Here is a 57,671-nt window from a genome sequence, read left to right as displayed (position 1 = left end):
CTCGTAGCCGCAGATCGGGCAGATGCCCTCGATGTAACGGTCCGCCAGGGTGCGGCCGGTGGACGGACTGATCGCGCCCAGCTGCGTCTTGGCGACGATGTAGCCGTTCTCGTGCAGGGTGGTGAACATCTCCTGCACCACCTGGCGGTGGTTGTCGGTGGTGGTGCGCGTGTACAAGTCGTAGCTCAGCCCCAGGCCCTGCAGGTCGGTGGCGATGATGCGGTGGTACTTGTCAGCGGTCTGCTCGGCGGTGAGCCCCTCGCTGTCGGCCTTCACCTGGATGGCGGTGCCGTGCTCGTCGGTGCCGGAGACCATCAGCACGTCGTGGCCGCTCATGCGCATGAAGCGGGCGAAGACGTCGGAGGGGACACCGAAACCGGAGACGTGGCCGATGTGTCGCGGACCGTTGGCATAGGGCCAGGCGACAGCAGCCAGAACATGTGCACACATGCGGCACAGACTATCGCTGGTGGTGGCCCTGCCCGAACGCGGCACCGCGCCCGGGCAGGGCCGGCCGGTCAGGCGTCGGGGGCGACGAGCACCGGCAGCTGCCGGTCGAACAACTCGGCGAAGGTGCGTGCCGGGTGGACGTAGGACTTGGGCCGGTTGGCCTCCTGCAGCCGGTAGCCCCAGTCGGCGGCCGCGCGTCGCTGGTTCGGGGTGCCGTGGTGTCCACCGGAGGTGAAGCCGCAGTCGCCGATGCCGTAGAAGACGCCGAGGAACTGCTGCACCCGCTTGTACTGCATGCTCAGGCCCTTGGGGTGGGTGGCGAAGTAGGAGGCCGAGGCGTCGGCGTGCAGCTCGGTGCGACGGGTGGTCTCGGCCTCGCCGACGGTCTCGGCGGTGATCATGCCCAGCTCGAACTGCACGTGGTGGCCGAACTCGTGGGCCAGGATCAGCTGCGGCGCGACGTCGCCATAGCCCAGCTCGTCATAGGCCTGCAGGATGCCTGCGCCCATGATGATCCGGTCACTGATCGCGGGGTCGGTGCCGAAGGTGCTGTAGGCGAAGGCGTTCAGCGTCATCAGCGGATTGTCCGCATCCAGCGTCGGCGAGCTGGCGAGGTAGTCGTGGACGTACTGGGCGTAGGCGGCTGCCGTCACCGCGTCGAGCTCGAAGACCACCTGGTAGATCTCGGTCATCCTCGCCACGTCGGAGTAGACGTGGCCGTTCATGCCCATCAGCTGGATGTCGGAGGAGTTGATGTCCCAGAAGGCGCGCAGCTTCTTGAAGGTCTTGGTCAGCACCTGGGAGTCCTGGCCCAAGGAGTAGGCCTGGTCGGAGCTGGAGCCGAAGAGCAGGGCGTCATAGGTGGGCAGCGCGTCGGCCGCGGTCTCGGCGAGGAAGTCGAGGTCGGCCTGGCTGAGGCGGTCCACCTGGTCCGCGCTCCAGCGACGGAAGTCGGTGTCGGCATCGCACTGGTACTGCGTGGGGTCGATCACCTGGCCAGCCGGTCGCACGTCGGTCAGGCCGTGGCGGGCGTTGAAGGCCTCGGCCCGGGAGGCGAGGTCCACCGGGGCGAGCTTGGCAGGGGCCACCAGGACGGCGGAAGCGGGGGCGGGCGCCGCGGCCAGGCCGACGGCAGGGGTCGAGAGGCACAGGCCGGCCGCCAGGGCGACGGCGGCCAGGCTGCGGGCAGATCGGGTGGTGAGGGACACGGGACCTCCTGGGTGCGGGATGGGCGGGTGCTTGGATTCTGCCCACCAGAGCGCCGCTTGCCCAGTGACCGAAAGGCCAGTCCCAGCCACTGGACCCTCCCCCGCGCTCCGATGGCTCAGTGATCGGCGGGAGTGCCCTGGTGGAAGCGCAGCTGCCAGCCCTGGGCGGTGCGCTGCCACAGCGAGCTGCGCAGCACGACGGCGCCGCGGCTGCGCGAGCGCCAGCGCAGCAGCACCAGCCCGTCGACCAGGGTGTCCACCCCGACCACCTCCAGCGTGGTCCGGTTGGTGAGCGGCTCGATGCTGGCCAGCATCCGGGCCCGGCTCCAGATCCGGCCGGAGGCGCCGATCTCGGTGAAGTCGGGGTGCAGCAGCGCCTCCACCCGGCGCCGGTCGGAGCGCACGCTGTCCAGCAGCAGGCTCTCCTCCAGGGCCACCACGTCGTCGGCGTCGACGCTGCCATGGGCCGCGGGCTCGGTCTCGTCGAAGCTGAACAGGTCCAGCTCCACGGGGGCTGCCGTCGGTGCCACGTCGAGGCTGACCGCCCCGTCGTGGCCGGCACCCTGGAAGCCCGGGCCGGGGTCCACGGCCGTCCCGTCGCGGTAGGCACGGGCAGCGGCCTGGGCCCGCTGGTCGGCCGCCTCGTTCATGGCATGGCCGGCATGGCCCTTCACCCACTCGAAGCTGACCGTCCGCCCGGCGATCACCCGGTCGATCTCCTGCAGCAACTCGACGTTCATCACGGGCTTGCCGTCGGCCTTGCGCCAGCCCTTGCGCTTCCAGCCCGCCATCCACTTGGTGATGCAGTTGATGACGTACTGCGAGTCGCACAGCACGTGCAGCTCTTCGTCGGGGGCCACCGCGGTCTGCTGCAGCAGGTTGAGCACGGCCATCAGCTCACCCATGTTGTTGGTGCCGTGCGGCCAGCCCCCGGAGGCCCAGCAGCCCTCGTCGACGTACCAGGCCCAGCCCGCGGGGCCGGGGTTGGACAGGGACGAGCCATCGGCGGCGGCGGTGATCACCGGGCCATTGTGCCAGCGACCGCCTAGTCTTGTGTCCCATGTCAGTGACCAACTCCCCCGAGCCGCGTCGGGTCGCCCCCACCGACGCAGCTGACGACCCGGCGGGCGCCTCCCCCGCAGCACCGCCCCGGCGACGTCGCCGGCGCGGACTGGTGCTGCTGAGCGCCCTGCTGGTGCTGGCCCTGGCCCTCGCGGCTGCCGGCTTCGGCTACTACCGCCACCTGAACGGCAACCTGACCACGGTGGACATGCCTGGCGACGTGGGCGGCACCGCCGCCACGTTGGAGGGCCTGCCCAAGGGCAGCGCGCAGAACATCCTGGTGACCGGCACCGACTCGCGCCAGGATGCCGACGACTGCAAGCTGGGTGGCTCCTGCGGCAAGGCCAAGATCGACGGCGAGACCAATGCCGACGTGCAGATGGTGGTGCACATCTCCGCGGACCAGACCTCGATGGCCGTGGTGAGCATCCCCCGCGACACCGTGGTGGACCTGCCCGCCTGCGCCGGCAACGGCAAGACCCGCGAGGCCGGCCGCGGCATGGTCAACTCCTCGCTGAACTACGGCACGGACTGCTCCATCAAGACCGTGCACCAGCTCACCGGGCTGCCCATCACCCACTTCGCCATGGTGGACTTCAGCGGCGTGGTGACCCTGTCCGAGGCGATCGGCGGCGTGAAGGTCTGCGTCGACAACGATGTCTACGACCCGCAGTCCCACCTCAAGCTGGCCAAGGGCGAGCACCTGGTGGAGGGCGCCGCCGCGCTGCAGTTCCTGCGAACCCGGCACGGTTTCGGCGACGGCTCAGACCTGGGTCGCACCGTGGCCCAGCACCTCTTCCTGGCCTCGCTGCAGCGCAGCCTGGAGAGCAAGGGCACCCTGCTGAACCCGGCCAAGGTCTACCGGCTGGCCGAGGCGGCCACCGAGGCGCTCACCGTGGACAAGGGCCTGGCCAGCGTCGCCACCCTGGCCCAGCTGGCCACCACCGCCGGCTCCATCCCTGCCTCCGCCACCAGCTTCGTCACCATGCCGACCGTGCCCGACCCGGCCGATGCCAACCGGGTGGTGCCCGCCGAGAGCGCGAAGACGCTCTTCCAGAAGTTGGCGGCCGACCAGCCGCTGGTCACCCCGAAGCCCTCGGCGAAGGCCTCGGCACCGGCCTCCTCGGCACCGGCCTCCTCGGCCAGCCCGACGGCCAGCACGCAGGAGTCTTCGGGTGCAGCGTCGAGCAGCACGCCCTCGGCCAGCACGTCCACCGACGCCGCCCACGACGGCTCGGCGCAGCTGTCCAGCGATGCCACCGGCTGCGCCCCGGTGAGCCAGCAGCTCACCGTCGAGCTGAATGGCCAGGCGATGACCCCGACGCGCGCCTACCAGCTCTCGCCCGGCATCCCGGACTCGGACGCCTGAGACTCACACCGCCGGGTCGGGCCCGCCGCGTGCGGCCTCGACCTCGGCCAGGTCGGCGGGGCCGAAGGCCTGCGGCAGCACCTCGGCCATGGTGAGCACGCCGCGTGGGGTGTCCACCAGCAGCTCGTTGCCGCCGTGCTCGAACAGGAGCTGGCGGCAGCGCCCGCAGGGCATGATCCGTTCCCCCAGCGAGTTGCAGCAGGTGAAGGCCACCAGGCGGCCACCGCCTCCGGCCACCAGCTCGCTGACCAGGCCGCACTCGGCGCACAGGGTCACGCCGTAGCCGGCATTCTCCACATTGCAGCCGCTGACCACGCGCCCGTCGTCCACCAGCGCCGCCGCGCCCACCCGGTAGCCCGAGTAGGGGACGTAGGCGCGCTGGTTCAGCTGGCGGGCGCGTTCGCGCAGCGCCTCCCAGTCGATCCCAGGACGCCCAGGCGTGGCCATCTCAGTGGCCTTCCTTGACATAGGGCTGGCCGTCGGCGGCAGGTCCTCGGACCCGGCCGACCAGGCCGGCCACCGCGATGATGGTGGCGATGTAGGGCAGCATCAGCAGGAACTGGCTGGGTGCGGGCGTGTTCAGCGTCGACAGCTGCGAGGCCATCTGCTTCACGAAGCCGAAGAAGAGCGCCATCAGCGCGGCCAGCACCGGGTGCCAGCGGCCCATGATCAGCGCGGCCAGGGCGATGAAGCCGTTGCCGACGGTGATGTCCTTGGCGAAGGCACCGGTGGATCCGACGGTGAAGAAGGCGCCGCCCAGGCCGGCGAAGACGCCGCCGGCCAGCACGGCCGACCAGCGGGTGCGGGCCACGTTGATGCCGACGGTGTCCGCGGCCTTCGGGTGCTCACCGACGGCGCGCACGTGCAGGCCCCAGCGGGTGCGGTAGAGCAGGAACCAGACCAGTACCACCGAGGCCAGCGCCAGGTAGGCCAGCGCGGTCTGGGTGAACAGGACGGGACCGAAGAAGGGGATCTTGCTCAGCCCGGGGATGGCGATGGTCTGCATCTGGGGCGCCTGGTTCAGCTCGGCCGACTTGGGCTGGATCAGCTGGTCGAACAGGTAGCCGGTGATGCCGGAGGCGAACAGGTTGATCACCACGCCCATCACCACCTGGTCCACCAGGTAGGTGATGGTGAACAGCGCCAGCAGCGCGGCCATCAGCACGCCCGCGATCACCGCGGCCACCAGGGCGGCGACGATTGACTTGGTGGTGGAGCCCACCACCGCGGCGGCGAAGGCGGCCACCAGGAACTGCCCCTCGATGGCCACGTTCACCACGCCGGCCCGCTCGCTGAGCACGCCCGCCAGGGCGCCCAGCACCAGCGGGGTGGCGATGGCGAGGGTGCCGTTGAGCTGGTTGGAGACCGGGAAGGGCAGGTCACGCCCGGCCGCGGCCCAGGCCAGGAAGCCGATCATCACGGCCAGGCCGGCGACGGTGCCCGCCACGGCCGGCATCCGGCCGCTCAGCCGACCCGAGAGGTAGCCCAGTCCGGCCAGAAGGGTGAGCAGGCCACAGACCAGCACGGTGGCCAGGCCGGGCACCGTGATGGTGGGCAGCTGGACGGCGTCGAAGGCGTCGGAGAGCGCGAAGCGTGCCGAGCCCTTGGCGGTGAAGGCCAGTGCGGTGAGCAGCAGGCCGAACAGGGTCACCATGGCACCGGTGGTCAGGCGGCTGCGGCGCCCGGCAGCACTCTCCGCGCTGCGCAGCTGCACCTCCTGGCCGTCGTCCAGGGCCTGGGCCGGCAGGCCGGTCCCCGCGGGGATCTGCGCGCCGGTCTGCGGCATCGGGGTCTTCCTCATGCCCGGCCCTCCTTCGAGTCGGCGACGCTCTGGGCAGCGCTCTTGGTCACGGTGCTCTCCTGCGGTGCGGCCACCGCCTGCTGGGCGGCCACCTGCCCGGCCACCGCGTCGCCGCCCACGCCGAGCGCGGCGGGACGGGCCTTGCGGGCCTTCAGGAAGGGGATCAGCGTCCGCACCAGCATCGGGGCGGCCACGAACATCACGATCAGTGCCTGCAGCACGGTGGTCAGCGTGAGCGGGGTCTCCGCCTGCGACTGCATGGCCAGGCCACCGGCGTGCATCGCGCCGAAGAGCAGGCCGGCCAGCACGGTGCCCAACGGCTTGGACCGACCCAGCAGGGCCACGGTGATGGCGTCGAAGCCGATGGTGCCCACCAAGCCCGCGGACAGCGGCGTGGGCAGGCCCAGCTCGTTGGGGCCCAGGGCAGCCTGCACGCCGGCCAGGCCGGCCAGTGCGCCCGAGAGCGTCATGGCCACCACGGTGGTGCGCGAGACGCTCATGCCGGCGGTGGCGGCGGCGTCGGGGTTGGCGCCCACGGCCCTGATCCGGAAACCGGTGGTGGAGCGCTCCATCAGCCACCAGACCCCGACGGCGGCCAGCAGGGCCAGCAGGAAGCCCAGGTGCAGCTGCCCACCCTCCAGGCGCGGGAAGGTGGCGGTGAACTTCACCTCCGGGGCGATCGGGTCCTGACGGCCGGGCCGCAGGAAGGGCTGCGTGGTGAGCAGCCAGGCCAGCATCAGCGTGGCCACGTAGTTCAGCATGATGGTGACGATCACCTCGTGCGCGCCGGTGGCGGCACGCAGCCAGCCGGCGAAGCCGCCCCACAGCGCACCGCCCAGCACGCCGCAGAGCACGGCGAGCGGCAGGTGCACCGCGAGCGGCAGGCCGTCGACGGCGAAGCCGACATAGGCGGCCAGGATGGCGCCCCAGATGGCCTGACCCTGGGCGCCGATGTTGAACAGTCCGGCGCGGAAGGCCAGCGCCATGCCGAGGCCGGCGCTGATCAGCGGCGCGGCAGCCGAGGTGGTCTCGGTGATGGCCTTCCAGCTGCCCACCGATCCGCTCAGCAGGGCCCCGTAGGCACCCGAGATCTTGTCCCAGGAGGCGCTGAGCGCATCGCTGGGGCGGCTGAAGAAGTAGGCCCACTTGCCGGAGACCTCGGGATCGGAGACCACCATCAGGATGGCGCCGATCAGGAAGGCCAGCACGAAGGCGGCCAGCGTGGTGGCCAGCTCGCCCCAGGGGATGCTGGAGGACCACTTGCGATTGGCGCCGGGTGCGCCGGCTGCTGCCGTGCTCACGCGCGCTCTCCTTCCTCGCGCGGGGCCGCGGGCGCCACGCCTGCGGCGGCCAGCGCCTCGTGCTCGGGGACGCCGGCCATCATCAGGCCCAGGGCATCGCGCGGGGTGTCCGGCGGGACGATGCCGACGATCTTGCCGCGATACATCACGGCCACGCGGTCGGCCAGGCCCACCACCTCGTCCAGCTCGGTGGAGACGATGACCACGGCGGTGCCGTTGTCCCGCTCGGCCACGATCCGGTCGTGCAGGAATTCGATGGCGCCGACGTCCACGCCGCGGGTGGGCTGGTTGGCCACCAGCAGGCTCAGCGGGCGGCTCAGCTCACGGGCCAGCACCACCTTCTGCTGGTTGCCGCCGGACAGCGAGGCCACCGGCAGGTCGATCGAGGCGGTGCGGATGTCGAACTCGTCCACCCGGCTGGTGGCGTTCTGGCGGATCTTGTCCATGTTCAGGGCCAGGCCCCGGGAAAACTCGTCGACGTGGTTCAGCACCAGGTTCTCCGCGACACTGAAGGAGCCCACGAAGCCGTCCTTCTGGCGGTCCTCCGGGACGAAGCCGATGCCGGCCTCCAGCGTCTGGTGCGGGTTCAGGTGGCCGATCTCGGAGCCGTCCACCTGGATGCTGCCGCCGGTCACCGGGGTGGTTCCCAGGATGGCCTCGGCCAGCTCGGTCTGGCCGTTGCCCTGGACGCCGGCCAGGCAGAGGATCTCTCCCCCGCGCACGCTGAAGTCGACGTGGTCCACCATCACGGTGCCGGCCGCATTGGCCACCACCAGGTCGGAGACCACCAGGCGCTCGGCACCGAGCTTCGGGGGCTGCTTGTCCACGGTCAACGCGACGGCGCGGCCCACCATCAGCTCGGCCAGCTGGGCCTCGGTCATGCTCGGGTCCGCGGTGCCCACCACCTTGCCGCGACGGATGACGGTGATCCGGTCGGCGATGGCGCGTACCTCGCGCAGCTTGTGGGTGATGAAGACGATGGCCCGGCCCTCGTCGCGCAGGGCCTGCATGACGGCCATCAGCTCGTCGATCTCCTGCGGGGTGAGCACGGCGGTGGGCTCGTCGAAGATCAGGTACTTGGCGTCATTGGCCAGCGCCTTGAGGATCTCGACGCGCTGCTGCACGCCCACCGGCAGGTTCTCGATCACGGCATCGGGATCAACCTGCAGCTTGTAGCGCTCGCTGAGCTCGCGCACCCGGGCGCGGGCGGCCTTCATGTCGACGGTGCCCATGGCACCGGTCTCGCGGCCCAGCACGAGGTTCTCCGCGACGGTGAACACCTCCACCAGCATGAAGTGCTGGTGCACCATGCCGATGCCGGCGGCCATCGCCTGCCGGGGATCGGCCAGGTGCAGCTCGGTGCCGTCCACGCTGATGGTGCCCTCGTCGGCCTGCAGCAGGCCGTACAGCACGTTCATCAGGGTGGACTTGCCCGCGCCGTTCTCGCCCAGCAGGCAGTGGATCTCGCCGGGGCGGATGTCCAGGTCGATGTGGTCATTGGCCACCAGGGGGCCGAATCGCTTGGTGATGCCGCGCAGCTGCAGGCCGGCGCCGTCACCCGGCCCCGCGAGGCCGGTGGAGGCTCGTCGATCGGAATTCACAGGGGAATACTCCCATACAGAAGTGGTGGAAAACCCCCGCCGACCGGGGCTCCGGTCGGCGGGGGCAGTCGCCCTGGCGGGCTCAGATCACTTGGGCTGCGAGGCCGACTCGATCTTGATCTTGCCGCTGATGATGTCGGCCTTGACGGTCTCCAGCTCGGTCTTCAGCTCGGCCGGGACCTTGGAGTCGAACTGGTGGAAGTCGGACAGCTTCACGCCGTCGTTCTCCAGGGTGCCGACATAGGGGTCGGAGGAGAAGGTGCCGTCCTTGGCAGCCTTGATGGCGTCGAAGACCGCCACGTCCATGGCCTTCTGAACCGAGGTCATGATCGAGGAGCAGTAGTTGGCGGCCGAGACGCAGCCGTCGGTGTCCACCCAGACGGCGCTGGCCTTGCCGCCGGACTTCTGGGCCACCTGCAGGGCGCCCTCACCGGCGGGACCGGCCACCGGGAAGATGACGTCGGCACCCTGGCTGGTCAGGGTGGAGGCGATGCGGGAGCCGCCGGCGACGTCGGAGAAGTTGCCGGTGAACTGGCCGCCCTTGGGGTTCTTGGGATCCCAGCCGAGCACCTTGACGCTCTTGGACTTCTGCGTGTTGTAGTACTGCGCGCCCTGGGCGAAGCCGTCCATGAAGATCGTCACGGTGGGGATGTTCATGCCACCGAAGGTGCCTACGGTGCCGGTCTTGCTCATGGCGGCGGCGGTGTAGCCGGCCATGAAGGAGGGCTGGGCGGTGTTGAAGATCAGCGGCTTGAGGTTCTTCAGGCCGGCGGTCTTGGCGGCGTCGTTCCAGTCGACGATGGCGAACTGGACATCGGGGTTCGCCTTGGCGGCGGCCACGGTGGCATCACCCAGCATGAAGCCGACGGTGATGATGATGTTGCACTTGGCCTTCACCATCTCGTTGATGTTCTTGGCGAAGTCGTTGGCGGTGGCGGACTGCATCTCGCCCTGCTCCACCTGCAGGTCCTTGACGGCCTTGACCAGGCCATCGTGCGAGGTCTGGTTGAACGACTTGTCGTCGAAGCCGCCCTCATCGGAGACCATGCACGCCTTGAAGGCGCCCGAGGAGGCGTTGCCGCCGGCGCTGGCGGAGGTGGTCGTGGTGGAGGTGGACGAGGTGGTCGAGGTGGCATCGGGAGCCTTCGCACAACCGGCGATCGACAGGGCGAGGGCCGACAGCATGGCCGGCGCGACGAGGGACTTCTTCACTGAACTGCCTCCTGAGCAGATGGGGACGATCAAGCGCTCCTGCGTGAGTGCACCCGAATCGTAACCCGCTGTTCACCGCTGGGGAGCGACGGGGTGACCGGTCGGCACGAATTGTTGCAGCACCGAGATTCGACCCCACCTGGCGCGATCGTGGACGAGTGTCCGCGATGCCTACCAGCACGGGAATGCAGCCCCTTCAGCCGACCTGGCGCACCAGGGCCTCGGCGGCATCGAGGATGGCCAGGGTCTCGGCACGCCAGTTCGGCTCCTGGCCGCGGAAGGGTCCGGTGGCGAGCGAGATGATCACCGCCGCGGCCCGCAGCCGCAGCTCCACCGGGTCCACCCGCTCGTCGAAGACCGGTACCCAGCTGCGGATCAGGTGGTGCACCCGCCGGGTCTGCACCGCGTCCATCCGCTGCACCGTGGACAGGTGCGCCACCAGGCAGGCCAGGTCGTCGGCGCGGCGGCCCGGGCCGATGGTGTCGACGTCGAGCAGCCCGCAGATCCGGCCGCCGGCGGTGTGCAGCTGCCCCTCGTGGAAGTCACCGTGGGTGGGCTCGTCGCCCATCGGGATGCCCGCCAGGCCGGCCTCCACCTGCTGCACCAGCCAGGCCAGCCGCCGCTCCTGGTCGGGCACCGCGCCCAGCACCACCTGCGCGTAGTGACCCACCGCATCGCTCCATGGCGGGCGGCGCTCCAGCCGGGAGAGGCCGGCCGGGAGCGCATCCAGCAGCTCGACCACCTGCTCCGCGCTGCAGGGCGGATGCTTGTCGAAGATGGCACGGGCCAGCGGGCGGCCGGGCAGCGCCTCGAGCACCAGCAGGTGGTCCTCGGTGGCGGCCAGCACGCGCGGCGAGGGGACGTGCGCCTCCTCCAGCAGCTGGTGGCGGGCCTGGACCTCGTCGAAGAGCCCCTCGCGCAGCACCTTGACGTACCAGGTGCGGCCGTCGACCTCCAGCCGGAGCACGGCCCGACGACGGGGGCGGTAGGTGACCATCTGCAGCCGCAGGTCCTCGGCACGCACCCGGCGGGCCACCAACCCCTGCTGGTTCACCAGCTCCGCCATCCGTTCGGGATAGGCCGCCCGGGCCAGGCCGGGCAGATCCGGGTCGTGCGGGTAGAGCCAGGTGGCGACCTCACGCTCACCGTCGCCGAGCAGACGAGCCCGGCTGTCGCGCTCGTCGGGCCCGCCGGCCCGCACGCTGCAGCCCACCAGCTCCTGGCGGGTGCCGTACGGCCAGCGCACCCGCGCCAGGTAGGTGGCGGTGGTGGAGCGGCCTGGCTGGTTGTCGACGTGGTCCAGCCGCCAGTCGAGCAGCTCTCCCCCGGCCTGGCCGACGGCAGCCGCGAGCAGTGGCTCGGCGCCCTCGCCGCCCAGCAGGACCAGCCCGTCGCCGTCGGTCACGCTCAGGCCTCGGTCGCGACGGTGCTGCCGCCTCCCCGCTCGACGGGGGCCGGGACGGCGGTGGCGCCGGAGCCCTGCAGCTGCTCCTCGCCGTCCAGGCCCTGGTCGGCGCGGCGTGCCTTGAGCCAGGCCACCCGGCGGCCGTCCAGCTCGGCCACCGTGAAGACCACCTGGGCCTGCTCGGTGAGCTGGTCGGCATTGGGCGCGTCGGGGTCGCGGTCAAGCACCACCACCATCTCCTCGCCCACCTCGGGCAGCCGGCCCATCTGGGCCATCACGTAGCCGGCGACGGTGTCATAGGGGCCCTCGGGCAGCAGGTAGCCGTACTTCTCGCCGAAGTCCTCCAGGGTGAGCAGGCCGTCGATCTCGTTCAGCTCGCTGTGCTGGGTCTCGCGGGGCTGGTCGTACTCGTCGGTGATGTCACCGATCAGCTCCTCGACCAGGTCCTCCAGGGTGACGATGCCGGCGGTGCCGCCGTACTCGTCCTTCACGATGGCCAGGTGGGAGTGCGCCCGGCGCATCTCGGTCAGGGCACGCAGCACGCGCACCGTCTCGGGCAGGCCCAGCACCGGGCGGACCAGCTGCTTGATCGGGGTGGAGCGGGTGGAGGGGTCCATGTCCATCAGGTCGCGCACGTGCAGGAAGCCGACGATCCGGTCCCGCGAGCCGTCGGTCACCGGGTAGCGCGAGTGGGGCGCCCCCTGCACCTCGCGGATCGCCTTGTAGGCGGGCATGTCGCCGGGCAGGAAGTCCACCTCGGTGCGCGGCACCATCACCTCGCGCAGGCTGCGCTCGCCGGCCTCGAAGACCTCGTCGACGATGTGTCGCTCCTCGACGCCCAGGGTCTGCGAGCCCACCACCATCTGCCGCAGCTCCTCGTCGGTGACCTCCTCACGGGCGGCCGACGGGTCACCACCCAGCAGGCGCACCGCCACATCGGTGGACTTGCCCAGGAACCAGATCACCGGCCGCGCGATGCGCGCGATGGTGTCCACCAGCGGGGCCAGCGCCAGCGCGAAGCCTTCGGCCCGCTGCATCGCCAGCCGCTTGCTGGTGAGCTCGCCGAGCACGATCGAGAAGTAGGAGATCACCACGGTGACCAGCACCAGCGCCACGGTGCCCGCCAGGGAGGCCGGCAGGCCCAGCGCCACCAGGTGGGGGCTCAGCGCATTGGCGAGCGTGGCTCCACCGAAGGCGGCCGACAGGAAGCCGGAGACCGTCACGCCGATCTGGACGGCGGACAGGAAGAGGTTCGGATTCGAGGTGAGCCGAGCGACGGCCTCGCCCCGCTTGCCCCGCGAGGACAGGTTCTTCACCTGGCTCTCGCGCAGCGAGACCATGGCCATCTCGGCCGAGGCGAAGATGCCGCCGATCAGGATGAACAGGAAGATCAGCGCGATGTTGGTGAGGACCTGGCTCACGGGGCCACCTCCTCAACGGCCGCCAGGTGCGGCCTGGGACTGTGGCACTCCTGGTCGCTGGCGGGGGCGGCCTGCGAGGCCCGGGCATGTCGGGTAGTCACCCGGCAAGGATATAGGCGCACGCAGAAGCGTCCGCTGAGCCGCGCCCGGCACCGGGCGGCGCACCGCTTGTCCTAGGCTGGCCGGGTGAGCAACGAGAACCACTGGGTCCTGACGATCGCCTGCGACGACCGTCCCGGCATCGTGCACGCCGTCTCGGGGGCCTGCGTGGCCGCCAAGGGCAACATCGGCGAGTCCAAGCAGTTCTCCTCGCCGGAGTCCGGCCGCTTCTTCATGCGCCTGGAGCTGGACACGCTGGCCAGCCGGACCGAGATCGAGGCCGCCCTGGCCCCCGTGGTGGAGGACCTGGACGCCGACTGGGAGCTCGACCTGGTGCAGCGCCCCACCCGGACCCTGGTGCTCTGCTCCAAGGCGGGCCACTGCGTCAACGACCTGCTCTTCCGCCAGCGCAGCGGCCACCTCAACATCGAGATCCCCACGATCCTGTCCAACCACCCGGACCTGGGCGACCTGGCCGCCTTCTACGGCACCGACTTCGAGCACCACACCGTGACCCCGCAGACCAAGCCGGACTTCGAGGCCCGGGTGCTGGAGCTGGTGGCCGAGCACGACATCGAGCTGGTGGTGCTGGCGCGCTACATGCAGATCCTCTCCCCCGGGCTGTGCGAGGCGCTGGCCGGGCGCGCCATCAACATCCACCACTCCTTCCTGCCCGGCTTCAAGGGCGCGAACCCCTACCGCCAGGCGCACGAGCGCGGCGTGAAGCTGATCGGCGCCACCGCCCACTTCGTCACCACCGACCTGGACGAGGGCCCGATCATCGAGCAGAACGTGGTGCGCGTGGACCACTCCAAGAGCCCGGCCCAGCTGATGGCCACCGGCCAGGACGAGGAGAGCCGCACCCTGACCGAGGCGGTCAAGTTGTTCGCCGAGAAGCGGGTCTTCCTGGACGGCGCGCGGACCGTCATCTTCCGCTGATCGGTGTGGTTTGACCACGAAACCCCTAGTGGGCGCTGGTCAAAGGGATCGCTCGACGTCGAGACAACAGAGCGACAACAATGTGAAGAAAAGCACAATTTGGTGCTGACATCGGCCGACTTTGCCGCTACCTTGGCTCCATCCTGCACGGGTGGGACGTTCCCGGCCGCCCAGCAGGGGCCTGTCAATGATGCAGACCTTAGGAGCCCCGATGTCCACGCCACATCGCCCCGACCACGGGAGTGATCCCGCCCACCTGCCGCCCGCCGGCCCGACCCATGCCGAGCCCAAGAAGGCCTATGTCGCCGATGACGAGGCCCTGGCCCGCGTCCAGGCCAGCGAGGAGTTCCAGGAGCTCAAGAAGCGCTTCCGCAACTTCGCCTTCCCGCTCAGCGCCGCCTTCCTGATCTGGTACTTCGCCTACGTGCTGCTCAGCACCTATGCCGTGGACTTCATGCGCAAGGAGGTCATCGGTCACGTGACCATCGGCCTCCTGCTCGGACTGCTGCAGTTCGTGACCACCTTCGGCATCACGTGGCTCTACATCCGCCACGCCAACAAGAACCTTGACCCGATCGCGTCCCGTCTGCGCGCGGAGCTGGAGGCCCAGTGATGAACAGCTACCTGCCCCTCCTCGAGACCAAGCTGGGCAACCCGCTGGTCAACATCGCGATCTTCGCCATCTTCGTGGTGGCCACCCTGACCATCGTCATCCGCGTCTCCACGGGCGGCAAGAAGAAGGCCAGCGACTTCTACACCGGCGGTGCCTCCTTCGACGGGCGCCAGAACGGCCTGGCCATCGCGGGCGACTACCTCTCGGCCGCCTCCTTCCTGGGCATCGTGGGTGCCGTCGCGCTGACCGGCTACGACGGCCTGCTCTACTCGATCGGCTTCCTGGTGGCCTGGCTGGTCGCCCTGCTGCTGGTGGCCGAGCCGATGCGCAACACCGGCAAGTTCACGATGGCCGACGTGCTCAGCTTCCGCACCCAGGAGAAGCCGGTGCGCATGGCTGCCGCCATCTCCACCCTGGCCGTCTCCTTCTTCTACCTGCTGGCCCAGATGGCCGGCGCCGGCGGCCTGGTCTCCCTGCTGCTGGGCGTCACCGACTCGATGATGCAGAACCTGGTCATCGTGCTGGTGGGCATCCTGATGATCGTCTACGTGCTGATCGGTGGCATGAAGGGCACCACCTGGGTGCAGATGATCAAGGCCGTGCTGCTGATCGGCGGCGCCGCCATCATGACCTTCTGGGTGCTGGCCAAGACCGGCTTCAACCTGTCCACCCTGCTGGGCCACGCCCAGACCAGCGCCGACACCATCAAGGCCGCCGACCCGGCCGCGAACGGCTCCGGCTGGAAGGACCTGCTCAAGCCGATGGGCAAGTACGGCAGCAACAAGCTGGGCTTCATCTCGCTGTCCATCGCCCTGGTGCTGGGCACCGCGGGTCTGCCCCACGTGCTGATGCGCTTCTACACCGTACCCACCGCCAAGGAGGCGCGCCGCTCGGTGACCTGGGCGATCGGCCTGATCGGTGCCTTCTACCTGTTCACCATGGTGCTCGGCTACGGCGCCGCCTGGCTGGTCGGCTACGACGAGATCAACGCCATGCCCGGCAAGGCCAATGCGGCCGCCCCGGCGCTGGCCTTCTTCCTGCCCGGCAAGGGGCTGGGTGGCACCATCTTCCTGGCGCTGATCGCGGGCGTCGCCTTCGCCACCATCCTCGCGGTGGTCGCGGGCCTGGCCATCACGGCCTCGGCCTCCTTCGCCCACGACATCTACAACGCCATCCTCAAGGACGGCAAGGCCGATCCGGTGCAGGAGGTGAAGGTGGCCCGCACCACCGTGATCGTGATCGGTGCGCTGGCCATCGTCGGCGGCATCGCGGCGAAGAGCCAGAACATCGCCTTCCTGGTGGCGCTGGCCTTCGCGGTCGCTGCCTCGGCGAACCTGCCCTCCATCCTGTACTCGCTCTACTGGAAGCGCTTCAACACCCGTGGCGCGGTCTGGTCCATCTACGGTGGCCTGATCTCCGCCCTGGTGCTGATCACCTTCTCGCCCGCCGTCTCGGGCGCGAAGACCGCGATGTTTCCCAATGCCGACTTCGCCTGGTTCCCGCTGGACAACCCGGCCCTGGTCAGCGTCCCGGTGGGCTTCATCCTGGGCTGGCTCGGCTCCATCACCTCGAAGGAGCACAATGCCGCGAAGTACACCGAGATGGAGGTCCGCTCCATGACCGGTGCCGGCGCCGAGGGTGCCGTCGCACACTGAGGTCCTGCACCTCGCACGTCCCACGAACCGGCCGTCCTCCCCTGGGGAGGGCGGCCGGTTCCTCGTGCCCGCTGAGAGTCCGCTGATTCTGAGAATTCTTAGTTTCTGCTCACCAATCGGTAAGTTGGTGCACCGTCACCCCCGCCGGGGCTTCCCCCTGACACCACCACCGGGAAAGACCGAAGGACTCCATGAACCCCCAGCACCGTGCCCGTCTCGCCGCCACCCTGACCGCCACCGCCCTGGTCGGCGGCCTGGGGACCAGCCTGCCCGCGCAGGCCGCCCTCCCCGCCGGCGACGGCGTCACCACCACCGCGCTCGGCCGTACCAGTCCGAACAAGATCGCCTACGACTACTTCCGCGCGAAGGGCCTCACCCCGGCCCAGTCCGCCGGCATCGTCGGCAACCTGATGCAGGAGTCCGGCTCCCCCATCAACCCCAGGGCCCGCCAGAAGGGCGGCCCGGGCATGGGCATCGCCCAGTGGAGCCGTGGCGCTCGCTGGAACCAGCTCACCCGCTATGCCGCGAAGACCAAGCGGTCCCCCTATGCCCTCAACACCCAGCTGGACTTCATCTGGGTGGAGCTGAACGGCAGCGAGAAGCGTGCCCTGGGCAAGCTGCGCGCCAGCCGCAGCCTGCCGGCCGCCACCGCCAGCTTCTCGCGCCACTACGAGCGCTGCGCCCCGCGCTGGTGCCACAACACCAAGCGCACCGCGAACGCGCAGCGGGTGCTGTCCGCCTACGCCCGCTGAGCGGGCGCGCAGGGCCTCGGGCGCGATAGGGTCTGACTGTCCGCTCGATGTCGAGCGCCTCCGGGACTCCAGAGGATGGTCCGGAGCGAGTACCAACTCGAAAGAAGGAAGAAACCGTGAGCCAGACCCCCGTGAAGGTTGCAGTCACCGGCGCCGCCGGCCAGATCTGCTACAGCCTGCTGTTCCGCATCGCCTCCGGCGCCCTGCTGGGCGACACCCCGGTGGAGCTGCGTCTGCTGGAGATCACCCCGGCCCTCAAGGCCCTCGAGGGCGTCGTCATGGAGCTGGACGACTGCGCCTTCCCGAACCTGGCCAAGGTGGAGATCGGCGACGATCCCGAGAAGGTCTTCGACGGCGTGAACATGGCCATGCTGGTGGGCGCCATGCCCCGCAAGGCCGGCATGGAGCGCGGCGACCTGCTGAGCGCCAACGGCGCCATCTTCACCGCCCAGGGCAAGGCCCTGAACAAGGTGGCTGCCGACGACGTGAAGGTGCTGGTGACCGGCAACCCGGCCAACACCAATGCGCTGATCGCCTACAGCAACGCCCCTGACATCCCCAAGGAGCAGTTCGCCGCCCTGACCCGTCTGGACCAGGACCGCGCCAAGGCGCAGGTGGCCCAGAAGCTCGGCGTCAGCGTGAACGACGTCAAGAAGATGACCATCTGGGGCAACCACTCCGCCACCCAGTACCCGGACCTGTTCAATGCCGAGGTCAACGGCCGTTCGGCCGCCGAGCAGATCAACGACCAGGCCTGGATCGAGAGCACCTTCATCCCCACCGTCGCCAAGCGCGGCGCGGCCATCATCGACGCGACCGGCCTGTCCAGCCGCGCCTCGGCCGCCAATGCCACCGTGAGCTGCATGCACGACTGGGCGCTGGGCACCCCGGAGAACGACTGGGTCTCGATGGCCGTCGTCTCCGACGGTTCCTACGGCGTGCCGGAGGGCCTGGTCTCCTCCTTCCCCGTCACGATCAAGGACGGCAAGTGGGAGATCGTCCAGGGCCTGGACATCAACGACTTCAGCCGCGGCAAGATCGACGCCTCGGTGGCCGAGCTGGCCGACGAGCGCCAGGCCGTCACCGAGCTGGGCCTGATCTGACCAGCAGCACCCGCTGACACGCGCGTGGCCCCCGCCGGATGGCGGGGGCCACGTGCGTGTCTGCACGGTTCGGGCTCAGGGGCGCGAGTGCGGCACCACGAAGGTGAGCAGCAGCATGGTGGCCGCCACGCCGAGCAGCAGCAGGCTGTCGAAGAGCCGGGTGCGCACCACCAGCAGGCCGGCCACCCGGTTCGGGAGCACGGCGCGCAGGATGCCGCCCAGCAGCACGCTGCAGCCGATGGCGAAGGCGCCGCGTCGCCAGTGGCCCGTCGCGGTGATGCCCAGCGCCACCAGCAGCGCCGCCAGCACCAGTGCCAGTGGCCACTGGTTGAGGGTCGCGCTACCGGCGCGCGCCCTCAGCGGCGCGGCCGGCTCACGCTGCTCGCCGCTCACTCAGGCCTGCCCGGCCAGTTCTTCGGCGCGGTCCACCACATTGCTCAGCAGCATGGCGCGGGTCATCGGGCCCACGCCGCCCGGGTTCGGGGTGACCATGCTGGCCACCTCCCAGACGTCCGCGGCCACGTCGCCCACCGGCTTGCCGTCCACCCGGCTGACGCCGACGTCGACCACCACGGCGCCCGGCTTGACCATGTCCGCGGTCAGGAAGCCCGGACGGCCGACGGCCGCCACCACGATGTCCGCGGTGGCGGTGTGGCTGAACAGGTCCTTGGTGCCGGTGTGGCACTGGATCACGGTGGAGTTCTCGCTGCGGCGGGTGAGCAGCAGCGAGAGCGGGCGGCCCACGGTGGTGCCGCGGCCCACGATGCAGACCTCTGCGCCGTCCAGGTCCACCTCGTGGCGGCGCAGCAGCTCGACGATGCCGCGCGGGGTGCAGGGCAGCGGGCCGGGCTCGTTGAGCACCAGCTTGCCCAGGCTGGCCGGGGCCAGGCCGTCGGCATCCTTGTCCGGGTCGATCATCGCCAGTGCGCGGTGCTCGTCCAGGTGCCTGGGCAGCGGCAGCTGCACGATGTAGCCGGTGCAGGCCGGGTTGGCGTTCAGTTCGGCGATCGCGGCGTCGAGCTCGTCCTGGGTGGTGTCCTCGGGCAGGTCGACGCGGATCGAGGCAATGCCCACCTCCGCGCAGTCCTTGTGCTTGCCCCCCACGTAGATCTGGCTGCCCGGATCGGCACCCACCAGCACGGTGCCCAGGCCGGGCACCACGCCGCGCTCACGCAGCGCGTCGACGCGAACCTTCAGCTCCGACTTGATCTGGGCGGCGACGGCCTTGCCGTCGATGCGTTCTGCAGTCATGTGCATTCCTTTCATGGGTGGAGCACCCCGCCTCGTGCGGGTTGACGCGTCAGTGGAAGAAGTGGCGGGTACCGGTGGTGTAGAGCGTGATGCCGTGCTGCTGGCACAGCTCGATGGTCTCATCGTCGCGGATCGAACCACCGGGCTGGACGATGGCCTTCACTCCCCCGTCGATCAGGATCTGCGGACCGTCGCTGAACGGGAAGAAGGCGTCCGAGGCCGCCACCGAACCCTTGGCACGTTCACCGGCCCGCTCGACGGCCAGCGTGCAGGAGTCCACCCGGTTCACCTGTCCCATCCCGACGCCCACCGAGGCGCCCCCGGAGGCCAGCAGGATGGCATTGGACTTCACGGCGCGGCAGGCGCGCCAGGCGAAGGCCAGGTCGGCCAGGGTCTGCTCGTCGGCGGCGGGGCCGGCGGCCAGGGTCCAGTTCGCGGGCTCGTCGCCCTCGGACTGGAAGACATCGGACTGCTGCAGCAGCAGGCCACCGTCCACGGCACGGCTCTCGATCCCACCACGGGTCGGAGCGGGGCACCGCAGGATGCGCAGATTCTTCTTGCCCTGCAGCAGCTCGAGCGCCTCCAGCTCGTAGTCGGGCGCGATGATCACCTCGGTGAAGATCGGCTTGACCTGCTCGGCCATGGCCAGGGTGACCGGGCGGTTGGCGGCGATCACGCCGCCGTAGGCGCTCAGCGAGTCGCACTCGTGCGCCTTGCGGTGGGCCTCGGCGATGTCGGCACCGGTGGCGATGCCGCAGGGGTTGGAGTGCTTGATGATGGCCACTGCCGGCTCGTCGAAGTCGGAGGCGGCACGGCGTGCGGAGTCGGTGTCGACGTAGTTGTTGTAGCTCATCTCCTTGCCGCCCAGCTGCTCGGCGCCCGCCAGCCCGGCCTCACCGAAGCCGTTGCGGTAGATGGCCGCCTGCTGGTGGCTGTTCTCGCCGTAGCGCAGCACGTTCTGACGGGTGTAGGTGCCGGCCAGCCAGTTCGGGAAGCCGGTGCCCTCGGTGCCGTCGGTGAGCACGTGGCCCATCCAGGTGGCCACGGCCACGTCATAGCTGGCGGTGTGCACGAAGGCGGCGGCGGCCAGGGCCTTGCGCTGCTCCAGGGTGAAGCCGCCCTCGGCCAACGCCTGCTCCACCTGGCCGTACTGGTCGGGCGAGGTGATGATCGCCACGCTGGGGTGGTTCTTGGCGGCGGCGCGCACCATCGAGGGGCCGCCGATGTCGATCTGCTCGATGCACTCGTCGGGGCTGGCGCCGGAGGCGACGGTCTGGGTGAAGGGGTAGAGGTTGGAGACCACCAGGTCGAAGGCCTGGATGCCGAGCTCGTCGAGCTGGGCGCGGTGGCTGTCCAGGCGGCGGTCGGCGAGGATGCCGGCGTGCACCGTGGGGTGCAGGGTCTTGACCCGGCCGTCGAGGCATTCCGGGAAGCCGGTCAGCTCGGCCACCTCGGTGACCTGAAGCCCGGCCCCGACCAGCGCCCGGTAGGAGCCACCGGTGCTCACCAGCTCCACCCCGGCGGCGGCCAGCGCCTGCCCGAGCTCGACGAGCCCGGTCTTGTCGTAGACGCTGACCAGCGCGCGCTTGATGGGCATTCGGTTGTCACTCATTGGATCTCCTGAATGTTTCGTGCCGTGGTTGGGGGTGATCAGTGGGGCCCTCAGCGGGCTGCCTGGACGGAGAGGTCGTTGACGACGTCGACCAGCAGACGCCGCTCCACCACCTTGATGCGTTGGTGGAGGCTGTCCTCGTCGTCCTCCGGATGGACGGGGACGGCCTGCTGCGTGATCAGCTCGCCGGTGTCGACGCCGTCGTTGACCCAGAAGATGGAGGCCCCGGTCTCGGTGGCGCCGGCAGCGAGCGCATCGCGGACGGCGTGCGCACCGGGGAAGGCCGGCAGCAGCGCGGGGTGGGTGTTGATGATGCGGCCCGCGAAGCGGTCCATGAAGGGCCGGTCGAAGAGCTTCATGAAGCCGGCCGAGACCACCAGGTCGGGCCGGTGGGCGTCCACCAGGTCTGCCAGCTGGGCATCCCAGTCGAGCCGCTCCTGGCTGCCGCGGCGCAGCAGGCGAGGCATCGGATGGGCGAAGCAGGCGATGCCGGCCTCGGCGGCGCGCTCCAGGGCCCGGCAGTCGGCCACGTCGGAACCGACGGCCACCAGCTCGGCCCCCAGCTCGCCGGCCTCGCGCGCGTCGACCAGGGCCTGCAACAAGGTCCCGCTGCCGGAGACCAGGACGACGACGCGATAGCTCACGGCCACACCCTATCGGCCACCACGGCCGCGCGACTCAGTCCTGCCGGGGCGCGGACGCGGGCGCCTGGCCGCCGATCAGCTGGGTGGGCTCCTCCTGGTCGTCCACCTCGAACGGACCTTCCTCCCGCGGCACCAGCGGCTCGCCGCGTCGCAGGCCCACCACCAGACCGGTGACCAGCCCGGACAGGCCCATCAGCGTGGGTGCCATCACGGCCAGCGGCAGCAGCCGGGCGCCGATGCCCACCAGCCGGGTGTCCCCCAGGTTGCCATTGCTGATCGCGGCCAGCAGCCAGAAGGCCAGGCCGGCCAGCACCCCGGACAGGCCGCCCACCAGGGTGGTCTCGTCGAGGCGGGCGGAACGGCGCGCCCGGCAGATGACGGCCGCGGCCAGCACGCCGGCCAGCACACCGGAGAGCATCCAGACCAGCGCCACGCGAGGGCCTGGACCATTCGGTCCCACCGCGCCCAGCACCGGGATGTTGGGCAGCATGCCGGTCAGGTTCTGGGCCGGGGAGACGACGGTGCCGGTGCCCAGCGAGAGCCCGGCCCCCAGCGCCCAGGAGGCGCACCAGAGCACCAGGTTGGGCAGCCAGGCCAGCTGCAGCAGGAGCAGCACGATGCCACCGGCGGTGCCGGGCAGCAGGGCGTCGTGCAACTGCACCACACGGGAACGATTCATCAGCAGCGCCGTGGCGGCCACCACGGCGCCGGTGCCCACCATCACGGCGAGAGCGGCGGCCACCGCCCGGGGCACGGCCCGGGCCCAGGCGGGCCACCAGGCGGTGGGATGCCAGTCCAGCGCCCGCCCGGCCCCCACCAGGCCACTCACCGCACCCACCAGCAGGCCGCCCAGCAGGGCCCGGCCGGTCTGGTTGTCGCGGCCCACGAAGCCGGCGGCCACCATGACGCAGAGCAGGTAGACCAGGGCGAAGACGCCCCCGACGCGCAGACTGAGCGACTGGCGCTGGCGCTGGGAGAGCTCCGGGAGCGCCTCCGCCCGGGCCTGGTGCGCCGCCATGCCCACCAGGCCGGAACCGGTGAGCAGGATGATCGCGGTCACGCCCAGCGGGATCACGGTGAGGGTCGCCACGCCGATGTCTGCGCCGGCCCCGTGGGCCAGCAGCCAGCCGCGGACCCCGACGGCGAGCACGGACCAGAAGCCCAGGTCAGGCGCCTGGACCCAGGCGACGGTGGCCAGCGCGATCGGCACCACCAGCCCGGCCAGCGCGGTGACGACGGCCGCCAGCGCGGCCGCCAGCGGCCAGGGCAGCACGCTGGTGGGGCCGAGCTGTTGACGCACCAGGCGGATCGGGCGCGCCAGCCGGGACCGTCGCGAGCCTCCGCCCGGCGCCGCCGTCGCTCCGCCACCTCGCCTGCCGATTCGCGCCACTCAACAACTCCTGTCCATCTCCCGGCCGCGCCGGGATCGCTGCCGCGGTCCCCCGGCAGGTAAACTCCGCACGAGGTCCGTGCCGGGCCTAGCCATCCGTCCACCGATCCCGGAGGGTCCGCGTGACCGACGATCAGAACAGCAACCCGCAGCAGGAGGCCGAGGAGCACGTCGCCGACGGGCTCCAGCCGGGCGCCGAGAACGCGTCCGACCCTACCCCAGCGGAAGAGGCTGAACTGGCAGCGATCGACCACAGCGCCTGGATGCGTCCCCCGGTCGGCGAGACGCGTCGCACCGCCGAGGTGGTGGACGCGCTGGCCCCCGAGCCGCCCGAGCCGGTGGACGAGGAGCCGGTGGACGAGGAGCAGCCCGAGCAGCAGGTGGAGCAGCCTGCCACCACGCCCACCCCCGCCCACCTGGCGGAGTCGGCCCTGGCGGGCCACCAGATGGCCGCCGTGATCGGGGCCCGAGCCGCGCGCGCCCGGGACCACGTGCCCGGTGCGAGCCTGGACCACGCCCCCGAGATCCCCGACCTGGGCGCCACCGCCGTGCGGCCCTCCCGCTCCGGCCTCGCGCGCCTGATGCCCTGGCTGGCGGCTGCGCTCGCCGCGGCCCTGGCGGTCTTCGGCATCGTCTACGCCACCACCCGCAAGGATGTCGTGGTGGTCACCGAGACCCCCACGCCCACCGTCAGCAAGCCCCCGGTGGTGCAGGACACCGACCTGTTCAGTGCCGCCGACGCGGCCCGGGTGCAGCCGGTCAAGGGCTGGGCCGTGGCCTCCACCGCGGACAAGCTGAGCCCCCAGCTGCGGATCACCTGCCAGCCCAACACCCAGGGCCAGCCCAATCCCAACCAGAGCAAGCAGCGCACCCTCACCACGCCCCCGAAGACGGGTCTGGCCGCGCTGCACCAGGTGGACAACTTCTCCTCGGTGGCCGATGCCAGCAAGGCCTTCGGCATGCGCGCGGCGAACCTGGCCTCCTGCAGCGACGCCCCCAGCTGGATCTACGGTGCCGTGAAGGCCACCGGCCTGGGCGACGAGTCCGCCTCGCAGACCATCAGCTACCAGGACCAGGTGGCCCAGTTCCACACCATCGTGCTGACCCGCACCGGGACCACCCTGCACGCGCTGGACATCACCAGCAGCAACCGGGCCACCAACGGAAACAATGTGGCCAAGGCACTGGCCGGGCCCGTCAACCGGCAGTGCGCCCGTTCCGGGGGCGCCTGTGCCCGCTCCGTGACCACCCAGCCGGCGATCCCGGCCGTCTCCGGCACCCCCGGCTGGCTGATCCCCGCCGACCTGCCCCGGATCACCCCCGGCGCCGGGCTGTGGACCGCCACGGACACGACGAATGTCACCGCCAAGGGCACGACCTGCGAGAACCTGACCCTGTCGTCGGTCTCCGGCCCCACCAAGCGCGAGCAGCGCACCTACCTGATGACCCAGGACAATGCCGCGCCGCAGACCTATGGCGTCGACGAGGTGCTGTTCACCTTCGCCAAGCCGGCCGGTGCCCAGGCCTTCGCCAAGACCCTGTGGGACAACCTGAACGGCTGCCCCAAGCGCCAGGCCACCGCGAAGGTGTCCGAGCCCGCTGCCCCCAAGGTGGCCGTCCAGGGCAAGCAGGTCACCGCCAACACCCTGCAGATCCAGCAGAGCATGGGCGGCTCGCAGACGGCGCGCTACCGGGTGGCGGTGGTCGTCGAGGGCAACCACGTCGCCTACCTGGTCAACAACCCGAGCGCCTCCTACGACCTGGGCAATGCCAAGTTCCAGCAGGTCGCCCTGCGGGCCGGGCTGCGTGCCAGCCAGGCCTGAGCGCCCAGGTGACGAGCAGGTGAACGGAACGGAAATGAGCGTTTGACCAGCCCAGCTGAGAGCCAGCCAAGGCAACTGCTGGCGCGGCATTTGGGAAGTTTTCTGAGAAATGCTAAGTTTCATTCAGTCTTCATGCAGGAGTGCCGCCACCGGATCCCCCACCGGGTGACCGATCGCCGTCGCATACCGCGTAGGATCCAGAGCATTCGATGATTCCGAGGAGAAACGTGTCCCACACCCCGTTCCGCCGGGCTCGCGCCAAGCGCGTGCTCGAGGTGTCGGAGACGAACGACGAGTTCGACTACGAGAGTGTCGCCGACACCGCAGAGGTCGAGGACAGCCCTTCCGTCGCACGTCGCGGCCTGGCCGCCCTGGCCGTGAGCGCCCTGGGCCTGGTCACCGTCGCCGGTGTCGCCGTGGCCGCGTCCGCCGGCTCCGAGCGGGTCGACGTCTCCGCCGTCTCCACGGACAAGAACTCTGCCGACATCACCCGCGCCGTGCCCGCACCGGACGCCGTGACCATCGAGCAGCAGGTGCAGAACCAGGTGGCCGAGGCGCGCAAGGTGGCCGGCCAGACCAATGGCACGCTGGCCGCCTTCGCCGGCCGCACCACGATCACCCGCAGCGCCGCGCGCAGCGAGCTCTCCAAGGCCGTTGCGGCCGAGGGTGCCGTCGCCCGCCAGGACTCGCTGAACGACGTGAACAAGGAGGTGACCGCCCAGGTCACCGACGAGAACGCCGACAACCGCCAGGACCAGATCGAGGCCGACCAGGCCCGGGTCCGTGCCGAGGCCGGCCGGATCGCGGCGGAGAAGAAGAAGGCCGAGGCCAAGCTGAAGGCCGAGGGCAAGAAGGCCGCTGCCGCCAAGACCCCGGCCGCCCAGCCCGAGGCCGCCACCGGCGACGTCTCCGCCATCGTCTCCAGCGGCGGCGGTTCCGCCCCGCTGCCCAAGGGCCGCTACACCGTCGGCGCCTCCTGGGGCCAGTACGGTTCCTGGAGCCGCTGGCACACCGGCCAGGACTTCCCCGCCCCCGTCGGCACCCCGATCTACGCCGTCGCCGACGGCGTGGCCGGCACCACCTGCGGTGGCTGCCAGGGCTGGGCCGGCGACAGCGCCCTGATCCTGCACCACGCCAACGGCGGATCCACCCTGTACGCCCACATGGGTCGCTACACCGTGCAGCCCGGCCAGGTGGTCAAGGCCGGCACCGTGATCGGCTATGTCGGCATGAAGGGCCGCACCTTCGGCCCCCACCTGCACTTCGAGTACTACCCCAAGGGCAGCACCCCGGGCGACGTCTACAAGACCAGCAATCCTGTGACCTTCCTGCTGACCCTGGGCGTCCACGTCTGACCTGCATGGTCACGAGGCACTGAGACTTCTCAGAACGAGGCCCCCTCACGCGGTGCGTGAGGGGGCCTCGTGCCGTTCCGGCTAGAGCCTCTCCATCGGGGCATGCTTCAGGCTCAGCCGCTTCATCCCCATCGAGCCGAAGTCCACGTCTGCCTTGGCGCCGTCGCCGGCCCCGGAGGTGGCCACGACGGTGCCCATCCCGAAGGTGGCGTGCAGCACCCGGTCCCCAGCCGCGACGGCGGCCACGTGCTTGACGGCGCGTCCCTTGCCCGAGCCGAAGGCCGGGCTGAAGCTCTCCGAGGACGACGACGAGGTACGGCCCCGTGCCTGGTAGGTGCGGGTGGCCGAGGTGCTGGCCCAGCCGGTCAGGGCCGCGCCGGTCCGCCGCCAGTCCATCAGGTGCTGCGGGATCTCCTCGAAGAAGCGGCTGGCCGGGTTGTACTGCGGTGCCCCCCAGGCCGAGCGCACCGCGGCGCGCGAGAGGTAGAGCCGCTTGCGGGCCCGGGTGATGCCCACATAGGCCAGCCGTCGCTCCTCCTGCAGCTCGCTGCGGTCCATCAGGGCGCGCATGTGGGGGAAGACGCCGTCCTCGAAGCCGGTCAGGAAGACGGTGTCGAATTCCAGGCCCTTGGCGGTGTGCAGGGTCATCAGGGTGACCACGCCGGCACCCTCGGGATCGTCGGGGATCTGGTCGGAATCGGCCACCAGGGCGATCCGCTCCAGGAAGGCGGGCAGCGAGTCGTCGGGCTCGGGCATCCCGGCCAGCAGCCCCGCTCCCGACGCATCCTCGTCCTCGGCGTCCTCCTCCAGACCGGGGGTGCCCTCCGGAAGGTCGACGGAGTGGGCGGCGGCGACGAACTCACCGGCCACCGCCACCAGCTCCACCAGGTTCTCCAGGCGGGTCTCGTCCTGCGGGTCGGTGGACTTCTCCAGCTCGGCCAGGTAGCCGGAGTCCTTGAGGATGCTGGTGAGGATCTCGTCGGCGGGACTGCCGTCGGCCACCATCTGGCGGTGCCGCGCCATCATCTCGGCGAAGTCCTTGATCTGCTTGAAGCTGCGCGTCGCGATGCCGGGCGCCTCGCTGGCCCGGTCCAGGGCGGCGGAGAAGCTGATCCGCTCGGCGGTGGCCAGGCTCTCGATGGCGGCCTCGGCGCGGTCCCCGATGCCCCGCTTGGGCACGTTCAGGATGCGCCGCACGCTGACGTCGTCGGCCGGGTTGGCGATCGCGCGCAGGTAGCTGATCGCGTCGCGGATCTCGCGCCGCTCGTAGAAGCGCACCCCGCCCACCACCTTGTAGGGCAGGCCCACCCGGATGAAGACCTCCTCGAAGGCCCGGGACTGGGCATTGGTGCGGTAGAAGACGGCGGTGTCGCCGTAGCGGCTGGTGCCCTTGTCGGCCAGGGCGTCGATCTCGTTGGCGACGAACTGCGCCTCGTCGTGCTCGGTGTCGGCGACGTAGCCGGTGATCAGCGCACCCTCGCCCTGGTCGCTCCACAACCGCTTGGCCGGACGGTTCGGGTTGTGGCCGATGACCGCATTGGCGGCGGTGAGGATGTTCTGGGTGGAGCGGTAGTTCTGCTCCAGCAGGATGGTGGCGGCGCCGGGGAAGTCGGACTCGAAGTCCAGGATGTTGCGGATCGTGGCGCCGCGGAAGGCATAGATGGACTGGTCGGAGTCGCCCACCACCATCAGTTCCGGCGGCTCCATCCGCGGGGAGTCGCCCAGGGCGGCCTCGGTCTCCGCGTCCAGGTCCCCGCAGAGCTGGCGGATCAACTGGTACTGGGCGTGGTTGGTGTCCTGGTACTCGTCCACCAGCACCTGGCGGAAGCGGCGCCGGTAGCCCTCCCGCACCTCCGGGAAGGCCTGCATCAGGTGGACGGTGGTCATGATCAGGTCGTCGAAGTCCAGGGCGTTGGCCGCCACCAGGCGACGCTGGTACTCCGAATAGGCCTCGGCGAAGACCTTCTCGTTGCCGTCCCCGGCGCGGGCCACGGCGCTCTCGTGGTCCACCAGCTCGTTCTTGCAGTTGCTCACCCAGTTCATCACCGCGCGCACCGGGTAACGCTTGGGGTCCAGCCCCAGCTCGCGGGTGACCAGGGTCATCAGGCGCTTGGCGTCGGTGTCGTCGTAGATCGAGAAGTTCTTGTTCATGCCGAACTTGTCGATGTCGGCGCGCAGGATGCGCACGCAGGCCGAGTGGAAGGTGGAGACCCACATCAGCTTGGCCCGGTTGCCCACCAGGTCGATCACGCGGCTGCGCATCTCGGCGGCCGCCTTGTTGGTGAAGGTGATCGCCAGCACGGAGCCGGGGTGCACATTGCGCTCGGCCACCAGGTAGGCGATCCGACGGGTCAGCACCCGGGTCTTGCCCGATCCGGCACCGGCCACCACCAGCACCGGCCCCCCGGCGTGCACCACGGCCTGGCGCTGCGGCTCGTTCAGGCCCTCCAGCAGTTCGTCCGCCCCGGGGCGTCGCGCGGCGCCCTCCAGCCGCTCGGCACGCTCCTGCGGCGCCGGCGCCCGACGGGCGGTGGCGGGCTCGGGCTCGAAGGCGCTGAACAGGTCTGGCATCGGCAACTCACTCATGGCATCCCCCAGCCTATGGCCTCGCACCGTCAGCACCGGACCGGCCACGAGCGTTATCGTGGGCCACATGTCAGCACAGGACACGGCCCGGCGGATCGCCGTGCGCGCCATGGCCGGCGTCTTCGGCGCCCAGGTGGCCACGGCCGTCGGGCTGACCGCGATGGAGGAGGTGCGCCGTCGCAAGCGTCGCCCCTACCGCTTCCCCACCTCCGAGCCCACCGCGGTCACCGCCGGCGGGGACCGGGTCACCATCTACACCTTCGGCAAGGACCTCTACGAGGACATGCTGGCCGACATCGAGCGCGCCACGGAGACGGTCTTCTTCGAGACCTACATCTGGAAGGGCGACGAGTACGGCCACCGCTTCAAGCAGGCGCTGGAGGCGGCCGCGGACCGGGGCGTGAAGGTCTGCGTCGTCTTCGACGAGTTCGCCAACCTGGTGGTCCCCCGCTCCTTCTTCCACTTCCCGGCCAACATCCAGGTGCAACGCCACCCGATCGTGGGCAGCCCGGCCTTCCTGAACCCGCGCAACATGGGCCGGGACCACCGCAAGCTGCTGGTGGTGGACTCCGCCGCCGCCTACATCGGCGGCTACAACATCGGCGACACCTATGCCGAGCGCTGGCGCGACACCCATGCCCGGCTGGAGGGCCCCGGCGTGGCGGAGATCGAGAACGCCTTCATCGACTACTGGAACATGAAGCCGATCGGCCTGCTCGGGCCGCGGCGCGACGTCACCCCCGACCTGGTGCAGACCTCCCGGCGCTCCTGGGAGTCCAGCGTGCGGGTGCACCGCAACACGCCACGGATCCAGGTCTTCCCGATCCGCAACATGTACCTGGAGGCCATCGACCGGGCCGACCACCACATCTGGCTCACCCAGGCCTACCTGATCCCCGACGACGACTTCACCGCGGCCCTGTTCGCGGCCGCCCGCCGGGGCGTCGACGTACGCATCATCGTGCCGGCGCAGTCCAACCACGTGGTGGCCGACTGGCTCTCGCGCGGCTTCTACGACGACCTGTTGCACTACGGGGTCCGCCTGTTCCTCTACCAGGGGGCGATGGTGCACGCGAAGACCGGCACCATCGACGGGATCTGGTCCACCATCGGCACCGCCAACCTGGACCGGCTCAGCCTGGCCGGCAACTACGAGGTGAATGCCGAATTCCACGACGCGGCGGTGGCCCGTCGGATGGAGGAGATCTGGGCCGTGGACGAGGCGAACTGCGTCGAGCTGACCGCCGAACGCTGGCAGCGGCGCACCCCGGTGGCCAAGTTCACCGAGGGGCTGCTGGCGCCCTGGCGTCCCTTCTTCTGAGCCTGTCACAGTCGGTGACGCGTCAAATTTCGCGGTTTCCGTTCGCTGGCGGTGGAAATGCGCGACACTGGGTGGTTCGGCCCCTAACCTTGAAGATGCAAGGGGCGTGCGCCCCGCGCAGGTCCCACCGAAAGGAGCTTCCCATGGGAATTCTTGCTTGGATCGTCTTCGGCCTCATCGCCGGTGCCATCGCAAAGCTCATCATGCCCGGTGAGCAGGGCGGCGGCTGGATCGTCACCATCCTGCTCGGTATCGTCGGCGCCTTCGTCGGCGGCTGGATCGGCTCGATGATTGCTGGCGTCGGCATCAGTGGCTTCAACATCACCAGCATGATCGTCGCCATCCTCGGCGCCCTCATCGTGCTGGCGATCTGGGGCTTCGTGGCCGGTCGCGCCCGTCGCTGATCGCCCACCGAGGCACAACCAACACACGGCGAGCGCCGGTCCCCTCCCGGGGACAGGCGCTCGTCGCATGTCCGGGCTCAGACCAGCTTGCGGTCGGTGGCCCACTTGGTGAGCTGGTAGCGGTTCGACAGCTGCAGCTTGCGCAGCACGCTGGAGACGTGGGTCTCGACGGTCTTGACGCTGATGAACAGCTCGCGCGCGATCTCCTTGTAGGCATAGCCGCGGGCGATCAGCTTGAGCACCTCGCGCTCGCGCTGGCTGAGCCGGTCCAGGTCCTCGTCGATGCTGGCCACGTCGATGGAGCCGCTGAAGGCGTCCAGCACGAAGCCCGCCAGCCGCGGTGAGAAGACCGCATCCCCGGTGGCCACCCGGCCGATCGCCTGGAGCAGCTCGGGGCTGGAGATGGACTTGGTGACATAACCGCGGGCGCCGGCGCGGATCACGCCGATCACGTCCTCGGCCGCGTCGGAGACGCTGAGCGCCAGGAACTTCACCTCGGGCAGCGTGGCGTGCACCTGGCTGATCACCTCGACGCCACCGCCGCCGGGCAGGTGGACGTCCAGCAGCACCACGTCGGGCACGGCCTGGCGGATGGCGGCCACCGCGGTGGCGACATCCTCCCCCTCCCCCACGATCTCGACGGCCGGGATCTGCGCGGCAGGGTCAGGGGTCGCGGCGCCCAGCTCGTGGCGCACCCCGGCGCGGAACATGGCGTGGTCGTCCACCAGCACCACGCGGAAGGGTCGGGCGATCGGGCTCAGCTCGGTCTCGGTCATTCAGATCTCCATCGCGAGTCGTACCTCGGTGCCCTCACCGGGCTCCGAGCGGATGCGGGCGGTGCCGCCGTGACGCTCCATGCGCTGCAGGATGGAGCGCGTCACACCCATCCTGTCATCCCCGATCTCCTCCATCCGGAAGCCGACCCCACGGTCGCGGACGAAGAGCTCCACCAGGTGGTCCTCCACCTCGCAGAAGACGTCCACCCGGTCGGCGCCGGAATGCTTCGCGGCATTCATCATGGCCTCGCGGGCGGCGCGGACCAGGGCGTCCAGCTGACCGTCGAGCTCGCGGTCGCCGACGCAGACCAGCTCCACGTCCACCCCGCGCTCGTCCTCGATCTCCTGGGCAGCACGGGCCAGGGCGGTGCGCAGGCTGCCCTCGATCGGCTCGTCGCCGTAGAGCCACTGGCGCAGCTCGCGTTCCTGGCGTCGGGCCAGCGCCGCCACGGCGCGGGAGTCCTCGCTCTGGCGCTGGATCAGGGCGAGGGTCTGCAGCACCGAGTCGTGCAGGTGGGCCGCCATGTCGGCACGGGCCTGGTCCAGCAGGGCCCGCTCGTGCGCGGCCTGGGCATTGCGCCGCATCCGCGTGATCCAGGGCGCTGCGGCGATGCCCACGCCCAGCACCATCAGGGCGGCCAGGGCCAGCATCAGCGGCAGCTGGGTGACGCCGATCTGGGAGGCGGCCACCATCGAGACCGAGACCCCCACCAGTCCCATGCCGGCGGTCATCCGCACCACCGCGGCCCACCCGCGACCCGACAGGAAACGGCCCAGCAGGCCGCGTGGGGCCTGCTCGTCGTCCACGGCGGGGGCATCGGCCTGGCGCCAGACCAGCGCCAGACCGGCCGCGGCGAAGGCCAGCGGCCAGAAGACCGCCGCGTTCGGTCCGACGCCGAAGTTCAGTGCCAGGATGGTGGTGCCGGCGCCCAGCAGGGCGAGCGCGAGCAGGGCGCCACCGTCGCGCGGCACCGCGAGTCCGGCCTTCTCGCGGCGCCGCATGCCGCGTCGCTCCGCCGACTCCAGTCCGGGCGCCTGGCTCTCCTGTTCCTCCTGCTGGGGCATCAGCACCCACAGCAGGCCGTAGAGGAAGATGCCCAGGCCCTGCATCAGGGCCAGCAGCACGAAGCCGCCGCGCACCAGCAGCGGCGACCACCCCAGGTGCTCCGCGACGCCCTGGGCGACACCGGCCACCAGCTCCTGGTCCCGCGAACGCCGCGCCCGGGCCACCGGTTCGGTGGACGGCTCCGGGCTTGCCGGGAGCGCCGGACCCGACGGGGGGACGGCGCGCGGCTCGGGCAGGGGTTCGGTCATGGTGCCACCAGCTTCACACGTCGCCACCGGCTCCGCCATCAGGGATGGCCCCGTCGCCACCCCGTGCCCGCTCAGCCCACCGGCTGGCAATGGTGGCGTCCGATGGGCAGCACCATCGGCCGGCCGGTGAGCGGGTCGGGCAGGACGCGGTTGTCCAGCCCGAAGACCTCTTCCACCACCGCGTCGGTGAGCACCTCGTCGGGGCTGCCCTGCGCCACGATCCTGCCGTGCCGCATCGCCACCAGGTGGTCGGCATAGCGGGCGGCGAGGTTCAGGTCGTGCAGCACCATGACGACGGTGGTGCCCCGTCGCCGGTTCAGGTCGGTGAGCAGGTCGAGCACCTCCACCTGGTGGGCCAGGTCGAGGAAGGTGGTCGGCTCGTCGAGCAGCAGCAGGTCGGTGCGCTGGGCCAGTGCCATCGCGATCCACACCCGCTGCCGCTGGCCGCCGGAGAGCTCGTCCACGCAGCGTTCGGCCAGGTCCTGGGTGCCGGTGAGCTCCAGCGCCTCGGCGACCGCCAGGTCGTCGGCCTCGCTCCACCGCGCAAGGATCCCCTGGTGGGGGTTGCGACCGCGTCCCACCAGGTCGGCCACCACGATGCCCTCGGGGGCAAGCGGCGACTGCGGCAGCAGGCCGAGGGTGCGGGCCACCTGCTTGGTGGGCAGGCCGGCGATGTCCTGCCCGTCGAGCAGCACCTGGCCCTGCTGCGGCGCGAGCAGCCGCGAGAGGGCCCGCAGCAGCGTGGACTTGCCGCAGGCGTTCGCACCGACGATGACGCTGATCCGCCCCGGGTGGATGTCGACGTCGAGACCGTCGACCACGACGCGCTCGCCGTAGCCGAGGACCAGGCCTTGGGCCTGCAGGATGTGGTCTGTCACAGCGAACCTCCGGAGGAACTGGTGCGGACGAGCATGAGGAGCAGGTAGGGGGCGCCGATGGCACCCGTGATCACCCCCACCGGATAGCGGGTGGCGAACAGGAACTGGCCGGCGAGGTCGGCACCGAGCACCAGCAGGGCGCCCACCAGGGCGGCTGGCACCAGCAGCGATCCCCCGCCGCGCACGATCCGGGAGGCCAACGGGCCGGACAGGAAGGCGACGAAGGCGACAGGTCCCGCGGCCGCGGTGGCGAAGGCCACCAGCAGCACGGCGGCCAGGATGGAGACGAGTCGGCGGCGCTCCACGTCCTCGCCGAGCGCAGCGGCCGTGTCGTCACCCAGCTGCAGCATGCCGAGCCCCCTGGCCTGGGCCAGCAGCACCGGCATGGCGACCAGGCAGGTGACGGCCAATGGTGCGATCGCCGCCCACGAGGCCTGGTTGACGCTGCCGGTGAGCCACTGCATGGCGGCCTGCACGTCCCAGGTGCTGGCGCGCACCACCACCCAGGAGACGACGGCATTGAGCATCGCGGAGATGCCGATGCCCACCAGCACCAAGCGGGTGCCGACCACCCCGTCGCGCCGGCTGAGCAGGTGGATCAGGGCGGCGGTGGCCAGGGCGGCGAGGACCGCGAAGACCGAGACCAGGGCGGGAGGCAGGTGGAGCAGCACGATGGCGACCACCGCCGCCGCGCTGGCACCCGAGCTGATCCCGATGATGTCCGGCGAGGCGAGGGCATTGCGCAGCATGGTCTGGAAGGTGGTGCCGGCCATGCCGAAGGCGGCCCCGGCCAGGGCAGCCAGGACCGAGCGGGGCAGCCGCAGCTCCCCGACGGCGAAGGAAGCACCGGGAACGGTCTCACCGGCGATCACCCGGGCCACCTCGAGCGGTCCGTAGAAGGTGTTGCCCACCATCAGGCTGGTGGCGAGCAGGGCGAGCAGCAGTGCGGCCAGCAGCAGGACGCCGGACCGACGGGCGCGACGCCGGCGCAGTCGACCGGCGCGCACGGCCTCCACGACGGCGCTCACAGGGCACGCAGCTTCTGGCGTCGCACGATGGCGATGAAGACCGGGGCGCCGACCAGTGCCGTGACGATGCCGACGTCCACCTCGTCAGGTCGGCTGACCACCCGGCCCAGCACGTCGGCCAGGGTCAGCAGCGCCGCACCCACGGCCATGGCATAGGGCATCAACCACCGGTGGTCGCTGCCCACCACGAGGCGGCAGGCGTGCGGCACCACCAGGCCGACGAAGCCGATGGGACCGGCCACCGCCGTGGCAGCACCGCAGAGCAGGACGGCCCCGGTGGCGGCGAGGCCCCGCGTCAGCGCTACTCGTTCCCCGAGCCCCGCGGCCAGGTCGTCCCCCAGGGCCATGGCGTTCAGCGCCCGTGCGGTGGCCAGGCTGATGAGCGCTCCCACGGCCAGGAAGGGCAGGACCCGCGCGATCCGAGCGGGATCGGCACCGCCCACACCACCCACCTGCCAGAAGCGGAAGGAGTCCATCGCCTGGACCCGTGGCAGCATCACGGCGCTCACCAACGAGCTGCACGCGGCCGAGACCGCGGCGCCGGCCAGTGCCAGCTTGAGCGGCGTCGCCCCTCCCCGCCCCAGCGAGCCCACCAGGTAGACCAGGACGGCCGTGGCGCCGGCACCCACCACGGCGGTCCAGATGAAGGAGCTGGGGCTGCTCAGGCCGAAGAAGGCGATCCCCACCACCACCAGCAGCGAGGCGCCCGAGGTGACGCCGAGGATCCCGGGATCGGCCAGCGGGTTGCGGGTGACGCCCTGCATAACCGTCCCCGACAGGCCCAGGGCGGCACCCACCAGCATGGCCAGGACGGTGCGGGGCAGGCGTCGGGCAACGGCAGCCTCTCCGATGGTCTCCTGCTGTCCCTGCAGGCCGGCCACGATCTCGGCCCAACCCACCTCGCGCGCCCCGAAGGTCAGCGAGAGCAGTCCGGTGACCGCCAGCAGTCCGGCCAGCAGCACCAGGCCGAGCAGCAGCCGTCCCGTGGCGCCGCGTCGCGCCAGGGGTGGCGGGCCGGCCTCCCCGTCGACGGGCGTCACGACCGGCATGCTCCCCTGCGGCCTGCCGATTTCGGTGGCGGTGCTCACTTCTGGGCCGCCGCCTGCATCAGGTCCAGGTAGTCCTCAAGGCCCCACTCGATGGACAGCGGCGACGGGTTGGCCGCAGCCGCCAGCGGGGTGTTGTTCTGCAGCACCGCCACCTGCCCCTTCGCCACGAAGGGGATCTTGGTCAGCAGCCTGTCCTTCTGCCAGGTGGGCACGGTCTTCGCGTCGCCGTAGGCGATGGCGAGGTCCACGTCGGCGAGCTGGTCACCCTGCTCGGAGCTGATCTGCTGCCAGAACTCGCTGGTCCCCGCAGTCGCCTTCTCGACGGCCTTCGGCGTCTTCATGCCCAGCTCCTCGGTGAGGAAGGCGGCGCGCGGGTCATGGGTGGTGTAAAAACCCACCTTGCTCGCGTCGGTGGCATCGATGCTGGCGAACAGTGCCGTGCGCCCCTTGAGGGAGGAGTGCCTGGCGACCATCTCGTCGACCGTCGCCTCCAGGTCCGTGACCAGCTTCTCCCCCTCGGCCTTGAGCCCGATCGCCTCGCTGTTCAGCCGGATGGTCTCATCCAGCGTGGTGCCCCAGGGGGTGTCGGGATAGGCGACGACGGGCGCGATCTTGCTGAGCTTCTGGTAGTCCTCCTGGGTGATGCCGGAGTAGGCGGCCAGGATGACGTCGGGCCGGGTGTCGGCCACCTGCTCGAAGGGGACGCCGTCGGTCTCGTCGAAGAGCACGGGGGTCTCGGCGCCCAGCTCGGTGAGCTTCTCCTCCACCCAGGGCAGGACACCGTCCTGGTCGTCGTCACCCCAGGTGGCCTTGCTCATCCCGACCGGGACTACGCCCAGTGCGAGCGGCACCTCGTGGTTGGCCCAGGCCACCGTGGCGACCCGCTGCGGCTTCTTGCTGATCGTGGTCTCACCGAGCGCGTGCTTGATGGTGACCGGGAAGCTCGACTCCCCTGCTGGGGTGCTGGCGCCCGAGGAGGCAGGGTTCGCGGAGGACTGGCCGCAGGCGGCGAGTGCGACGACGGAGAGGAGCGCGAGGCTCGTGAGGACGGGGCGGGTGACCATGGGAACTCCTATAGAAGATGAGGTAAGCCTTACCTAAGTAAGGGAGACCTAAGTTAACAGGTCGCCAGGGTCTTCGCACCCCGGCTTCCGGGGTGCGGATCAGGGGAATGCCCGATGGTCCGCAGCACCCGCCCCGGCAAGGATGGAGTCATGGACCTGGACACCTTGCCGGAGCTGCGACGCAGCCGTGACGACGCCGTCGTCGCGGGCGTCTGCTCCACCCTGGCGAGGAGCCTCGGCCTGGACCCCCTGCTGCTGCGCGTGGGCATGGTGCTGCTGGCGCTCAGTTCCGGCATCGGGCTGGCGGTCTACGGCTGGTGCTGGCTCGTCATGCCGCGCGCCGGGGAGCAGACCTCCCTGCTGGAGCACTGGTACCCGGCCGCCGCAGGCTGGAGCCCGCAGCAGCGTCGCAATGCGCTGCTCGTGGCCTGCCTGCTCACCGCGCTGGTGCTGCTGGGCGCGACGCCGTGGAGCATCGGCCCGGCTCTGGTGCTCGGCGGACTCTTCCTGCTGGCACGGCACCAGCGCCAGCACGACGAGACCCCGGCCACCACCCAGCAGTCCCTTGGCCAGCAGCCCCCTGTGGCGTCGACTTCCCTGCCCCGGACGACGCCCTTCACGGACTTCGAGCGTGCCGCCATGGCCTGGCGGGCCCGCCTCGACGAGGTGCAGGCCGCTGCAGAGCGGCCGAACTCCCTCGCGAACCTGTCCACCCCGGCCCCCACTGTCATCCCCACGGTGTCGCTGCCCGCACCCACACCGCTGCCGGACCCGCAGGCCTGGCCCCCGACGGCCGGGGCGACGGCTCTGCCCGTGAGGCGCCCGCGCCGCTCCTGGCTCTTCGGGATCGTCCTGCTGCTGGCCGCGGCCGGTGCGGGCACCCTGGCCGCCATGTGGGCCCCGTCCTCATCGGCCGACCTGATGGGCGAGACCGTGGCGCTGGCCGTCGTCGCCAGCGGCCTGGCGGCCACCTGGCTGCTGCGCCTCCCCCGGCCTCGCCTGGCGGTGGTGGCGGGCCTCGCGCTCATGGTGGCGCTGCTCGTTCCCCGAGCGATGCCCGAGGCGGGCACCGAGCTCACCGGCAGCCAGCAGCACTTCGCCTGGTCCAGCAGCAGCGAGGTGCCGGAGGAGACGCAACGTCTGACGGCCTCGACGGTGACCTACGACCTGTCCGGCCTGACGCTGGACCGCGACGTGGACCTCGCCCTGCAGGCCCGGGTCTCCACCGTCGTGGTGCTGGTGCCCAAGGACGCGCCGTTGGAGATCGACTACGCGCTGCGCGGCGCCACCCTGGGCGTCGTCGGTGCGGGCCAGGACACCCATGTGGTGGGCGGCTCCTCGGACAGCATCGAGCTGCCGGGCTCCGGCAAGGCCACCGTCACGCTGGACCTGCAGGCCTGGGGCTCCACCGTGGAGGTGCGTCGTGTCTGATCACCGCGATGTCTCGACGCTGCTGTGGGCCCTGCTCTTCGGCCTCGCCGCGGCCGCCGGGCTGTGGCAGGCCACCGGGCACCACCTCAGCCAGCACCACCTGGTGCTCTGGGGCTCCTGCGCGCTGATCGCCCTCGGACTGCTGGGAGGCCTGTTGACACGACGCCGCCCCTGACCCCCTCCCCATGACCGACCCGACCCGAAGAAGAACCCTTTCACCCAAGGAGAAGAAATCATGGCTCTCGTTCCCGGCCTCGTCCGTCCCACCGATGACCGCCTGATCGCCGGTGTCTGCTCCGGCATCGCCCGCTACCTCAAGGTCGATGTCGGCGTCGTGCGCGTGGTCGTCCTGCTGGCCGTCTTCCTCGGCGGCGTCACCGCCTGGATCTACCCGATCATGTGGCTGCTGATGCCCGAGGAGGGCTCCGAGACCGCCGGCGCCGACAAGCTGGTGGCCCAGGCCAAGCAGTGGAATGCCGACCGCAGCTCCAATCAGGCCCCCGGCAAGCCGCAGGAGGTCTTCAACCCCTACGTCGACGATCCCGACGTGCGGAACTGACCTCACCCGGTCCACATAGCACAGCGCCCGCCCCGAATGGGGGCGGGCGCTGTGCTGTTCGGGCTGGGTCTGACGAGCCCGGGGGTCTGAGGGGGTCGCCCCTCACTCCCCTCCTGACTCCGTGCGCCCCTGAGCGACGCAGGAGCGAAGGGTTCACGCGCGCGGAGCCCGGGGGCCTGAGGGGGTCGCCCCCTCACTCCCCTCCTGACTCCGTGCGCCCCTGAGCGACGCAGGAGCGAAGGGTTCACGCGCGCGGAGCCCGGGGGTCTGAGGGGGTCGCCCCCCTCACTCCCCTCCTGACTCCGTGCGCCCCTGAGCGACGCAGGAGCGAAGGGTTCACGCGCGCGGAGCCCGGGGGTCTGAGGGGGTCGCCCCCCTCACTCCCATTCGATCGTGCCCGGCGGCTTCGAGGTCACGTCCACCACGACGCGGTTGACCTCGCGCACCTCGTTGGTGATGCGGGTGCTCATCCGCTCCAGCAGGTCGTAGGGCAGCCGGCCCCAGTCGGCGGTCATGGCGTCCTCGCTGGTGACGGGGCGCAGCACGATCGGGTGGCCGTAGGTGCGGCCGTCGCCCTGGACGCCCACGGAGCGCACGTCGGCCAGCAGCACCACCGGGAACTGCCAGATGTCGCGGTCCAGGCCGGCCCTGGTGAGTTCCTCGCGGGCGATGGCGTCGGCGCGGCGCAGGATGGCCAGGCGCTCCTCGTCGACGGCACCGATGATGCGGATCGCCAGGCCGGGGCCGGGGAAGGGCTGGCGCCACACCATGGAGTCGGGCAGGCCGAGCTGGCTGCCGACGGCGCGCACCTCGTCCTTGAACAGGGTGCGCAGCGGCTCGATCAGGCTGAACTGCAGGTCGTCGGGCAGGCCACCGACGTTGTGGTGGCTCTTGATGTTGCTGGCGCCCTCGCCGCCGCCGGACTCCACCACGTCGGGGTAGAGCGTGCCCTGGACGAGGAATTCGATGTCCTTCTCCTCGTTCAGCCGACGCGCCACGTCCTCGAAGGTGCGGATGAACTCGCGGCCGATGATCTTGCGCTTGGTCTCGGGGTCGGTGACGCCGGCCAGGTGGCCCAGGAAGCGCTCGCGCTCGTCGGCCACCACCAGCTCGACGCCGGTGATCTCCACGAAGTCCTTCTTGACCTGCTCCGCCTCGCCCTCGCGCAGCAGGCCGTGGTCGACGAAGACGCAGGTCAGCTGGTCGCCGATGGCGCGCTGCACCAGGGCGGCCGCGACGGCGGAGTCGACGCCGCCGGACAGGGCGCACATCACCTGCTTGTCGCCCACCTGCTGGCGGATCAGCTCCACCTGCTCGTCGACGATGTTGGCGCTGGTCCACTCGGCACGGCAGCCCGCGATCTCGAACAGGAAACGCTCCAGGACCTTCTGACCCTGCTCGGAGTGCAGCACCTCGGGATGCCACTGGACGCCGGCCAGGCCCGCGTCGACATTCTCGAAGGCGGCCACCGGGGCGCCGGCCGAGCGGGCCAGCTCGGAGAAGCCCTCGGGGGCGCTGGAGACCGAGTCGCCGTGGCTCATCCACACGTTCATGGTGGCGGGCAGGTCGGCCAGCAGCGTGCCGGCGGCGTCGACCGCCACCTGGGTGCGGCCGAACTCGCTCAGGCCGGTTTTGGCCACCGTGCCGCCCAGGGCATTGGCCATGGCCTGGAAGCCGTAGCAGATGCCGAAGGCGGGCACTCCCTGGGTGAACAGCCGGGGGTCCACCTGCGGGGCGCCCTCGGCGTAGACCGACTGCGGTCCGCCGGACAGGATGATCGCCTTCGGCTGCTTGGCCATCACATCGGCCACCGAGGCGGTGTGGGGCATGATCTCGGAGTACACATTGGCCTCGCGCACCCGGCGCGCGATCAGCTGTGCGTACTGTGCGCCGAAGTCGATGACGACGACGAGGTCCTGGGCTGCTGACATGGGCGACAGCCTAGTGGAAAGCCACCCTCCTCCACGCCCGCGACCGGCCCGCCGGCAGCCCCGGCACGTCCCAGGATCCGAGACAAAATCTCACGGTGGGAACAAGCCCCCGGTTCATGGTGTTGTCACGGGCATGAACACTTTTGACGATGTGACTGCTGTCGTTGGCCGCACCCCCCTGGTGAAGGTCAACAAGCTCGCGGGTGACCAGGCCACCGTGCTGGCCAAGCTCGAGTTCTACAATCCCGCGAACTCCGTCAAGGACCGCATCGGCGTCGCGATCGTTGACGCTGCCGAGGCCTCCGGCGAGCTCAAGCCCGGTGGCACGATCGTGGAGGGCACCAGTGGCAACACCGGCATCGCCCTGGCCATGGTGGGTGCGGCCCGCGGTTACAACGTCGTGCTCTGCATGCCCGAGACCATGAGCCTGGAGCGTCGCGCCCTGCTGCGCGCCTACGGCGCCGAGCTGGTGCTGACCCCCGGCCCGGCCGGCATGAAGGGCGCCGTGGCCAAGGCCGAGGAGATCGCCGCCGAGCGCGGCGGCATCCTGGCCCGCCAGTTCGCCAACCAGGCCAATGTGGAGATCCACAAGAAGACCACCGCCGAGGAGGTCTGGGCCGACACCGACGGCACCATCGACATCTTCGTGGCCGGCATCGGCACCGGCGGCACCATCACCGGCGTGGGCCATGTGCTCAAGGAGCGCAAGCCCGAGGTGAAGATCGTGGCCGTCGAGCCCAAGGAGAGCCCGCTGCTCACCGAGGGCACCGCCGGCCCGCACAAGATCCAGGGCCTGGGTGCCAACTTCGTCCCCGACATCCTGGACCAGTCCGTCATCGACGAGGTGATCGACGTCACCGGCGAGGACGCCATCGAGAAGGCGCGCCAGGCCGCCGCCGAGGAGGGCCTGCTGGTGGGCATCTCCTCGGGTGCCGCCCTGGTGGCCGCCGCCGAGGTGGCCCAGCGTCCGGAGAATGCCGGCAAGACCATCGTCGTGGTGCTGCCCGACTTCGGCGAGCGCTACCTGTCCACGGTCCTCTACTCGGACCTGATGAACTGACCCCCTGAGGGAAGGGCCCCGGCGCGCTGCGCCGGGGCCCTTTTCGTCATGCCCTTCCGCTGTGTCGCGCCACAAACTAACCTAGCGGTCAGGAACTGGTGCATTCACAGGAGAAGACACACATGAACCGAACCGAACCCTTCCGCGACCCCGCGCTCGACGTCGAGCAGCGCGTCGAGGACCTGCTGGGCCGCCTCAGCGTCGAGGAGAAGGCCGGGCAGCTCACCCAGTACTTCTACTTCGGCCAGCTGGAGATCGACGACAGCCCCGAGAACGAGGTGAACGCCGAGAACGACGTCAACGCCGTCGAGACCGCCCTGGCCGACGGCACGGCCGGCTCGGTGCTCTTCGTGCGCGACGTCGCCACCGCCAACCGGCTGCAGCGCATCGCCGTGGAGCAGAGCCGGCTGGGTATCCCGCTGCTCTTCGGCTTCGACGTGATCCACGGCTTCCGCACCATCATGCCCGCGCCGCTGGGCATGGCCGCCTCGTGGGATCCCGAGGTGGTGGAGCAGGGCCAGCAGGTGGCCGCCCGCGAGGCCCGGGCCGTCGGCATCCACTGGGCCTTCGCGCCCATGGTGGACATCGCACGCGACCCGCGCTGGGGCCGGATGTTCGAGGGCGCCGGCGAGGACCCCTGCCTGGGCTCGGCGATCGCCGCGGCGCAGGTGCGCGGCTTCCAGGGTGGCAGCGGAGCCACCGACGCGCTGGGCACCGAGTCGATCATGTCCGGCCCGAAGCACTTCGCCGGCTACGGCGCCGCGCTCGGTGGCCGTGACTACGACGATGCCGACATCAGCGACAACGAGCTGTGGAATGTCTACCTGCCGCCCTTCCAGGCCGCCGTCGAGGCCGGCGCGGCCAACATCATGAGCGCCTACATGGACCTCAACGGCGTGCCCGCCACCGGCAACCGCTGGCTGCTCACCGACGTGCTGCGCGAGGCCTTCGGCTTCGAGGGCTTCGTGGTCTCCGACGCCAATGCGGTGCGCTCGCTGGCCACCCAGCACTTCGCCAAGGACCTGGGCGATGCCGCGGGCCGGGCGCTGCACGCGGGCCTGGACATGGAGATGGCGATGGCCGATGCCGCCTACCAGCGCCTGCCGCAGGCCCTCGAGGAGGGTCGGGTCACGATCGAGGAGCTGGACCAGGCGGTCCGGCGCGTGCTGCGCGCCAAGTTCCGCATGGGCCTGTTCGAGCAGCCCTACACCGACGAGCAGCGCACCGTGGCCGTGCTGACCGAGGCCTCGCACCGCGAGGTGGCCCGTCGCGCGGCCGAGAAGTCGCTGGTGCTGCTCAAGAACGACGGCGTGCTGCCGCTGAAGGCCGAGGCCCTGCGCAACGTGGCCGTCGTCGGGCAGATGGCCACCAGCCGTCGCGACATCCTGGGCCCGTGGTCCTTCGCCTTCGACCTGGACGAGACCGACACCATCCTGGACGGCCTGCGCAGCGCGCTGGGCGATCAGGTGCAGGTGGAGCACGTCGAGGGCGCCGGCATCCCCAACCGCACCTTCACCTCGATGTTCGACGCCATGGACCGCGGCGTCGAGCACACCGCCGAGGACCATGACGACGATGCGCAGATCGAGCAGGCCGTCGCCCTGGCCGAGCGCAGCGACGTGGTGGTCGTGGTGGCCGGCCAGCGCCAGAACCAGACCGGTGAGCGGGCCTCGGTGAGCACCCTGGACCTGCCGGGACGCCAGCAGGAGCAGCTGGAGCGCCTGGTGGCCACCGGGAAGCCGGTGGTCGTGGTGCTGATGTCGGGACGCCCGCTGGACCTGCGTTGGGCCGACGAGCACGTCGGCGCCATCCTGCAGGCCTGGTACCCGGGCACGCGCGGTGGCGAGGCCGTCGCGGCCGCGCTGCTGGGCGAGGTCTCCCCCGGCGGCCGGCTCCCGGTCACCTGGCCGCGCCACGTGGGCCAGGTGCCGATGACGCTGAGCCACTACACCACCTTCCAGCCGGAGTTCCAGCACGAGCGCTACTGGGACGAGGCCTCCACACCGCTCTACCCCTTCGGCCACGGCCTGTCCTACGGCTCCTTCCGCTACGAGGACCTGCGCCTGGACGAGCCGTCGATCGCGGTGGGTGCCAGCACCAGCGTGCGGGTGCGGCTGACCAACACCTCCGAGCGGGAGGCCGACGAGGTGGCGCAGCTGTACATCCACCAGCGCCACGGCACCTCCTCGCGCCCGGTGCGTGAGCTCAAGGGCTTCCAGCGGGTGACGCTGGCGGCCGGCGAGAGCCGTGAGCTGGTCTTCGAGCTGGGGCCCGACCAGTTGCGCCACTGGAGCGCGGCCACCCGTGACTGGGTGCAGGACGCCACCACCATCGACGTCTGGGTGGGCGGCTCCTCGACCGCCGAGCTGACCACCGTGCTCCAGGTGCAGTAGTCCTGGGCGCGACGAGGGCCGGGCAGCAGGTGCTGCCCGGCCCTCGTGCTTCTGGTGCAGTGGGTGCGTCTGGTCTCAGCTGTTCTGCTGCCGAGCGATCAGCTCATGGTGGCGGACCACCTCGGTGACGATGAAGGTGAGGAACTTCTCGGCGAACTCGGGGTCCAGGTCGGCATCGGCGGCGAGGTGGCGCAGCCGCTCGATCTGGCGCTTCTCCCGGTCCGGGTCGGCCGGCGGCAGGCCCTCGGTGGCCTTCAGCTCGCCCACCCGCTGGGTCACCTTGAAGCGCTCGGCCAGCAGGTGCACCAGCGCGGCGTCGAGGTTGTCGATGCTGGAGCGCAGGCGCGCCAGTTCCGGGTGGGTGCCCACCGGTTGCTTCTCGCTCACCTGCGCTCCTTGCCTCGAGGACGTCAGCGGATGACCAGCTCGATGCGCTGGAACTCCTTGACGTCGCTGTAGCCACACGATGCCAGAGAACGCTTCAGGGCACCGACCAGGTTCATGGTTCCGTCCGGGATCCGGGACGGGCCCACGACCACCTCGGAGAAGGAGCCGACGGTCTGGAAGCGCACCCGCTCGCCGCGCGGCAGCTCGGAGTGCCAGGCCTCCGCACCCCAGTGCCAGCCCTGGCCGGGAGCCTCGGTGGCGCGCGCCAGGGGGGCGCCCACCATCACGGCATCGGCGCCGCAGGCGATCGCCTTGGCGATGTCGCCGGAGCGGCCCACCGAGCCGTCGGCGATCACGTGCACATAGCGGCCGCCCGACTCGTCCATGTAGTCGCGACGGGCCTCGGCCACGTCGGCCACCGCGGAGGCCATCGGCACCTCGATGCCCAGCACGTCGCGGGTGGTGTGCGCGGCGCCGCCGCCGAAGCCCACCAGCACGCCGGCGGCACCGGCGCGCATCAGGTGCAGCGCGGTCTGGTAGGTGGCGCAGCCGCCCACGATCACCGGCACCTCGAGGTCGTAGATGAACTTCTTGAGGTTCAGCGGCTCGGCCACGTCGCTGACGTGCTCGGCGGAGACGGTGGTACCGCGGATCACGAAGAAGTCGACGCCGGCCTGCTCCACCACGGAGGCGAACTCCTGGGTGTTCTGCGGGCTCAGCGAGCCGGCGACGGGCACGTCGGCGGCGCGGATCTCGCGCATCCGCTCGGTGATCAGCTCGGCCTTGATCGGCTCGGCGTAGACCTCCTGCATCCGGCGGGTGGCCGTCACCTGGTCCTCGATGCCGGCCAGCTCGTCGAAGATCGGCTGCGGGTCCTCGTAGCGGGTCCACAGGCCCTCGAGGTTCAGTACGCCCAGACCACCGAGGCGGCCCATCTCGATGGCGGTGGCGGGGCTCATCACCGAATCCATCGGGGCGGCCACGATCGGGAAGTCGAAACTGACGGCGTCGATCTTCCAGCCCAGGTTCACCTGGTCCAGGCCGCGGGTGCGCCGCGAGGGCACGATGGCGATGTCGTCGAAGGCGAAGGCCTTGGTGGCGCGCTTGCTGCGTCCGATGTCGTACACGGTTGTCTCCTGGGGCGCGTCAGCGCGAGTAGTTGGGGGCGTCGGCGATGTTGGCCACGTCGTGCGGGTGGGACTCCTTGAGCCCCGCCGAGGTGATGCGCACGAAGCGACCCCGCTCCTGCAGCTCGGGCAGGGTGCGGGAACCGACGTAGAACATGGACTGGTGCAGGCCGCCCACCAGCTGGTGGACCACCTGGCCCACCGGGCCGCGGTAGAGCACCTGGCCCTCGATGCCCTCGGGGATCAGCTGGTCGTCGCTGGTGACATCGGCCTGGAAGTAGCGGTCCTTGGAGTAGGACTTCTTGCCACGGCTGCTCATCGCGCCGAGCGAGCCCATGCCGCGGTACTGCTTGTACTGCTTGCCGGCGATGAAGACCGTCTCGCCGGGGCTCTCCTCGCAGCCGGCCAGCAGCGAGCCCACCATCACGGTGGAGGCGCCGGCCACCAAGGCCTTGGCGATGTCACCGGAGTACTGCAGGCCGCCGTCGGCGATCACCGGCACGCCGGAGGCGGCGCAGGCCTGGGCGGCCTCGTAGACGGCGGTGACCTGCGGGACACCGACGCCGGCGACCACGCGGGTGGTGCAGATGGAGCCCGGGCCCACACCCACCTTGACCGCATCGACCCCGGCCTCGACCAGGGCGGCGGCGCCGGCGCGGGTGGCCACGTTGCCGCCGATGATCTGCACGTCCTTGGCCACCGGATCGGCCTTGAGGCGACGGATCATGTCCAGCAGCAGGCGGGCGTGGCCGTGGGCGGTGTCCACCACCAGCACGTCGACGCCTGCCTCGATCAGGCGCATGGCCCGGTCCCAGGAGTCGCCGAAGTAGCCGACGGCTGCGCCCACCATGAGGCGGCCCTGGGAGTCCTTGGAGGCATGGGGGAACTGCTCGGACTTCACGAAGTCCTTGACGGTGATCAGGCCGGTCAGGCGGTTCTGCTCGTCCACCAGGGGCAGGCGCTCGCGCTTGTTCTGGCGCAGCAGGGCGGTGGCCTGCTCGTTGGTGATGTCGTCGCGACCGGTGAACAGCGGGGCCGCGGTCATCACGTCGCGCACCCGGGTGGTGGCCCACTCGGCCACCGGGGTGAAGCGCAGGTCGCGGTTGGTGCAGATGCCCAGCAGGTGGTTCTCCTCGTCGACCACCGGCAGGCCGGAGACGCGGTACTGGCCGCACAGGTTGTCGAGCTCCTCGAGGGTGGCGTCCGGGCCGATGGTGACCGGGTTGGTGATCCGGCCGGTCTGGGTCCGCTTCACCAGGTCCACCTGGTAGGCCTGGTCCTCGATGGACAGGTTGCGGTGCAGGATGCCCAGGCCGCCCTGGCGGGCCATGGCGATGGCCATCCGGCTCTCCGTGACGGTGTCCATGGCGGCGCTGATCAGCGGGATCCGCAGGCTCAGCTCACGGGTGAGGCGGGCGGTGGTGTCCACCTCGGAGGGGATGACATCGGTCTCCCCCGGCAGCAGCAGCACGTCGTCATAGGTGAGGCCCAGCGGGAGGAACTTCTCGGGCACCCCCGAACCGGTGAGTCCGTCCATCATCTCGTCGTGGCCCTGCGACACGTCTGACCGCCTTCTGTGATCGGGAATGGTCCCAATCCTAGCGGCGCGCGAAGGGCCGCCCGGCCCCGTATCGACGACGACGGCCGCCCCGGGCGGGAGCGGCCGTCGCCAGCACGTGCCTGCGGCTCAGACGGTGCGGGTGCCCTTGGCCTCGCGGGCCACCTCCACCAGCTGCGCGAACAGCGGGTGGGAGGCGTCCAGCCCGGTGAGCTCGCTCACCGCGGCCTCCGGCTCGTTGCCGGCCAGGATCTCGCCCACCTGCACGGCCTCGGGGTCCTCGGCGACGTCGAAGAGCATCGCGCCCAGCATCGCCTCGGTCAGCGCGGTGCTGCCCATGCCGCGCTCGGCGAGCTCGGCGGCGGGACCGACGAAACGCTCGTGACGCGACAGCTTGCGCAGCGGCGAGCGGCCCACGCGGACCACGGTGTCGGGCAGCTCCGGGTTGGCGAAGCGCTTCAGGATCTTGCGGACGTAGGCCTCCTGGACCTCCGGCTCGAAGCCGTACTTGGCCACCAGCAGGCTCTTGGTCTCCTGCAGCACCGCATAGATCTTCGCCTGCAGCGCCTCGTCGGCCAGGACGTCGGAGATCTTCTCGATCCCGGCGCCGTAGCCGAAGTAGGCGGTGGCCGCGTGACCGGTGTTCACCGTGAACAGCTTGCGCTCGATGAACGGGGCCAGCGAGGGCACGAAGGTGGCGCCGGGAATCTTCGGCGGGTTGCCGCCGAAGGCCGGCTCCTCGATCGCCCACTCGTAGTAGGGCTCGACGTTGACGTCCAGGCCCATGCCCTCGGGCTGGTTCGGGACGATCCGGTCGACGGCCGTGTTCGCGAAGACGGCCTTGGACTCCACGTCCGCCGCGTCGTCGCCCAGCACGAAGGCCTTGAGGCCGTCGGTGGCATTGATGGCGTTCTCGCAGGCCATCACCACCAGCTTGTCGGCCTCGGCGGGGCGCGCGTCGATGCCCTTGCGGATGGCCGGGGCGATGAACTTGAGGGTGTTCGGGCCCACGGCGCAGGTCACCACGTCCGCCTCCGCGATCGCGGCGGTGAGCGCCTCGGCCTCGGAATTGGAGTTGATGGCCTTGAAGCCGCTGATCACGTGGTCGCGGCCACCGTCGCCGACCTCGTGCACGGTGTAGCTGTCGGCAGCCTTGAGCTGGTCGATCAGCGCCTCCGAGACGTCGGCGAAGGTGAGTTCGTAGCCGGCCTCGTCGAGCAGGAGCCCGACGAAGCCACGGCCGATGTTGCCTGCTCCGAAGTGGACGGCCTTCATCAGTTGTTGACCTTTCCGAGGATGGCGGCGACCTCGTCGGCGCTGGAGGCATTCTCCAGGGCCTGCACGGAGTCATTGCTGGAGAAGATCTTGGCCAGCTTGCCCAGGATCTGCAGGTGCTCCTTGTTCTTGCCGGCGATGCCGACGACGAACCTGACCTGGTTGCCGTTCCAGTCGATCGGCTGGTCCAGGCGGATGAAGCTCATGGCGGAGCTCTTGATCAGCTCCTTGGCCTCGTTGGTGCCGTGCGGGATGGCCAGGAAGTTGCCCATGTAGGTGCTCACGGACTCCTCACGCTGGTGCATGGCGTCCACATAGCCGGCGTCCACCGCACCGCGGGCGACGAGCAGCTGCCCGGCCTGGGTGATGGCATCGGCCTTGTCGGTGGCGGAGGCGCCGAGCTTGATGCTCTCGGTGCTCAGCACGCCGTCGGCGGGGGCCTCGGCGGCCGCGGGAGTGGCAGCAGCGACAGCCACCGGGGCGGCAGCGGCGACGGGGGCGGCGGCCGGAGCGGCCTGGCCCTGGCGCTGGGTGCGGATCATCTCGACGACCTCATCATAGCGCGGCGAGTTCATGAAGTTGTCCACGGTCAGCAGGGTGGCCGAGGGCACCTTCGGGGCGGCACGGGTGGCCAGGGTCTCCTGGGTGACGACGATGTCGTACTCGTCCTTCAGGTTGGCGATCGACTCGTTGGTGACCTTGATGTCACCGAAGCCGGCCTCCTTGACCTTGTTGCGCAGCACCGAGGCGCCCATCGCGGAGGAACCCATGCCCGCGTCGCAGGCGAAGACGATGTTCTTGATCTCGCCCTGGGGAGCGGCGGTGGTTCCCACCAGGTTGCCGGCGACCGACGACTTCTTGCCCTTCATGGCCTCCATGTCGGCGGTGGCCTTGGCCAGGTCGCCGTCGTCGGCCGAACGGTCGGCCTTCAGCAGCACGGAGGCCACGATGAAGGAGACCACGGTGGCCAGCAGCACCGAGAGCAGGATCTTGACCAGGTCACCCTTGGCGGCGACGAGGCTGATGGCGATGATCGAGCCGGGAGCGGCCGGGGAGACCAGGCCGGTGTGCAGCAGCATGTTGGTGGCCACGCCGGTGGCGCCGCCCAGGATGGTGGCGATCAGCAGCTGGGGCTTCATCAGCACGTAGGGGAAGTAGATCTCGTGGATGCCGCCCAGGAAGTGGATGATGGCCGCACCGGGAGCCGAGGCCTTGGCCGCACCCTTGCCGAAGAACATGAAGGCCAGCAGCACGCCCAGGCCGGGGCCGGGGTTGGCCTCCAGCAGGAAGAGCACCGACTTGCCGGCGGAGCCGGCAGCCTCGGCCAGGCCCAGCGGGCTCAGCACGCCGTGGTTGATGGCATTGTTCAGGAACATCACCTTGGCGGGCTCGATGAACAGGCTCGCCACCGGCAGCAGGTTGTGGTTGACCAGGTAGGCGACGAGGTCGGCCAGGCGGTTCATCACCCAGTGCACGACGGGGCTCAGCAGGTAGAGCGAACCGATCGACAGGATGCCGCCCCAGATGCCCGCGGAGAAGTTGTTGACCAGCATCTCGAAGCCGGCCTTGATCTTGCCCTCCCACAGGGAGTCGAGCTTCTTCATGGTCCAGCCGCCCAGCGGGCCCATGATCATGGCGCCCAGGAACATCGGGCTGCTGGGAACGCCGGCGATGACGCCCATGGTGGCGATGGCGCCGATCACGCCGCCGCGCGCCTTGTTGTCGTAGGCCATCTTGCCGCCCTGGTAGGCGATGAGGATGGGGAGCAGGTAGTGGATCATGGGGGCCACGAGGCCGCCCGGCCAGCCACCCACCGTGGCGTAGTCACCGAAGCCGCCGATCCTGGCGACGGGAGTCCAGCCCTTTTCGATGAACAGGGCGGTGATCAGGCCCCAGGCGATCAGGGCGCCGATGTTGGGCATGATCATGCCCGAGAGGAAGGTGCCGAAGCGCTGGACGCCGGCCTGGGCCCGCTTGGCCCCAGAAGGTGCAGGTGTGGACATTGAGTCTCTTTCTTCGGGCGCCGCGGCGCCGCGGATACTGCGGCTTGAACGTTCCATTCAGCACCTCGCGTGGTGCTCTTCATCAGGTGCGGGGTTCTCGTCCCGGGGCTGGCAGTGCGCCGGGGCAGAGCTCGGGGAACGTGTTCGCCATGCCACATGCTAGATGATCAGGCCCGCCCGTGGCCGCCAGCGACGAGATTGTTGCCCGGCCGCAATCCCACCCGTGGGGCGGGACCTCCTGCCGGGGCTGCGCCCGGCACATCCCACGGCCGAGCGCACAGGACCGCCCACCCGGAAGGTCCGGGTGGGCGGTCCTGGTCAGTGCTGTCGGCCAGCTCAGTGCTGGTGGCCGTCCTCCTCGGACTCCTCCGGCTTGTCCACCACCAGGGTCTCGGTGGTGAGCAGCAGCGAGGCGATCGAGGCGGCATTGGCCAGCGCGGAACGGGTGACCTTGACCGGGTCGATGACGCCGGCCTCCACCAGGTTCACGTACTCGCCGGTGCGGCCGTTGTAGCCATTGCCCGGCTCCAGCTCGGCAACCTTGCTGACCACGACGTAGCCCGGCTCGCCACCGTTCTCGGCGATCCAGCGCAGCGGCTCGACGACCGCCTTCTCCACGGTCTTGACGCCGATCTTCTCGTCACCCTCCAGGCCGAGGCCGTCGGAGAGCACCTTGGAGGCGTGCACCAGGGCGGAGCCGCCGCCGGCGACGATGCCCTCCTCGATGGCGGCGCGGGTGGCGGAGACGGCGTCCTCGATGCGGTGCTTGGTCTCCTTCAGCTCCACCTCGGTGGCGGCGCCGACGCGGATCACGCAGACACCGCCGGCCAGCTTGGCGACGCGCTCCTGCAGCTTCTCGCGATCCCAGTCGGAGTCGGAGCGCTCGATCTCGGCGTGCAGCTGGGCCACGCGGCCCTGCACGTCCTCGGCGGTTCCGGCACCGTCGACGATGGTGGTGTTGTCCTTGGTGACGACGACGCGACGGGCGCGGCCGAGCACCTCCAGGCCCACCTGGTCGAGCTTGAGGCCGACCTCGGGGGCCACGACCTGGCCGCCGGTGAGGATCGCGATGTCCTCGAGCATGGCCTTGCGACGGTCACCGAAGGCGGGGGCCTTGACGGCCACGCTGGTGAAGGTGCCGCGGATCTTGTTGACCACCAGGGTGCTCAGCGCCTCGCCGTCGACGTCCTCGGCCACGATGAACAGGGTGCCCTTGGCGGCGATGACCTTCTCCAGCACGGGCAGCAGGTCGTTCATCGAGGAGATCTTGCCCGAGTGGATCAGGATGTAGGGATCCTCGAGGACGGCCTCCATGCGATCGGCATCGGTGACCATGTAGGGGCTCAGGTAGCCCTTGTCGAACTGCATGCCCTCGGTGAACTCGAGCTCGGTGCCGAAGGTGTTGGACTCGTCGACGGTGATGACGCCGTCCTTGCCGACCTTGTCGAAGGCGTCGGCGATCAGCTTGCCGATGACCTCGTCGCGCGAGGAGATGGTGGCCACGGCCGCCATGTCGTCGGTGGTCTCGACCTGCTTGGCGTTCTTGTGCAGCTCGTCGACCAGGGCCGTGACGGCCTTGTCGATGCCGCGCTTCAGGCCGACGGGGTTGGAGCCGGAGGCGACGGCCTTGAGGCCCTCGTGCACCAGCGCCTGGGCCAGCACGGTCGCGGTGGTGGTTCCGTCACCGGCGACGTCATTGGTCTTGGTGGCGACCTCCTTGGCGAGCTGGGCGCCAAGGTTCTCGTAGGGGTCGGAGAGCTCGACCTCACGGGCGACGGTCACGCCGTCGTTGGTGATGGTGGGGGCGCCCCACTTCTTGTCGAGCACGACATAGCGGCCCTTGGGGCCGAGGGTCACCTTGACGGTGTTGGCGAGGATGTCGACGCCACGCTCCAGGGAGCGGCGGGCCTCCTCGTCGAACTGCAGGATCTTGGGCATTCAAATACTCCTGTGGAGTTGGTACGTGCGGGGCGTGAGAGCCGCGCCCGCCGCCCCTGGGGGATCGGCGGGCGCGGTGCTGCTCACTTCTTCGTCTCACGAGCGCAGCTGCGAGCCTGCGAGCTGCGGTGCGCGCGAGTGTCGCGGGGGTCCAAGGGGGTCGTCCCCCTTGCCGCGAAGCAGGTCACTTGGTGACAACAGCGAGGATGTCGCGGGCGTTCAGGAGCAGGTACTCCTGGCCGTCGTACTTGACCTCGGTGCCGCCGTACTTGCTGAAGACGACGACGTCACCCTCGGCGACGTCGAGCGGGATGCGGGCGCCGTTGTCGTCGAAGCGACCGGGACCGGTGGCGACGACCTTGCCCTCCTGGGGCTTCTCCTTGGCGGTGTCCGGGATGACGAGACCGGAGGCGGTGGTCTGCTCTGCTTCCAGCGGCTGGACGAGGACGCGGTCCTCGAGCGGCTTGATCGTGGTTGCCACGTCAAACCCCTTTCTGACTAGGTGGCCGTTTCACGGCGGCGGGTTTTCAGGTCTTGGGGTCCGGCCGGGGCGTCGTCGCGGGTGCCGCCCTGACCGTTGGCACTCGACGCTGCCGAGTGCCAGTGCCCAAGTTATACCCGGCTTGGCACTCGTTCAACCCGAGTGCCAAGCCGCCGCCCGGTCCGCGTCGATCAGCCGTGCTCCGCGTCCTTCTCCTCACGCTCCTCCTGTGCCTGCAGGAAGGCCAGGCCGTGCTGCAGCTGCTCGGTGGCGCGGTGCAGCTCGCGGTACATCCCGTAGAGCACGTCATAGGTCTTGCGCGCCTCGGGATCGGGCTCCACCAGGCCGGTGACGGTGGTCCAGTCGGCATCCTCGGCCACCAGCCCAGTGCCGACGCCGGCCAGCATGGCGTCGCCGTAGCAGGCGCCCACCGACTGCTCGGTGATCTCCTGCACCAGGCCGGTGACGTCGCTGACGATCTGCGGCCACAGCCCCGCCTTGGTGCCGCCGCCCACGGCATAGGCCTTGGTGGAACGACCACCCGCGGCCTGCATCACGTCGAGGATGTGGCGGGCGCCGAAGGCGGTGGCCTCCATCAGCGCACGGTAGATGTGGCCCCGGCCGTGGTTCAGCGTGAGTCCGGCGATCACGCCCCGGGCGTCAGGATCGTGCAGCGGGGTGCGCTCCCCCGCGAAGTAGGGAAGCGCCAGCAGGCCGTGGGAGCCGGGCGGCACCGCGGCCGCCTCCTCGGTCAGTCCGGCGAAGTCGACGCCGGGGCCGATCACGTCGCGCAGCCACTTGGTGAGCGAGCCGCTGGTGGCCATGCCGCTGGCCAGGTTGTTGGTGCCCTCGAACAGGTGGGCATTGCTCCACAGCTGGCGACTGGGCAGGAATTCGTCGGTGACCAGGAAGATCGACATGGTGGATCCGTAGATCACCACGGCATCGCCGGGCTGGCGCACGCCCACGCTCATCGCGTCGGCCAGCGAGTCCATGGTGCCGGCCACCACCGGGCAGCCCTCCGGCAGGCCGGTGCGCTCGGCGGCCTCGGCGGTGACATGACCGACCACCTCGCTGGGCCACTTCAGCTCCGGCATCGGCACACCGTCGGCCAGCTCCTCGGCCCACGGGGTCCACTGGTTGGTGCCCACGTCGTAGAGCGGCTCGGAGTAGGAGGCGGAGATGTGGTCCAGGACGTAGGCGCCGGTCAGGCGGAAGGCGACGAAGCTGGAGGCCATGAACCAGTGCCGGGTGCGGGACCAGACCTCGGGCTCGTGGCGCTGCAGCCACAGCATCCGGCCGCCGATCGACTGGGCGTTGAGCGGGTTGCCGCAGTGCTTGGTGATGGTGGCCTCGCCGAGTCGCTCGGTGATCTCGGCCACCTCCGCCATGGAGCGGGTGTCAATGCCGTAGAGGATCGCCGGCCGCAGCGGGTTGCCCTGTTCGTCGGTGACCACGATGCACGGGCCGATGCCGCTGACGCTGATCCCGGCGATCTCACCGCCCTCGGCCTGCGGCAGCAGCTCGGCGACGATGGCGGTGACGTCGGCCCACCAGACCTCTTCCGCATCGTGCTCCGCCCAGCCGGGCCGCGGCAGCGACAGGTCGTGCGGCTGCTCGGAGGTGGCCAGCACCGTTCCCTCGGTGTCGGTCAGCACCCCCTTGGAGCTTCCGGTGCCGATGTCGATGCCCAGCAGGAGCTTGGTGGCCATGGTCTTCCCCTCGTTGAACCGATGGCACATCCTTGTCCCTCGCGACCGGGCCGCACAAGGGCTGATCGGCCAGTGGCCTCAGCAGCGCCGGCAGACCAGCGCCCGGGAGCCCGCCGGGGTGCGGGCCAGCACCAGGGTGGCGCTGTTGGGGCCCTTGGGCTGCAGTTTGCGGCGCAGCTCGGCGGGATCGACGTCGAGGGCCCGCTTCTTGATCTCCAGGGTGCCGACGCGGTGCTCGCGCACCCAGGCCTTGAGCAGCTTGGGGTTGAGGTCGAGCTCGTCGAGCACCTCGAAGCAGGTGGCCAGCCGTCCCTGGTAGGGCTGGTCGCTGGACAGGTAGGCCACCTGGGCGTCGAGCAGCCAGGCGCCCGGCTGCACCTGCTCCAGCGCCCCGGCACGGATCACGGCACCGTCGGGCTCCAGCAGGTAGCGACCCACCGGCGCCACCGGGAGCGCGGGGGCCGAGGGATCGGCGTCGACGCGGACATCCTCGGGCAGCAGCACCGCTCCCCTGCCCCGACCGGCCTTCGGCGTGGCCCAGATCGTCGCCTCCACCACGTCGCCCCGGTCACTGGTCCACAGCACCTCGACGTCCTCGGGCAGCAGGTTGCGCGGCACGCCCGGCCCCAACTTCACCACGGTGGAGTGGGCGTCGGAGAGCAGATCCATGACGAACTCCCAGGGCGGGGTGAAGGCCTCCACCCGCCAGGTGCGCCCCGAGGTGGTGCGTCGTGCCGGGTCGACGAAGACGCAGGTGGTGGGCCCGGCCCCGGCCAGCAGCCCGGGCGCCAGCGCGACGGCATCGCCGGTGAGCACCGCCTCGGGCGGCACCCCGGCGGCGGCCAGGTTGGCGCGGGCATGCTCGGCGGTGGTGGGGTCCAGCTCCACGGCGCTGACCTGGAGGCCGGCCTCGGCACAGGCCATCGCGTCGGTGCCGATCCCGCAGCCCAGGTCCACCACATGGGTGATCCCCTCCGCCACCAGGCGACGGGCGCGCCAGGCCGCCACGGCGGGGCGGGTCGCCTGCTCCAGGGCGTCGGCGGTGAAGAAGAGCTGCTCGGCGCGCTCGCCGAACTTGGTGCGGGCCCGGCGGCGCAGTACCGCCTGCCCCAGGGCCTCCGCCGCCAGGTCCGGGGCGACGTGGGCGCGCAGCCGGGTGGCGGCCGCCAGCGAGGACGGGTCCGCCTCGGCCATGGCCAGCTCCAGCGCCCGGGCACCGGCCTCATCGTGCAGGCTCACAGCGTCGTCACGCTCCAGCCCACCGGCTCACCGGCCCGGTAGGGCAGGCAGCCGTGGAACTGCTGGATGGTCTCGTCGAAGACCAGCGGCAGGAAGTGCCGGTCCCCCTCCCACATGGGCAGCGTGTGCAGCTCGTCGATCCGCTCCCAGCTCAGCGTGCCCTCCTCGTTGCAGGGCGGCACCTCGCCGGCGAAGGAGTCCACGACGAAGACGAAGCCGAAGTGGTCCTCGCCGTTGCGGCCGAAGCCCGGCCAGCCCACCGTCCCCCGCAGCCGCAGGGACGTGGCCTCGATGCCGGCCTCCTCGCGCAGCTCGCGGCGGATGCAGGCCACCACGTCCTCGTCGGCCTCCAGCTTGCCGCCCAGGCCGTTGTACTTGCCCAGCTGCTCATCGCCCGGGCGCGCGGTGCGGTGCACCATCAGCACCCGCTCGCCGTCGGGGTGCAGGACGAAGGCGAGGGTGGTCATGATCGGGGTCAGAGCCATGCATCGAGCCTAGTGCCGGGCCCGATCCGTGCGGACCGACGGGCCGGGTGGGCTATCATGGACCGGTCCGCGAGTGATCCGGACACCTCCGATCGAGCACCGGCCCCCGGCCGGATCCCGGCGTGAGAACCCATCCATCCAGGCCATGTCGGCCAGGAGTTGGACGGCTCCGCCGGCCAGCGCTGCTTGCGCTCAGGAGGACGCGATGAGCACCGTCACCCACCAGCAGGACCCTGCCCTGACCACGGCAGGACCCCCTCCGCGGATGTGGACCCGGGACTTCGTCCTGTCCTTCGCGATCAACTTCTTCGTCTCCATCGTCTTCTAGCTGTTGATGACCTCGATGGCGCTCTACACCGTCGACCGCTTCCAGGCGGGCGACGCGATGGCCGGCTTCGCCGCCAGCTCCTTCGTGATCGGCTCGCTGCTGGCACGCCTGTTCGCCGGGCGTCTGCTGGACGTGGTGGGGCGCCGGAAGATGCTGACCGCCTCGCTGGTGGTCTTCATCGTGGTGGCCGTCGCCTACATCCCCACCCGCAGCCTGTGGCTGCTGCTGCTCCTGCGCCTGGTGCACGGCGTGGCCTATGGCGCCGGAAACACCGCGCTGACCGCCGCGGTGCAGGCCATCATCCCGCCGCTGCGACGCAGCGAGGGCACCGGCTACTTCGGGCTCTCGATGACGCTGGCCGCGGCCGTCGGTCCGCTGCTGGGCACGGTGCTGGGAGCGCAGGGGCACTTCACGCAGATCTTCTGGTGGTGTGCCGCCAGCTCCGTCGTGGCGATGGCCGGGGCCCTGCTGGTCCGGCTTCCCGAGCACCCGGCCGATGCCGAGCAGCGTCGCACCTGGTGGCGGATCAGCCCCCGCACCATGATCGACCCGGTCACCGCCCCGATCGGGCTGGTGATGCTCTTCTCCGCCATCGCCTACTCCGGCATCATCACCTTCCTGTCCTCCTACGCCCGTCAGTTCGACGTGGTCGGTGCGGCGAGCCTGTTCTTCATCGTCTACGCCGCCGCCACCCTGCTCTCCCGGATGGTGCTGGGCCGGATCCAGGACACCATCGGCGACAACGCGGTGATGTACCCGGTGATGCTGCTCTTCGCCGCCAGTTTGCTGCTGCTGGCGCTGTGGCCCACCGCCACCTCCGTGGTGCTGGCCGGTGCCCTGGCCGGCGTCGGTTTCGGCGGCATCATCCCGTGCGCGCAGACCATCGCGGTGCACGCCAGCGAGCCGCGCCGCATCGGCCTGGCCATCGCCACCTTCTTCCTGATGTTCGACGCCGGCTCCGGCCTGGGCCCGGTGCTGCTGGGCGCCCTGGTGCCGTGGACCGGCTTCCGCGGCATTTACCTGGCCCTGGCGGGGCTGATGGTGCCGACCACCGTGCTCTACACCGTGGTCCACGGGGTCCGGACCCGCCGCACCGACGCCTGAGCATCGCCGCAGCGCAGGTGGGACGCCATCAACCCTGAGACTCGGCCCCTCGATCGTCGAAACCGCCCGAAAACGGCGGCGGATTCATGTGGTCAGCGCAACGGTTGGGTCTGTCCCAGAAACGGTGTAAGTGGCTCCATCGCCCTGCGGGGCAGGAGGAGTCATGATGACCGA

49 protein-coding genes and 1 pseudogene (1 of these 50 running past the window's edge) are annotated in these 57,671 nt (G+C 70.4%); 17 read left to right on the top strand and 33 right to left on the bottom strand.

The genetic code is table 11. The annotated features are described in order from the left end of the window. The 3 genes from metG to ABD073_RS01810 all read right to left on the bottom strand — a co-directional run. Positions 1–450 carry the 5' portion of a methionine--tRNA ligase gene (gene metG, locus ABD073_RS01820; protein ID WP_343872012.1) on the bottom strand. It extends 1,350 nt beyond the left edge of the window, so the window shows 450 of its 1,800 coding nt (coding positions 1–450); its start codon is at positions 448–450; the stop codon falls past the left edge of the window. Between the two features lie 68 nt (positions 451–518). Beyond that, entirely contained in the window at positions 519–1,658 is a 1,140-nt protein-coding gene (locus ABD073_RS01815; RefSeq protein ID WP_343872011.1) for a hypothetical protein, read from the bottom strand. 116 nt (positions 1,659–1,774) lie between these two features. Further along, the gene (locus ABD073_RS01810; RefSeq protein ID WP_343872010.1) at positions 1,775–2,680 is read right to left on the bottom strand and encodes an RNase H family protein; all 906 of its coding nucleotides are present in this window, start codon (positions 2,678–2,680) and stop codon (positions 1,775–1,777) included. A 38-nt stretch (positions 2,681–2,718) separates the two neighbouring features. Here ABD073_RS01810 and ABD073_RS01805 point away from each other — a divergent pair, with 38 nt between their 5' ends. Then, a complete protein-coding gene (locus ABD073_RS01805; protein WP_343872009.1) occupies positions 2,719–4,089 on the top strand; it encodes an LCP family protein in 1,371 nt (456 codons plus the stop codon). 3 nt (positions 4,090–4,092) lie between these two features. Here ABD073_RS01805 and ABD073_RS01800 read toward each other — a convergent pair whose 3' ends face one another. The 7 genes and pseudogenes from ABD073_RS01800 to ABD073_RS01770 form a co-directional block, all read right to left on the bottom strand. Next, positions 4,093–4,536 carry a cytidine deaminase gene (locus ABD073_RS01800; RefSeq protein WP_343872008.1) on the bottom strand — a complete coding sequence of 148 codons (444 nt, stop codon included), beginning with the start codon at positions 4,534–4,536 and terminating at the stop codon, positions 4,093–4,095. 1 nt (position 4,537) lies between these two features. Further along, complete coding sequence (locus tag ABD073_RS01795; protein WP_343872007.1) at positions 4,538–5,890, bottom strand: ABC transporter permease; 1,353 nt, start codon at positions 5,888–5,890, stop codon at positions 4,538–4,540. Between the two features lie 134 nt (positions 5,891–6,024). Then, positions 6,025–7,191 (bottom strand): annotated as a pseudogene (locus tag ABD073_RS01790) (ABC transporter permease); the annotation flags it as partial. Continuing rightward, positions 7,188–8,792, bottom strand: a complete 1,605-nt coding sequence (locus ABD073_RS01785; RefSeq protein ID WP_343872006.1) for an ABC transporter ATP-binding protein — start codon at positions 8,790–8,792, stop codon at positions 7,188–7,190. The pseudogene ABD073_RS01790 and the gene ABD073_RS01785, both read right to left, overlap by 4 nt. An 87-nt stretch (positions 8,793–8,879) precedes the next feature. Next, positions 8,880–10,004: a BMP family lipoprotein gene (locus ABD073_RS01780; RefSeq protein ID WP_343872004.1), complete on the bottom strand. Its 1,125-nt coding sequence runs from the start codon at positions 10,002–10,004 to the stop codon at positions 8,880–8,882. Between the two features lie 196 nt (positions 10,005–10,200). Then, complete coding sequence (locus ABD073_RS01775; protein ID WP_386751282.1) at positions 10,201–11,415, bottom strand: aminoglycoside phosphotransferase family protein; 1,215 nt, start codon at positions 11,413–11,415, stop codon at positions 10,201–10,203. Then, complete coding sequence (locus ABD073_RS01770) at positions 11,412–12,830, bottom strand: hemolysin family protein (protein WP_343872002.1); 1,419 nt, start codon at positions 12,828–12,830, stop codon at positions 11,412–11,414. Before ABD073_RS01770 ends, ABD073_RS01775 begins: the two co-directional genes overlap by 4 nt. A gap of 186 nt (positions 12,831–13,016) precedes the next feature. Between ABD073_RS01770 and purU the strand changes: the two genes are divergently transcribed. The 5 genes from purU (at position 13,017) to ABD073_RS01745 (ending at position 17,991) form a co-directional block, all read left to right on the top strand. Next, on the top strand, positions 13,017–13,868 hold the full coding sequence (gene purU / locus ABD073_RS01765; protein WP_343872001.1) for a formyltetrahydrofolate deformylase: 852 nt from the start codon (positions 13,017–13,019) through the stop codon (positions 13,866–13,868). Positions 13,869–14,079: 211 nt separating this feature from the next. Next, on the top strand, positions 14,080–14,481 hold the full coding sequence (locus ABD073_RS01760) for a DUF485 domain-containing protein (protein WP_343872000.1): 402 nt from the start codon (positions 14,080–14,082) through the stop codon (positions 14,479–14,481). Then, positions 14,481–16,136, top strand: a complete 1,656-nt coding sequence (locus tag ABD073_RS01755; RefSeq protein WP_343871999.1) for a solute symporter family protein — start codon at positions 14,481–14,483, stop codon at positions 16,134–16,136. Before ABD073_RS01760 ends, ABD073_RS01755 begins: the two co-directional genes overlap by 1 nt. A gap of 191 nt (positions 16,137–16,327) precedes the next feature. After that, the gene (locus tag ABD073_RS01750) at positions 16,328–16,888 is read left to right on the top strand and encodes a phage tail tip lysozyme (RefSeq protein ID WP_343871998.1); all 561 of its coding nucleotides are present in this window, start codon (positions 16,328–16,330) and stop codon (positions 16,886–16,888) included. Positions 16,889–17,004: 116 nt separating this feature from the next. Then, positions 17,005–17,991 carry a malate dehydrogenase gene (locus ABD073_RS01745; RefSeq protein WP_343871997.1) on the top strand — a complete coding sequence of 329 codons (987 nt, stop codon included), beginning with the start codon at positions 17,005–17,007 and terminating at the stop codon, positions 17,989–17,991. Between the two features lie 75 nt (positions 17,992–18,066). Here the strand turns inward: ABD073_RS01745 and ABD073_RS01740 are convergent, their stop codons facing one another. From ABD073_RS01740 to ABD073_RS01720, 5 genes are read right to left on the bottom strand one after another with little or no spacing between them, the layout of a single operon-like run. Continuing rightward, positions 18,067–18,384, bottom strand: a complete 318-nt coding sequence (locus ABD073_RS01740) for a DUF3017 domain-containing protein (RefSeq protein ID WP_343871996.1) — start codon at positions 18,382–18,384, stop codon at positions 18,067–18,069. Then, positions 18,385–19,242: a bifunctional methylenetetrahydrofolate dehydrogenase/methenyltetrahydrofolate cyclohydrolase gene (locus ABD073_RS01735; RefSeq protein WP_343871995.1), complete on the bottom strand. Its 858-nt coding sequence runs from the start codon at positions 19,240–19,242 to the stop codon at positions 18,385–18,387. Between the two features lie 49 nt (positions 19,243–19,291). Further along, positions 19,292–20,854, bottom strand: a complete 1,563-nt coding sequence (purH, locus tag ABD073_RS01730; RefSeq protein ID WP_343871994.1) for a bifunctional phosphoribosylaminoimidazolecarboxamide formyltransferase/IMP cyclohydrolase — start codon at positions 20,852–20,854, stop codon at positions 19,292–19,294. Between the two features lie 50 nt (positions 20,855–20,904). Next, positions 20,905–21,498 carry a phosphoribosylglycinamide formyltransferase gene (gene purN, locus ABD073_RS01725; RefSeq protein ID WP_343871993.1) on the bottom strand — a complete coding sequence of 198 codons (594 nt, stop codon included), beginning with the start codon at positions 21,496–21,498 and terminating at the stop codon, positions 20,905–20,907. A gap of 34 nt (positions 21,499–21,532) precedes the next feature. Further along, positions 21,533–22,798 carry a cell division protein PerM gene (locus ABD073_RS01720; RefSeq protein ID WP_343871992.1) on the bottom strand — a complete coding sequence of 422 codons (1,266 nt, stop codon included), beginning with the start codon at positions 22,796–22,798 and terminating at the stop codon, positions 21,533–21,535. A 212-nt stretch (positions 22,799–23,010) separates the two neighbouring features. Between ABD073_RS01720 and ABD073_RS01715 the strand changes: the two genes are divergently transcribed. Next, positions 23,011–24,711 (top strand): hypothetical protein, encoded by a 1,701-nt coding sequence (locus ABD073_RS01715; protein ID WP_343871991.1) that lies wholly within the window; start codon positions 23,011–23,013, stop codon positions 24,709–24,711. Positions 24,712–24,938: 227 nt separating this feature from the next. After that, positions 24,939–26,066 (top strand): M23 family metallopeptidase, encoded by a 1,128-nt coding sequence (locus tag ABD073_RS01710; protein WP_343871990.1) that lies wholly within the window; start codon positions 24,939–24,941, stop codon positions 26,064–26,066. An 81-nt stretch (positions 26,067–26,147) separates the two neighbouring features. Here ABD073_RS01710 and ABD073_RS01705 read toward each other — a convergent pair whose 3' ends face one another. After that, a complete protein-coding gene (locus ABD073_RS01705; RefSeq protein ID WP_343872084.1) occupies positions 26,148–28,643 on the bottom strand; it encodes a UvrD-helicase domain-containing protein in 2,496 nt (831 codons plus the stop codon). Positions 28,644–28,719: 76 nt separating this feature from the next. Here ABD073_RS01705 and ABD073_RS01700 point away from each other — a divergent pair, with 76 nt between their 5' ends. Together ABD073_RS01700 and ABD073_RS01695 are read left to right on the top strand one after the other, a co-directional pair. Continuing rightward, entirely contained in the window at positions 28,720–29,973 is a 1,254-nt protein-coding gene (locus tag ABD073_RS01700; protein ID WP_343871989.1) for a phospholipase D-like domain-containing protein, read from the top strand. Between the two features lie 143 nt (positions 29,974–30,116). Then, positions 30,117–30,377, top strand: coding sequence for a GlsB/YeaQ/YmgE family stress response membrane protein (locus tag ABD073_RS01695; RefSeq protein WP_343871987.1), 261 nt, complete (start codon positions 30,117–30,119; stop codon positions 30,375–30,377). A gap of 77 nt (positions 30,378–30,454) precedes the next feature. On the opposite strand, the gene ABD073_RS01690 is transcribed toward ABD073_RS01695, so the two are convergent. The 6 genes from ABD073_RS01690 to ABD073_RS01665 form a co-directional block, all read right to left on the bottom strand. Continuing rightward, positions 30,455–31,153 (bottom strand): LuxR C-terminal-related transcriptional regulator, encoded by a 699-nt coding sequence (locus ABD073_RS01690; protein ID WP_343871985.1) that lies wholly within the window; start codon positions 31,151–31,153, stop codon positions 30,455–30,457. Beyond that, positions 31,154–32,467, bottom strand: a complete 1,314-nt coding sequence (locus ABD073_RS01685) for an ATP-binding protein (RefSeq protein ID WP_343871984.1) — start codon at positions 32,465–32,467, stop codon at positions 31,154–31,156. Positions 32,468–32,538: 71 nt separating this feature from the next. Next, the gene (locus ABD073_RS01680) at positions 32,539–33,345 is read right to left on the bottom strand and encodes an ABC transporter ATP-binding protein (protein ID WP_343871983.1); all 807 of its coding nucleotides are present in this window, start codon (positions 33,343–33,345) and stop codon (positions 32,539–32,541) included. Then, positions 33,342–34,373: a FecCD family ABC transporter permease gene (locus ABD073_RS01675; protein ID WP_343871982.1), complete on the bottom strand. Its 1,032-nt coding sequence runs from the start codon at positions 34,371–34,373 to the stop codon at positions 33,342–33,344. Before ABD073_RS01675 ends, ABD073_RS01680 begins: the two co-directional genes overlap by 4 nt. Beyond that, positions 34,370–35,422: a FecCD family ABC transporter permease gene (locus ABD073_RS01670; protein WP_386751248.1), complete on the bottom strand. Its 1,053-nt coding sequence runs from the start codon at positions 35,420–35,422 to the stop codon at positions 34,370–34,372. The genes ABD073_RS01675 and ABD073_RS01670 overlap by 4 nt, the downstream gene beginning before the upstream one ends. A 35-nt stretch (positions 35,423–35,457) precedes the next feature. Further along, entirely contained in the window at positions 35,458–36,486 is a 1,029-nt protein-coding gene (locus tag ABD073_RS01665) for an iron-siderophore ABC transporter substrate-binding protein (RefSeq protein ID WP_343871980.1), read from the bottom strand. A 150-nt stretch (positions 36,487–36,636) separates the two neighbouring features. Here ABD073_RS01665 and ABD073_RS01660 point away from each other — a divergent pair, with 150 nt between their 5' ends. Genes ABD073_RS01660 through ABD073_RS01650 form a run of 3 tightly spaced genes read left to right on the top strand, consistent with a single transcriptional unit; the run spans position 36,637 to position 38,476 of the window. Then, positions 36,637–37,917, top strand: a complete 1,281-nt coding sequence (locus ABD073_RS01660; RefSeq protein ID WP_343871979.1) for a PspC domain-containing protein — start codon at positions 36,637–36,639, stop codon at positions 37,915–37,917. Next, positions 37,910–38,092 carry a hypothetical protein gene (locus ABD073_RS01655; protein WP_343871978.1) on the top strand — a complete coding sequence of 61 codons (183 nt, stop codon included), beginning with the start codon at positions 37,910–37,912 and terminating at the stop codon, positions 38,090–38,092. Before ABD073_RS01660 ends, ABD073_RS01655 begins: the two co-directional genes overlap by 8 nt. 60 nt (positions 38,093–38,152) lie before the next feature. Further along, positions 38,153–38,476 (top strand): PspC domain-containing protein, encoded by a 324-nt coding sequence (locus ABD073_RS01650; protein WP_343871977.1) that lies wholly within the window; start codon positions 38,153–38,155, stop codon positions 38,474–38,476. A gap of 377 nt (positions 38,477–38,853) precedes the next feature. On the opposite strand, the gene guaA is transcribed toward ABD073_RS01650, so the two are convergent. After that, complete coding sequence (gene guaA, locus ABD073_RS01645) at positions 38,854–40,407, bottom strand: glutamine-hydrolyzing GMP synthase (RefSeq protein WP_343871976.1); 1,554 nt, start codon at positions 40,405–40,407, stop codon at positions 38,854–38,856. Between the two features lie 133 nt (positions 40,408–40,540). Here guaA and cysK point away from each other — a divergent pair, with 133 nt between their 5' ends. Then, positions 40,541–41,467 (top strand): cysteine synthase A, encoded by a 927-nt coding sequence (cysK, locus tag ABD073_RS01640; protein ID WP_343871975.1) that lies wholly within the window; start codon positions 40,541–40,543, stop codon positions 41,465–41,467. A 122-nt stretch (positions 41,468–41,589) separates the two neighbouring features. Continuing rightward, on the top strand, positions 41,590–43,860 hold the full coding sequence (locus ABD073_RS01635) for a glycoside hydrolase family 3 N-terminal domain-containing protein (RefSeq protein WP_343871974.1): 2,271 nt from the start codon (positions 41,590–41,592) through the stop codon (positions 43,858–43,860). A gap of 75 nt (positions 43,861–43,935) precedes the next feature. On the opposite strand, the gene ABD073_RS01630 is transcribed toward ABD073_RS01635, so the two are convergent. The 10 genes from ABD073_RS01630 to ABD073_RS01585 form a co-directional block, all read right to left on the bottom strand. Then, the gene (locus ABD073_RS01630) at positions 43,936–44,247 is read right to left on the bottom strand and encodes a chorismate mutase (RefSeq protein WP_386751244.1); all 312 of its coding nucleotides are present in this window, start codon (positions 44,245–44,247) and stop codon (positions 43,936–43,938) included. A 23-nt stretch (positions 44,248–44,270) separates the two neighbouring features. Beyond that, positions 44,271–45,374 carry a GuaB3 family IMP dehydrogenase-related protein gene (locus tag ABD073_RS01625; protein WP_343871973.1) on the bottom strand — a complete coding sequence of 368 codons (1,104 nt, stop codon included), beginning with the start codon at positions 45,372–45,374 and terminating at the stop codon, positions 44,271–44,273. 19 nt (positions 45,375–45,393) lie between these two features. Further along, positions 45,394–46,914, bottom strand: coding sequence for an IMP dehydrogenase (gene guaB, locus ABD073_RS01620; RefSeq protein WP_386751280.1), 1,521 nt, complete (start codon positions 46,912–46,914; stop codon positions 45,394–45,396). A gap of 147 nt (positions 46,915–47,061) precedes the next feature. Further along, a complete protein-coding gene (locus ABD073_RS01615) occupies positions 47,062–48,207 on the bottom strand; it encodes a mannitol-1-phosphate 5-dehydrogenase (protein ID WP_343871972.1) in 1,146 nt (381 codons plus the stop codon). Further along, entirely contained in the window at positions 48,207–50,210 is a 2,004-nt protein-coding gene (locus tag ABD073_RS01610) for a PTS mannitol transporter subunit IICBA (protein WP_343871971.1), read from the bottom strand. The genes ABD073_RS01615 and ABD073_RS01610 overlap by 1 nt, the downstream gene beginning before the upstream one ends. Before the next feature lie 336 nt (positions 50,211–50,546). Further along, complete coding sequence (groL, locus tag ABD073_RS01605) at positions 50,547–52,148, bottom strand: chaperonin GroEL (RefSeq protein WP_343871970.1); 1,602 nt, start codon at positions 52,146–52,148, stop codon at positions 50,547–50,549. A gap of 184 nt (positions 52,149–52,332) precedes the next feature. Further along, positions 52,333–52,629, bottom strand: coding sequence for a co-chaperone GroES (gene groES / locus ABD073_RS01600; protein WP_343871969.1), 297 nt, complete (start codon positions 52,627–52,629; stop codon positions 52,333–52,335). 191 nt (positions 52,630–52,820) lie between these two features. Then, positions 52,821–54,341, bottom strand: a complete 1,521-nt coding sequence (locus ABD073_RS01595; protein ID WP_343871968.1) for an FGGY-family carbohydrate kinase — start codon at positions 54,339–54,341, stop codon at positions 52,821–52,823. 78 nt (positions 54,342–54,419) lie between these two features. Next, entirely contained in the window at positions 54,420–55,580 is a 1,161-nt protein-coding gene (locus tag ABD073_RS01590; protein WP_343871967.1) for a THUMP-like domain-containing protein, read from the bottom strand. Continuing rightward, a complete protein-coding gene (locus ABD073_RS01585; RefSeq protein WP_343871966.1) occupies positions 55,577–56,065 on the bottom strand; it encodes an NUDIX hydrolase in 489 nt (162 codons plus the stop codon). The genes ABD073_RS01590 and ABD073_RS01585 overlap by 4 nt, the downstream gene beginning before the upstream one ends. 205 nt (positions 56,066–56,270) lie before the next feature. Here ABD073_RS01585 and ABD073_RS01580 point away from each other — a divergent pair, with 205 nt between their 5' ends. Next, entirely contained in the window at positions 56,271–56,393 is a 123-nt protein-coding gene (locus tag ABD073_RS01580; protein ID WP_343871964.1) for a hypothetical protein, read from the top strand. Between the two features lie 6 nt (positions 56,394–56,399). Further along, positions 56,400–57,497 carry an MFS transporter gene (locus ABD073_RS01575; protein WP_343871962.1) on the top strand — a complete coding sequence of 366 codons (1,098 nt, stop codon included), beginning with the start codon at positions 56,400–56,402 and terminating at the stop codon, positions 57,495–57,497. Positions 57,498–57,671 lie beyond the last annotated feature (174 nt).

Origin of the sequence: Luteococcus peritonei (assembly GCF_039526385.1) — a bacterium.
Classification (GTDB): Bacteria; Actinomycetota; Actinomycetes; order Propionibacteriales; family Propionibacteriaceae; genus Luteococcus; species Luteococcus peritonei.
This window is presented reverse-complemented; position numbering and strand designations above follow the sequence as displayed.

Excerpts from the sequence above, each read along its gene's own strand:
- ABD073_RS01665 (WP_343871980.1), bottom strand. The coding sequence starts at position 36,486 with ATGGTCACCCGCCCCGTCCTCACGAGCCTCGCGCTCCTCTCCGTCGTC.
- ABD073_RS01805 (WP_343872009.1), top strand. The coding sequence starts at position 2,719 with ATGTCAGTGACCAACTCCCCCGAGCCGCGTCGGGTCGCCCCCACCGAC.
- guaB (WP_386751280.1), bottom strand. The coding sequence starts at position 46,914 with ATGATGGACGGACTCACCGGTTCGGGGGTGCCCGAGAAGTTCCTCCCG.
- ABD073_RS01615 (WP_343871972.1), bottom strand. The coding sequence starts at position 48,207 with ATGAAGGCCGTCCACTTCGGAGCAGGCAACATCGGCCGTGGCTTCGTC.
- ABD073_RS01690 (WP_343871985.1), bottom strand. The coding sequence starts at position 31,153 with ATGACCGAGACCGAGCTGAGCCCGATCGCCCGACCCTTCCGCGTGGTG.
- ABD073_RS01760 (WP_343872000.1), top strand. The coding sequence starts at position 14,080 with ATGTCCACGCCACATCGCCCCGACCACGGGAGTGATCCCGCCCACCTG.
- ABD073_RS01585 (WP_343871966.1), bottom strand. The coding sequence starts at position 56,065 with ATGGCTCTGACCCCGATCATGACCACCCTCGCCTTCGTCCTGCACCCC.
- ABD073_RS01795 (WP_343872007.1), bottom strand. The coding sequence starts at position 5,890 with ATGAGGAAGACCCCGATGCCGCAGACCGGCGCGCAGATCCCCGCGGGG.
- cysK (WP_343871975.1), top strand. The coding sequence starts at position 40,541 with ATGAACACTTTTGACGATGTGACTGCTGTCGTTGGCCGCACCCCCCTG.
- ABD073_RS01700 (WP_343871989.1), top strand. The coding sequence starts at position 28,720 with ATGTCAGCACAGGACACGGCCCGGCGGATCGCCGTGCGCGCCATGGCC.
- ABD073_RS01610 (WP_343871971.1), bottom strand. The coding sequence starts at position 50,210 with ATGTCCACACCTGCACCTTCTGGGGCCAAGCGGGCCCAGGCCGGCGTC.
- ABD073_RS01660 (WP_343871979.1), top strand. The coding sequence starts at position 36,637 with ATGGACCTGGACACCTTGCCGGAGCTGCGACGCAGCCGTGACGACGCC.
- ABD073_RS01575 (WP_343871962.1), top strand. The coding sequence starts at position 56,400 with ATGACCTCGATGGCGCTCTACACCGTCGACCGCTTCCAGGCGGGCGAC.
- ABD073_RS01695 (WP_343871987.1), top strand. The coding sequence starts at position 30,117 with ATGGGAATTCTTGCTTGGATCGTCTTCGGCCTCATCGCCGGTGCCATC.
- ABD073_RS01635 (WP_343871974.1), top strand. The coding sequence starts at position 41,590 with ATGAACCGAACCGAACCCTTCCGCGACCCCGCGCTCGACGTCGAGCAG.
- groL (WP_343871970.1), bottom strand. The coding sequence starts at position 52,148 with ATGCCCAAGATCCTGCAGTTCGACGAGGAGGCCCGCCGCTCCCTGGAG.
- purH (WP_343871994.1), bottom strand. The coding sequence starts at position 20,854 with ATGAGTGACAACCGAATGCCCATCAAGCGCGCGCTGGTCAGCGTCTAC.
- ABD073_RS01735 (WP_343871995.1), bottom strand. The coding sequence starts at position 19,242 with ATGACTGCAGAACGCATCGACGGCAAGGCCGTCGCCGCCCAGATCAAG.
- ABD073_RS01800 (WP_343872008.1), bottom strand. The coding sequence starts at position 4,536 with ATGGCCACGCCTGGGCGTCCTGGGATCGACTGGGAGGCGCTGCGCGAA.
- ABD073_RS01755 (WP_343871999.1), top strand. The coding sequence starts at position 14,481 with ATGAACAGCTACCTGCCCCTCCTCGAGACCAAGCTGGGCAACCCGCTG.
- ABD073_RS01670 (WP_386751248.1), bottom strand. The coding sequence starts at position 35,422 with ATGCCGGTCGTGACGCCCGTCGACGGGGAGGCCGGCCCGCCACCCCTG.
- ABD073_RS01580 (WP_343871964.1), top strand. The coding sequence starts at position 56,271 with ATGAGCACCGTCACCCACCAGCAGGACCCTGCCCTGACCACGGCAGGA.
- ABD073_RS01685 (WP_343871984.1), bottom strand. The coding sequence starts at position 32,467 with ATGACCGAACCCCTGCCCGAGCCGCGCGCCGTCCCCCCGTCGGGTCCG.
- ABD073_RS01750 (WP_343871998.1), top strand. The coding sequence starts at position 16,328 with ATGAACCCCCAGCACCGTGCCCGTCTCGCCGCCACCCTGACCGCCACC.
- ABD073_RS01595 (WP_343871968.1), bottom strand. The coding sequence starts at position 54,341 with ATGGCCACCAAGCTCCTGCTGGGCATCGACATCGGCACCGGAAGCTCC.
- guaA (WP_343871976.1), bottom strand. The coding sequence starts at position 40,407 with ATGTCAGCAGCCCAGGACCTCGTCGTCGTCATCGACTTCGGCGCACAG.
- ABD073_RS01650 (WP_343871977.1), top strand. The coding sequence starts at position 38,153 with ATGGCTCTCGTTCCCGGCCTCGTCCGTCCCACCGATGACCGCCTGATC.